This is a genomic window from Hoeflea sp. YIM 152468 (genome assembly GCF_029210485.1).
Lineage (GTDB): Bacteria > Pseudomonadota > Alphaproteobacteria > Rhizobiales > Rhizobiaceae > Hoeflea.
Genome location: NZ_JARGET010000019.1, coordinates 55233 through 112425, shown reverse-complemented (window position 1 = coordinate 112425; position 57193 = coordinate 55233). Strand labels below are relative to the sequence as shown.

Annotated in this window: 53 protein-coding genes (2 of these 53 only partly in view); 26 read left to right on the top strand and 27 right to left on the bottom strand. The window is 62.4% G+C overall.

The annotated features are described in order from the left end of the window. The 6 genes from PZ897_RS10070 to PZ897_RS10045 form a co-directional block, all read left to right on the top strand. A protein-coding gene (locus PZ897_RS10070; protein WP_275752142.1) for an urease subunit alpha crosses the window boundary here: on the top strand, nt 1-1561 show its 3' portion. The gene continues 149 nt to the left of window position 1, outside the view; 1561 of the gene's 1710 nt are visible here — the last part of the coding sequence; its start codon lies off the left edge, out of view; the stop codon is at nt 1559-1561. Between the two features lie 39 nt (nt 1562-1600). Beyond that, nucleotides 1601-2248 (top strand): urease accessory UreF family protein, encoded by a 648-nt coding sequence (locus PZ897_RS10065; RefSeq protein WP_275752141.1) that lies wholly within the window; start codon nt 1601-1603, stop codon nt 2246-2248. A gap of 7 nt (nt 2249-2255) precedes the next feature. Then, nucleotides 2256-3116, top strand: a complete 861-nt coding sequence (locus tag PZ897_RS10060) for an urease accessory protein UreD (protein WP_275752140.1) — start codon at nt 2256-2258, stop codon at nt 3114-3116. Nucleotides 3117-3138: 22 nt separating this feature from the next. Next, a complete protein-coding gene (gene ureG / locus PZ897_RS10055; protein ID WP_275752139.1) occupies nt 3139-3846 on the top strand; it encodes an urease accessory protein UreG in 708 nt (235 codons plus the stop codon). A gap of 203 nt (nt 3847-4049) precedes the next feature. Further along, complete coding sequence (gene recQ, locus PZ897_RS10050) at nt 4050-5909, top strand: DNA helicase RecQ (RefSeq protein WP_275752138.1); 1860 nt, start codon at nt 4050-4052, stop codon at nt 5907-5909. A gap of 162 nt (nt 5910-6071) precedes the next feature. Further along, entirely contained in the window at nt 6072-7235 is a 1164-nt protein-coding gene (locus PZ897_RS10045) for an MFS transporter (protein ID WP_275752137.1), read from the top strand. A 32-nt stretch (nt 7236-7267) separates the two neighbouring features. Here PZ897_RS10045 and PZ897_RS10040 read toward each other — a convergent pair whose 3' ends face one another. Continuing rightward, complete coding sequence (locus tag PZ897_RS10040; RefSeq protein WP_275752136.1) at nt 7268-7792, bottom strand: NUDIX domain-containing protein; 525 nt, start codon at nt 7790-7792, stop codon at nt 7268-7270. Between the two features lie 474 nt (nt 7793-8266). On the opposite strand from PZ897_RS10040, the gene PZ897_RS10035 reads away from it, so the two are divergent. Continuing rightward, a complete protein-coding gene (locus PZ897_RS10035) occupies nt 8267-9496 on the top strand; it encodes an efflux RND transporter periplasmic adaptor subunit (protein WP_275752135.1) in 1230 nt (409 codons plus the stop codon). Then, a complete protein-coding gene (locus PZ897_RS10030; protein WP_275752134.1) occupies nt 9493-12681 on the top strand; it encodes an efflux RND transporter permease subunit in 3189 nt (1062 codons plus the stop codon). The genes PZ897_RS10035 and PZ897_RS10030 overlap by 4 nt, the downstream gene beginning before the upstream one ends. 67 nt (nt 12682-12748) lie before the next feature. On the opposite strand, the gene PZ897_RS10025 is transcribed toward PZ897_RS10030, so the two are convergent. Together PZ897_RS10025 and znuA are read right to left on the bottom strand one after the other, a co-directional pair. Continuing rightward, nucleotides 12749-13672, bottom strand: a complete 924-nt coding sequence (locus PZ897_RS10025) for an NADP-dependent oxidoreductase (protein ID WP_275752133.1) — start codon at nt 13670-13672, stop codon at nt 12749-12751. Nucleotides 13673-13937: 265 nt separating this feature from the next. Next, nucleotides 13938-14966 carry a zinc ABC transporter substrate-binding protein ZnuA gene (gene znuA / locus PZ897_RS10020; protein ID WP_275752132.1) on the bottom strand — a complete coding sequence of 343 codons (1029 nt, stop codon included), beginning with the start codon at nt 14964-14966 and terminating at the stop codon, nt 13938-13940. 106 nt (nt 14967-15072) lie between these two features. On the opposite strand from znuA, the gene PZ897_RS10015 reads away from it, so the two are divergent. Genes PZ897_RS10015 through PZ897_RS10005 form a run of 3 tightly spaced genes read left to right on the top strand, consistent with a single transcriptional unit; the run spans nt 15073 to nt 17238 of the window. Continuing rightward, entirely contained in the window at nt 15073-15984 is a 912-nt protein-coding gene (locus PZ897_RS10015; protein ID WP_275752131.1) for a metal ABC transporter ATP-binding protein, read from the top strand. Further along, nucleotides 15977-16825: a metal ABC transporter permease gene (locus PZ897_RS10010; RefSeq protein ID WP_275752130.1), complete on the top strand. Its 849-nt coding sequence runs from the start codon at nt 15977-15979 to the stop codon at nt 16823-16825. Before PZ897_RS10015 ends, PZ897_RS10010 begins: the two co-directional genes overlap by 8 nt. Next, nucleotides 16822-17238, top strand: coding sequence for a Fur family transcriptional regulator (locus PZ897_RS10005; RefSeq protein WP_275752129.1), 417 nt, complete (start codon nt 16822-16824; stop codon nt 17236-17238). The genes PZ897_RS10010 and PZ897_RS10005 overlap by 4 nt, the downstream gene beginning before the upstream one ends. Nucleotides 17239-17337: 99 nt before the next feature. On the opposite strand, the gene PZ897_RS10000 is transcribed toward PZ897_RS10005, so the two are convergent. The 5 genes from PZ897_RS10000 to PZ897_RS09980 all read right to left on the bottom strand — a co-directional run bounded on the left by PZ897_RS10000 (nt 17338) and on the right by PZ897_RS09980 (nt 22798). Next, nucleotides 17338-18378 carry a PLP-dependent cysteine synthase family protein gene (locus tag PZ897_RS10000; RefSeq protein WP_275752128.1) on the bottom strand — a complete coding sequence of 347 codons (1041 nt, stop codon included), beginning with the start codon at nt 18376-18378 and terminating at the stop codon, nt 17338-17340. Nucleotides 18379-18819: 441 nt separating this feature from the next. Continuing rightward, nucleotides 18820-19230: a MucR family transcriptional regulator gene (locus tag PZ897_RS09995; protein ID WP_275752127.1), complete on the bottom strand. Its 411-nt coding sequence runs from the start codon at nt 19228-19230 to the stop codon at nt 18820-18822. A gap of 356 nt (nt 19231-19586) precedes the next feature. Continuing rightward, the gene (cysN, locus tag PZ897_RS09990) at nt 19587-21047 is read right to left on the bottom strand and encodes a sulfate adenylyltransferase subunit CysN (protein ID WP_275752126.1); all 1461 of its coding nucleotides are present in this window, start codon (nt 21045-21047) and stop codon (nt 19587-19589) included. Beyond that, the gene (gene cysD / locus PZ897_RS09985; RefSeq protein WP_275752125.1) at nt 21047-21979 is read right to left on the bottom strand and encodes a sulfate adenylyltransferase subunit CysD; all 933 of its coding nucleotides are present in this window, start codon (nt 21977-21979) and stop codon (nt 21047-21049) included. Before cysD ends, cysN begins: the two co-directional genes overlap by 1 nt. A gap of 21 nt (nt 21980-22000) precedes the next feature. Then, nucleotides 22001-22798, bottom strand: coding sequence for a phosphoadenylyl-sulfate reductase (locus PZ897_RS09980; protein ID WP_275752124.1), 798 nt, complete (start codon nt 22796-22798; stop codon nt 22001-22003). Nucleotides 22799-23022: 224 nt separating this feature from the next. Between PZ897_RS09980 and cysQ the strand changes: the two genes are divergently transcribed. Further along, entirely contained in the window at nt 23023-23844 is an 822-nt protein-coding gene (cysQ, locus tag PZ897_RS09975; RefSeq protein ID WP_275752123.1) for a 3'(2'),5'-bisphosphate nucleotidase CysQ, read from the top strand. 40 nt (nt 23845-23884) lie between these two features. On the opposite strand, the gene betA is transcribed toward cysQ, so the two are convergent. Then, entirely contained in the window at nt 23885-25561 is a 1677-nt protein-coding gene (gene betA, locus PZ897_RS09970; protein WP_275752122.1) for a choline dehydrogenase, read from the bottom strand. Between the two features lie 136 nt (nt 25562-25697). Between betA and PZ897_RS09965 the strand changes: the two genes are divergently transcribed. Together PZ897_RS09965 and PZ897_RS09960 are read left to right on the top strand one after the other, a co-directional pair. Then, entirely contained in the window at nt 25698-25943 is a 246-nt protein-coding gene (locus PZ897_RS09965; RefSeq protein ID WP_275752121.1) for a cytotoxic translational repressor of toxin-antitoxin stability system, read from the top strand. A gap of 6 nt (nt 25944-25949) precedes the next feature. Beyond that, nucleotides 25950-26300, top strand: coding sequence for a helix-turn-helix domain-containing protein (locus PZ897_RS09960; RefSeq protein WP_275752120.1), 351 nt, complete (start codon nt 25950-25952; stop codon nt 26298-26300). 20 nt (nt 26301-26320) lie between these two features. On the opposite strand, the gene betB is transcribed toward PZ897_RS09960, so the two are convergent. From betB to PZ897_RS09915, 9 genes are all read right to left on the bottom strand, one after another. Further along, the gene (gene betB / locus PZ897_RS09955) at nt 26321-27784 is read right to left on the bottom strand and encodes a betaine-aldehyde dehydrogenase (RefSeq protein ID WP_275752119.1); all 1464 of its coding nucleotides are present in this window, start codon (nt 27782-27784) and stop codon (nt 26321-26323) included. After that, nucleotides 27781-28428, bottom strand: a complete 648-nt coding sequence (locus PZ897_RS09950; RefSeq protein ID WP_275752118.1) for a glutathione S-transferase family protein — start codon at nt 28426-28428, stop codon at nt 27781-27783. The genes betB and PZ897_RS09950 overlap by 4 nt, the downstream gene beginning before the upstream one ends. 1 nt (nt 28429) lies before the next feature. After that, nucleotides 28430-29974 (bottom strand): choline-sulfatase, encoded by a 1545-nt coding sequence (gene betC / locus PZ897_RS09945; RefSeq protein ID WP_275752116.1) that lies wholly within the window; start codon nt 29972-29974, stop codon nt 28430-28432. After that, a complete protein-coding gene (gene betI, locus PZ897_RS09940; protein ID WP_275752113.1) occupies nt 29971-30564 on the bottom strand; it encodes a transcriptional regulator BetI in 594 nt (197 codons plus the stop codon). Before betI ends, betC begins: the two co-directional genes overlap by 4 nt. A gap of 360 nt (nt 30565-30924) precedes the next feature. Next, on the bottom strand, nt 30925-31617 hold the full coding sequence (locus PZ897_RS09935; RefSeq protein ID WP_275752112.1) for a L,D-transpeptidase: 693 nt from the start codon (nt 31615-31617) through the stop codon (nt 30925-30927). 68 nt (nt 31618-31685) lie between these two features. Further along, nucleotides 31686-32027 carry a hypothetical protein gene (locus PZ897_RS09930; RefSeq protein WP_275752110.1) on the bottom strand — a complete coding sequence of 114 codons (342 nt, stop codon included), beginning with the start codon at nt 32025-32027 and terminating at the stop codon, nt 31686-31688. Between the two features lie 277 nt (nt 32028-32304). Continuing rightward, nucleotides 32305-33144 carry a hypothetical protein gene (locus tag PZ897_RS09925; protein WP_275752109.1) on the bottom strand — a complete coding sequence of 280 codons (840 nt, stop codon included), beginning with the start codon at nt 33142-33144 and terminating at the stop codon, nt 32305-32307. A 5-nt stretch (nt 33145-33149) separates the two neighbouring features. After that, the gene (locus tag PZ897_RS09920) at nt 33150-33473 is read right to left on the bottom strand and encodes a DUF6471 domain-containing protein (RefSeq protein WP_275752235.1); all 324 of its coding nucleotides are present in this window, start codon (nt 33471-33473) and stop codon (nt 33150-33152) included. 81 nt (nt 33474-33554) lie between these two features. Beyond that, nucleotides 33555-33935 carry a hypothetical protein gene (locus PZ897_RS09915; RefSeq protein ID WP_275752107.1) on the bottom strand — a complete coding sequence of 127 codons (381 nt, stop codon included), beginning with the start codon at nt 33933-33935 and terminating at the stop codon, nt 33555-33557. Between PZ897_RS09915 and PZ897_RS09910 the strand changes: the two genes are divergently transcribed. Together PZ897_RS09910 and PZ897_RS09905 are read left to right on the top strand one after the other, a co-directional pair. Further along, the gene (locus PZ897_RS09910; RefSeq protein ID WP_275752105.1) at nt 33936-35102 is read left to right on the top strand and encodes an acetyl-CoA acetyltransferase; all 1167 of its coding nucleotides are present in this window, start codon (nt 33936-33938) and stop codon (nt 35100-35102) included. Beyond that, complete coding sequence (locus PZ897_RS09905) at nt 35099-35869, top strand: SDR family NAD(P)-dependent oxidoreductase (protein ID WP_275752103.1); 771 nt, start codon at nt 35099-35101, stop codon at nt 35867-35869. The genes PZ897_RS09910 and PZ897_RS09905 overlap by 4 nt, the downstream gene beginning before the upstream one ends. A 10-nt stretch (nt 35870-35879) precedes the next feature. Here the strand turns inward: PZ897_RS09905 and PZ897_RS09900 are convergent, their stop codons facing one another. Beyond that, nucleotides 35880-36722 (bottom strand): EamA family transporter, encoded by an 843-nt coding sequence (locus PZ897_RS09900; protein ID WP_275752102.1) that lies wholly within the window; start codon nt 36720-36722, stop codon nt 35880-35882. A gap of 113 nt (nt 36723-36835) precedes the next feature. Further along, nucleotides 36836-37408, bottom strand: a complete 573-nt coding sequence (locus PZ897_RS09895) for a transglycosylase SLT domain-containing protein (protein ID WP_275752234.1) — start codon at nt 37406-37408, stop codon at nt 36836-36838. A gap of 451 nt (nt 37409-37859) precedes the next feature. Between PZ897_RS09895 and PZ897_RS09890 the strand changes: the two genes are divergently transcribed. From PZ897_RS09890 to PZ897_RS09875, 4 genes are all read left to right on the top strand, one after another. After that, nucleotides 37860-38864 carry an asparaginase gene (locus PZ897_RS09890; protein WP_275752100.1) on the top strand — a complete coding sequence of 335 codons (1005 nt, stop codon included), beginning with the start codon at nt 37860-37862 and terminating at the stop codon, nt 38862-38864. Nucleotides 38865-38918: 54 nt separating this feature from the next. After that, entirely contained in the window at nt 38919-39404 is a 486-nt protein-coding gene (locus PZ897_RS09885) for an anthrone oxygenase family protein (protein ID WP_275752099.1), read from the top strand. A 120-nt stretch (nt 39405-39524) separates the two neighbouring features. Beyond that, nucleotides 39525-41621, top strand: coding sequence for a S9 family peptidase (locus PZ897_RS09880; RefSeq protein WP_275752098.1), 2097 nt, complete (start codon nt 39525-39527; stop codon nt 41619-41621). A 227-nt stretch (nt 41622-41848) separates the two neighbouring features. After that, entirely contained in the window at nt 41849-42970 is a 1122-nt protein-coding gene (locus tag PZ897_RS09875; protein ID WP_275752097.1) for a VWA domain-containing protein, read from the top strand. A gap of 15 nt (nt 42971-42985) precedes the next feature. Here PZ897_RS09875 and PZ897_RS09870 read toward each other — a convergent pair whose 3' ends face one another. From PZ897_RS09870 to PZ897_RS09860, 3 genes are all read right to left on the bottom strand, one after another. Then, nucleotides 42986-43909, bottom strand: coding sequence for a cytochrome c (locus PZ897_RS09870; RefSeq protein ID WP_275752096.1), 924 nt, complete (start codon nt 43907-43909; stop codon nt 42986-42988). A gap of 40 nt (nt 43910-43949) precedes the next feature. Then, complete coding sequence (locus PZ897_RS09865) at nt 43950-44396, bottom strand: cytochrome c (protein WP_275752094.1); 447 nt, start codon at nt 44394-44396, stop codon at nt 43950-43952. 200 nt (nt 44397-44596) lie between these two features. After that, a complete protein-coding gene (locus PZ897_RS09860; protein ID WP_275752092.1) occupies nt 44597-45199 on the bottom strand; it encodes a superoxide dismutase in 603 nt (200 codons plus the stop codon). 681 nt (nt 45200-45880) lie between these two features. Here PZ897_RS09860 and PZ897_RS09855 point away from each other — a divergent pair. Next, nucleotides 45881-47731, top strand: a complete 1851-nt coding sequence (locus PZ897_RS09855) for an AAA family ATPase (protein WP_275752091.1) — start codon at nt 45881-45883, stop codon at nt 47729-47731. Nucleotides 47732-48980: 1249 nt separating this feature from the next. On the opposite strand, the gene PZ897_RS09850 is transcribed toward PZ897_RS09855, so the two are convergent. Beyond that, nucleotides 48981-50381 carry a TIGR03808 family TAT-translocated repetitive protein gene (locus PZ897_RS09850; protein ID WP_275752090.1) on the bottom strand — a complete coding sequence of 467 codons (1401 nt, stop codon included), beginning with the start codon at nt 50379-50381 and terminating at the stop codon, nt 48981-48983. Nucleotides 50382-50573: 192 nt separating this feature from the next. Between PZ897_RS09850 and PZ897_RS09845 the strand changes: the two genes are divergently transcribed. Then, nucleotides 50574-50768: a hypothetical protein gene (locus PZ897_RS09845; protein ID WP_275752089.1), complete on the top strand. Its 195-nt coding sequence runs from the start codon at nt 50574-50576 to the stop codon at nt 50766-50768. A gap of 121 nt (nt 50769-50889) precedes the next feature. On the opposite strand, the gene PZ897_RS09840 is transcribed toward PZ897_RS09845, so the two are convergent. Together PZ897_RS09840 and PZ897_RS09835 are read right to left on the bottom strand one after the other, a co-directional pair. Continuing rightward, nucleotides 50890-51246: a DUF2780 domain-containing protein gene (locus PZ897_RS09840; protein ID WP_275752087.1), complete on the bottom strand. Its 357-nt coding sequence runs from the start codon at nt 51244-51246 to the stop codon at nt 50890-50892. A gap of 148 nt (nt 51247-51394) precedes the next feature. Further along, nucleotides 51395-52273 (bottom strand): dienelactone hydrolase family protein, encoded by an 879-nt coding sequence (locus PZ897_RS09835; RefSeq protein WP_275752086.1) that lies wholly within the window; start codon nt 52271-52273, stop codon nt 51395-51397. A 285-nt stretch (nt 52274-52558) separates the two neighbouring features. Between PZ897_RS09835 and PZ897_RS09830 the strand changes: the two genes are divergently transcribed. Together PZ897_RS09830 and PZ897_RS09825 are read left to right on the top strand one after the other, a co-directional pair. Beyond that, nucleotides 52559-52969 carry a carboxymuconolactone decarboxylase family protein gene (locus PZ897_RS09830; protein WP_275752233.1) on the top strand — a complete coding sequence of 137 codons (411 nt, stop codon included), beginning with the start codon at nt 52559-52561 and terminating at the stop codon, nt 52967-52969. After that, nucleotides 52966-53940: a magnesium transporter CorA family protein gene (locus tag PZ897_RS09825; RefSeq protein ID WP_275752085.1), complete on the top strand. Its 975-nt coding sequence runs from the start codon at nt 52966-52968 to the stop codon at nt 53938-53940. Before PZ897_RS09830 ends, PZ897_RS09825 begins: the two co-directional genes overlap by 4 nt. Before the next feature lie 17 nt (nt 53941-53957). On the opposite strand, the gene PZ897_RS09820 is transcribed toward PZ897_RS09825, so the two are convergent. After that, complete coding sequence (locus PZ897_RS09820) at nt 53958-54824, bottom strand: LysR substrate-binding domain-containing protein (protein WP_275752083.1); 867 nt, start codon at nt 54822-54824, stop codon at nt 53958-53960. A 124-nt stretch (nt 54825-54948) separates the two neighbouring features. Here PZ897_RS09820 and PZ897_RS09815 point away from each other — a divergent pair, with 124 nt between their 5' ends. Continuing rightward, the gene (locus PZ897_RS09815; protein ID WP_275752082.1) at nt 54949-56505 is read left to right on the top strand and encodes a trimethylamine methyltransferase family protein; all 1557 of its coding nucleotides are present in this window, start codon (nt 54949-54951) and stop codon (nt 56503-56505) included. Between the two features lie 19 nt (nt 56506-56524). Beyond that, nucleotides 56525-57193, top strand: partial view of an aminomethyltransferase family protein gene (locus tag PZ897_RS09810; RefSeq protein ID WP_275752080.1) — the 5' portion only. It continues 429 nt past the right edge of the window; only the first 669 of its 1098 coding nucleotides appear in the window; it begins with the start codon at nt 56525-56527; its stop codon lies beyond the right edge, outside the window.

Genomic DNA, 57193 nt, shown 5'->3' with positions numbered 1-57193 from the left:
GATCCGCGAATCCATGGGCCAGGGCTCGGCCACACGGGCACAGGGCACACCCGATCTGGTGATCACCGGCGCGGTGATCCTTGACCACTGGGGTGTCATCAAGGCCGATATCGGGGTTCGCGACGGTCGCATCGTCGGGATCGGCAAGGCCGGGAACCCCGATACGATGGACGGTGTGGACCCTGCGCTTGTGATCGGGCCATCCACCGAGGTCATGGCCGGCAACGGTCTCATTGTCACCGCGGGCACGATCGACACTCACGTGCATTATGTCGGTCCGCAGATGTTGCAGATGGCTCTGGCATCCGGAACCACGACCGTCGTCGGGGGCGGCACCGGCCCCACCGAGGGATCAAAGGCCACCCTGGCAACGCCGGGATCCTGGTGGATGGAGCGGATGCTCGAAGGGTTCGACCCTTATCCGGTCAACGTGCTGTTTCTGGGCCGTGGCAACACGATGTCGCACGAGGCAATGTGGGAACAGTTGCGCGGTGGTGTCGGCGGGTTCAAGGTGCATGAAGACTGGGGCGCAACGCCCGCTGTCATCGACGCCTGTCTGACGGTGGCCGAGCAATCGGGGGTTCAGGTTGCTATCCACTCCGATACGCTCAATGAGGCGGGCTTCGTTGAAGACCTGCTCAAAGCGGTCAACGGACGCACCTTTCACGCCTTCCACACCGAAGGTGCCGGGGGCGGGCATGCGCCCGACATCATCCGCATTGCCGGCGAACGAAACGTGCTGCCGGCGTCGACCAATCCCACCCGGCCGTTCACGCGCAACACGGTGGAGGAACATCTCGATATGGTGATGGTGGCCCACCACCTCAATCCGCGGGTGCCCAACGATCTGGCGTTTGCGGAAAGCCGCGTGCGGGCGGGAACGATTGCGGCGGAAGACGTGCTACAGGATATCGGCGCGATCTCGATCATGTCGTCGGACGCACAGGCGATGGGCCGCATCAGCGAGGTCGTGATCCGCACCTGGCAGACTGCGCACCAGATGAAGAAGCTGCGCGGGCCGATGGCTGGTGACTCGCGGTCCGACAATCACCGGGCCCGCCGCTATGTGGCCAAATACACGATCTGTCCCGCCGTGGCGCACGGCCTGGAAAAGCATGTCGGTTCGATCGAGGTGGGCAAGAAGGCCGATCTTGTGCTGTGGCAACCTGCCCTGTTCGGAATCCGCCCGGTGATCGTCTTTACCGGCGGCATGGCCGCAATGGCCGCGCTTGGCGATCCGAGCGCATCGATTCCGACACCCCAGCCGGTGTTTCAACGCGCCGGGTTCAACATGTTTTCGCCTGCGGCGGGTGCGACCAGCATGGCCTTCGTGTCGCAGGCAGCCATCGACGACGGGTTGCCCGGACGCGTCAACACAAACCGCCAATTTGTCGCCATCGAGAATTGCCGCGGACGCACCAAGCAGGACATGCCGGAAAATCAGGCCTTGCCCCGCATTGAAGTTGATCCTGACAGCTATGCCGTCAAAATTGATGGAGAACTCGTCGATCATGAACCCGCCGATGAACTGCCCATGGCCCAGCGCTACTTTCTGTTCTGAATGACAGGATCAGGGGCACTAGGGCAGGCGGCACTGCTGTTGCTTTCGGATGGCAGGTTCCCGGCGGGCGGCTACGCCCATTCGGGCGGCCTCGAACCGACTGTGGCGGCGGGCCGTGTCTCGAATGCAGCCGAGCTTGAACAGTTTCTTGTCGGACGCGCTGAAACCGCCGGGTTCGTCGCCGCGGTGTTTGCGGCGGCGGCGTGTTCGATGGCAAGCCGCGGCGAGACTGTGGCGCTGGCGGGCCTCGAGGCTGAACTCGACGCGCGCTTCCCCTCAAGCGAATTGCGTGCGGTATCGCGCACACTCGGCAGGCAGTTGCTTCGGGCGATGAGCACCATTCATCCGCATCCGTATTTTTCGGTTTTGGCGGCGGCGCCGCACCAGCCCATGGTGATGGGCATTGCCGCAGCAGCTTTTGGTCTGGACTCTCGCGCCGCCGCGCTGGCAATCCTGCACGAAAGCGTTGCGGGTCCGGCTGCGGCTGCGGCGAAGCTAATGCCTGTCGACCCGTTCGAGGTGCATGCCGCCCTGGCGCGGGCTTCGGCAAGGCTTGACCGGCTTTCTGAAGCTGCTGCCGCACAGGCCGAGGCCCCGGTCTGCGATTTCCCCTCGCTTGGATCACCGCTGATGGACATTGCCGCTGAACATCACAAGAGGCGCAGCACACGCCTCTTTGCCTCATGAGCGCGCCATGAGACCGGCGGGTGCGATGACGGCGCGCGCGGTCCTGGCCACCGAACTGACCGCAGACGGTCGCTCCAGCCGGCTGAGCGTGTTGCGCTCGCAAGGGTTTTTAGTGTTGCGGCCTGCCAATGCCAGTGGGCCCGAGCCGCTGGTAAGCGGCCGCCGCGACGTCGCCCGTGTCGCGCTGGCGGCTGGCACCGCAGGCCCGCTGGGTGGCGATGATTTTGCGCTGGATGTGCATGTGGGTCCCGCCAGCACTCTGGTTCTTTCCGAAATTTCGGCCATGCTGGTATTGCCGGGCTCGCGCGGCGGCCGGTCCAGACTGCGAATTACGGTTCGCGTCGATGAGAATGCGACATTCGTGTGGATACCCAAACCCGTCATCGCCGCCCGCGGCTGCGATCACGAGCAGGATGTGCAGATCAGTCTTCACCGCAACGCCCGTATGGTGATGCGCGAAGAAACACTTCTCGGGCGGCATCGCGAAGCGCCGGGTAACTTGCGCACAACGCTGCGCATCAGCTGTGAAGGTCGCCCCCTTTATCATCAGCAGCTCAGGGTGGGGCCGGATGCCGAGGGATCGGGAAGCGCCGCGGTTCTGGGCGAGAGCCGCGCTGTCGGATCGGTCATTGCGGTCGACCCGGCGTGGACGGCTGCGGCACCGGCTGCGGCGGCATTTCATCCCGATGCCGTTCTGACCCCCTTGCCGGGCCCTGGAGTGCTGATCAGTGCGGCGACCCGCGACAGCCTGCAACTCCGCCAGGTCCTTGATCTCGGGCTGGAGACGCTGGGTGCGCCGTGGCGGCCGCTGGCGGCGGGCCTAAACCGCGACTCGGCGGCTGGAGCGCAATTCAAAACGGCTGGATAAACCATCAAAACAGGAGGCTAGCATGCACGACACACCAGCAAAGTCCAAGGAACGAGCCCTGAGAATTGGCATCGCCGGTCCTGTGGGCACGGGCAAAAGCTCCGTCATCGCCGCGCTTTGCCGTGGCCTTAGCACTGAATTTTCGCTTGGGGTGATTACCAACGACATCTACACCGACGAGGATGCCCGGTTTCTGCGCTCCGAAGGTGTGCTGCCGGGCGAACGAATCCGCGCGGTTGAAACCGGCGCCTGTCCGCATACCGCGATCCGCGACGATGTGACCATGAACCTAATCGCAATCGAAGATCTGGAACGTGATTTCGCCCCGCTTGACATCGTGCTTGTCGAGAGCGGTGGAGACAATCTGACCGCGACGTTTTCACCTGCGCTCGTGGATGCGCAGATGTTCGTGCTCGACGTCGCCGGCGGCGGCGATGTGGCCCGCAAAGGCGGACCCGGCATCGCACGCGCCGATTTGCTGGTCGTCAACAAGATCGATCTCGCCGAGCATGTCGATGTCGATGTCGATCAGATGGTGGCGGATGCCGAAAACGCGCGCGATGGCGGTCCGGTTCTGGCGCTCTCGCGCAAACGTCCCGAGACCGTCGGCCACCTTTGCGATTGGGTGCGTCAGCTTCACAGGGCCTATATCGGCGGCACACACACTGCCATTGACCCCGGTCCAATGGCGCCGCATTCGCACCCGCATCCGCACACCACAGACCATTAGACGACCCGTCACAATCAGCACGGGTCGGCCAGGCCACCCCGGTTGGCTGATGGTCAGTGCAAACGGTGGCACCGTGTCGTTGCGGCTCACAGCCTGCGTGCGGCGGTGATCGGCGAAAATTCGATGTGCATCGATGCCGGCTGGCCCTCGCTGCGTATGCGCCATCCGTGCCATAGTGGCGCTCCCCCCACGAAAGCGATTCCATGCAGCAGTCACATAACCGCATCTCCGCTCCGGCTGACCACCGTTCTCTCAAGGATCCGCTTGAGGTGCTCGACCGTATCTTCGGCTATCCCGCGTTCCGCGGAAGGCAGGCCGAGGTGGTCAATCAGGTTGTGGCGGGCGGTGATGCGGTGGTGTTGTTTCCGACCGGCGCGGGAAAGTCCTTGTGCTTCCAGATCCCGGCGCTGTGCCGCGCGGGGGTCGGCATCGTTGTTTCGCCGTTGATCGCACTGATGCGCGACCAGGTGGAAGCGCTCAAGCAACTGGGCGTGCGCGCGGCTGCGCTCAATTCGTCGCTGACCCGCGAGGAGTTCATGGCGGTGCGCCAGGCCCTTGCCGGCGGCGAGCTCGATCTTCTCTATGTCACTCCGGAGCGGATCGTCACGCCGGGGTTCAAGGACATGATCGGCCATGCGACAATTGCGCTGATAGCCATCGACGAAGCCCATTGCGTCTCGCAATGGGGCCATGATTTCCGGCCAGAATACCGCGAACTCGGTCATCTCGCCGAGCGCTACCCGGGCGTGCCGCGCATGGCGCTGACGGCGACGGCCGACCCGCACACACGCGAAGACATCATCGACAAGCTGGCGTTGCGTTCGGCGGAAGTGTTCACCACCTCGTTTGACCGCCCCAACATTGCCTACCAGATCGTCGAACGCGATCAGCCGCGTCAGCAATTGCTGCGGTTTCTCGGCCGCCACAAGGGATCGAGCGGCATCGTCTATTGCCTGTCGCGCGCCAAGGTCGAGGACACCGCAGAGTGGCTCAACAAGCAGGGGGTGCGGGCGCGTGCCTATCATGCCGGCATGGACCGCAGCATCCGCGAAGACAATCAGGACGCCTTCCTCAAGGAAGAGGGGCTTTGCCTGGTTGCCACGGTTGCCTTCGGCATGGGCATCGACAAGCCCAATGTGCGCTATGTCGCCCACCTCGATCTGCCGGGTTCGATCGAGGCCTATTATCAGGAGACCGGCCGGGCAGGGCGGGATGGTCTGCCCTCGGACGCCTGGATGGCCTATGGCATGGCCGATGTCATCCAGCGCGGACGCATGATCGACGGCGGCGGTTCGGCCGACGATGTCAAGCGGGTGGAGCGCTCCAAGCTCAACGCGCTGCTGGCCGTGTGCGAAACGCCGGGGTGCCGGCGCCAGGCGGTTCTGGCGCATTTTGGCGAAGCCCATCCCGGCAACTGCGGCAATTGCGACACCTGCCTGACCCCGGTCGAGACCTGGGACGGCACCGATGCCGCAATCAAGGCGCTGGCGGCTGTCTACCGGACCGGCGAACGCTTCGGCACCGGTCACCTGATTGACGTTCTGCTCGGCAAGGAAAACGAAAAAACCACCCGCTTCGGTCACATCGATATGCCGGTCTTCGGTGCCGGCAGCGATATGCCGTCAAAGACCTGGCAATCGGTCTACCGTCAGTTGCTTGCCGCCGGGCTGGTCAGCGTCGATCACGATGCCTTTGGCGCGCTCAAGCTGGAGCCCGAAGCCCGCGCCGTGTTCAAGCGCGAGCGCGATGTCCGCTTCCGCAAGGACCGGCCGACAAGCGGAAAGTCATCACGCGGTGCATCGTCCAGTTCGGCGAACGCCAAATCTGCGCTCGAAGGCTCCGACATGGAGCTGTTCGAGGCCTTGCGGGCAACCCGGATGGCGATTGCCAGGGAGTTGTCGGTGCCGCCTTACGTCGTCTTTCCCGACACCACGCTGGTGGCCTTTGCCACCGAACGTCCCGACAGCCATGAGGCACTGCTGGGGATTTCCGGCGTCGGCCAGTCCAAGCTGGAGCGCTATGGTGATGCGTTCCTGAAGGCAATCCGCGACCATCAGTCATAACTGCCCCTGCTGCGCATCGCACAGCCCAAGCGGACGCGCAGCTGGTCAAGACGACTGGTAGAGCGGCGCAATTGGCATTGGCGCCGGGCCGGAGGATACACTAGAAGTGAACCGGGTTTTCGGGATGGGTCCTCCCGTTCTGTTTCTGTAATAAGGCTTTCAATGGCAAAACCGGAGTTTGCGGCGACCCGCTATTATGCCCTGGCTTTTCTGGCGCCTGCGGTCACCATCACCTATCTGCCGATCTGGCTCAATGAGCGCGGCATCAGTGACGCCGGGATCGGGATGATCAACACGCTGCCGATGGCGGGCATGCTGTTGTTCTCCGTTTTCGCCGGCCGCTTGGCCGACCGCGCGTCGGACTGGAAACAGGCGATCATGCTGGGGACCGGGCTGTGCGCCTTGTTTTCGCTGCTGCTCGGCTTTGCCGAAGGGTTCTGGATGATCCTGCTGGTCTGGACCATGGCCATTCTGCCCGCAGGCCTGGTCAGCCCGGTTGCCGACGCGGCGACGTTGCGCTTGTCGATGCGCCTGGGGTTCTCGTTCGGAACGACCCGCGCCTGGGGAACCATCGGCTTTCTGCTGACGTGCTTTGCCACCGGCTATCTGATCCTCTGGCTCGGCGCCTCATCGTTTGTCTGGCTGTTCGCCGTCGCCTGCGGGCTGCGCTTCTGGGCCGCCACCGGTCTGCCGAAACTGCGTGATGCCGACCGGCCACGGACCAATCCGGAAGGCAGGTTGCTCTCCCGCGAGGTGATGGCGGCGTTTCAGCCCTGGGTTCTGCTGCCGGTGATCGCCGGTGCCATCCTGTTTGCCAATCACATGGTCATGAACGCCTTTTCCTCGCTGGTCTGGAAACAGCAGGGCCTGTCCGAGCCGGTCATCGGGGTCCTGATCGCGCTGGGCGCGGCCGCCGAAGCCGCCACCATGTTCGCCTGGAAGCGGATCAACACCCGCTTTCCCGCCCGAGTTCTCATTCTGATTGCCGGCGTCGTGGCGATTGCCCGCTGGATCGGCATGACCCAGTCGCCGCCGCTTGCCATTATCGTAATGATGCAGCTTGGCCAGGCGGTGACCTTCACCTTTGCCTATCTCGGTTGCCTCTATTTCATCAACAAGCGCACCAGCGAAGACATCTCCGCCGAGGCGCAGAGCCTGTTCGGCGTCATGATGCAGGGATATTCCATTCTCGTCGTCGCCGGCTTCGGCGTGGCGTTCGGCATGATCGGCGTCAATGCCTTCTGGATCTGCGTGGCGCTCTCGGTGCTGGCAATCGGGATGGTGCAGCAGTCACTCAGGATGCGCGGTCCTGATCCGAGCGACTGAAACTCCAGCCGACAACTGGACACCGGCCAAGATTACAAATCCAAATCCGGAAAGCGCTCGGCATAGATCCGGAACCAGGGCGTGAACCGCTCGGGATGCTGGGCGATCTCCGCATGAAGCGCATCACGGCTGATCCATCGTGTGTCTTCGACTTCCGCTGGATCGGGGGTCATGTCGAGGGTGGCCCGGTCTGCCGTGCCGATATACATCGTCACTCTCTCATGCTCATGCAGGCCGCCGCCGACATCGGCGGCGTATTCGACGACGCGGCGTTGCGCCAGCGGCATGACGATACCCAGCTCCTCGCTCAAACGGCGCGCGGCGCAGATGTCGACGGGCTCCTGCCAATGCGGGTGGGTGCAGCAGGTATTGGCCCAAAGCCCGCCGCAATGGTATTTCGAAGCGGCGCGCTTTTGGATCAGCAGGTGATCTCCGTCGAAAATGAAGATCGACACCGCGAGATGAAACAAGCTGTCACGATGCGCCTTCAGCTTTTCGACCGGATACAAGGATCCGTCTTCGGCAATTGCCGGGATGATCACCGAAAGAGCGGTCATGGTCGTGTCCTGCTTGGTCTTGCCAGCCTTTCGGGCGGCATCTCTTGTTTGTCAGCAGCCCCAGATTAAGGCCGACATGCCGGTGTGCATAGCCGATCCTGTTGCCGAAATCAGCCTCTGCCATTGCGGCATTCGGACGCCGCCGCGACGGGGGCACCGGGCCCTGTGGTCTGGCCTTTCGATTGCCTGGCTGACAGAGCATGCGGAAGCCGCGCGGTGCGTTGCGTGCACGACCTTCGCCAGCCATTTCCGGCGTTTGCAGGGCCCGCGGGCGCAGGCGGTTAAGAAGCAGTCTTCCGAAAATTCTGAATCTGTCTAAATGGTAAGGTGTATTTGGCAAACATCGCGCTATGTTGCCGGAAAAGAAAGTGACCCCTGTCGCGAGAGCCCGCGACAATCCTGGTCCGGACCGAAGTCCTGACGGCAAAAGCGCAGATTGCCGCCGCCGTCTGGCTGTTGTTGAAAGACAAGAATTTGAAACTGTGGAAACAAACCCTGGTCTCGCTCATTTTGCTGGCAGCGGCGTTTATCGCCTGGTCCTGGCTGTATCCGGGCGCGCATGCGCTGCTGTCGGGCAACGGCCTTGAGCGGATTTCGCTGTTCGCGCCAGCCGGCGATGCGGCCGCACCAGGCAGGCAGGCCGGGACGCAACGTCCGGCAGGTCAGGGCCGTTCCGGTGCAGGCCGGGAAACGCTTGTCGTCGTCGCGCCGGTCGCCGAGGGCCTTGTCAATGACAAACTCACCGCCATCGGAACCGGTCAGGCGGTCCGCTCGGTTTCCGTCCGCACACTGGTTTCCGGCCAGATCACCGACATCCCGGTTCGGTCGGGCGGCAGGGTCGAGCGCGGGGATGTGCTGATCCGGCTTGATGCGGCCCAGGAAGAACTCGCTGTCGAACGCGCCAAGCTCAATGTCAACGACGCCAGGGCCAAGGCTGAGCGGCTGCAAAGCCTGGTGGCCAGCCGTGCTGCCTCCAATGTTGAAGCGGATCAGGCCCAGAACGCGCTGGATGCGGCCAAGGTGGCGCTCAGGGAAGCCGAGCTTGACCTCTCGCGCCGTACCGTCACCGCGCCCATCGGCGGATCGCTCGGCATTCTGGCGGTCAACACCGGCGACTATGTCACCAGTCAGACCGAGACCGCCAGCATAGATGACCGCAGCGAGATCCTGATCGAGTTCTTTGTGCCCGAGCGCTTCACCTCCGGCATGGAGATTGGCAAGCCCGTCACCGCCGTCGCCATTTCCCGTCCCGGCGAGAGTTTCACGGGCCGGATATCCGCCGTCGACAATCGGGTTGATGAGGCCAGCCGCACCTTGCGGGTACGGGCCCTGATTGCCAACGCCGACGACACTTTGCGGACCGGTATGTCGTTCGAAGTGACGGTCGGGTTCGAGGGCGAACACTGGCCCGCTGTCGATCCTCTGGCGATCCAGTGGGATTCGGCCGGCTCCTATGTCTGGCGCATCACGGATGGCAAGGCCGAGCGCGTTGACGTTGCCATCATCCAGCGCAATTCCGACAGTGTGCTGGTCAAGGCCAGTCTGGCGCCTGGCGACAGCGTTGTCACCGAAGGGGTGCAAAGCGTCAGGCCAGGCGCCGAGGTCCGTGTGCTTGGCGAGCCGGCCAAGCCGGCCGCGACTGGCGAGGAGCCGACCGCCCGGCGCGCTGAACCAGGCAAGAGCGAAGGCGGGAACGGCGCATGAGCCCGCGTGAACACCCCCTCATAGATCCGGCAACACCGGACGGCGCAGCCGAGACAGGCGGCGGGACCGCACTCATGGTCCGCCGCCCGGTGCTGGCAGTGGTGATCAGCCTGCTGATCGTGGTCGCGGGCCTGGCCGGGCTTTATGGCGCGGAGATCCGCGAATTGCCTGATGTTGACCGGCCGGTGATCACCGTGACCACAGGCTTTTCGGGCGCGGCCCCTGAAACCGTGGACCGCGAATTGACCGCCATCATCGAGGGTGCAGTGGCCCGCGTTGCCGGTGTCGCCTCGATATCGTCGACCTCGACGCTTGGACGCAGCAGGGTCACCGTCGAATTCAATGACAGCAGCGATCTCAATGTGGCGGCGTCCGATGTCCGCGATGCGCTCGGCCGGGTGACCAACAATATACCCGACGGGGCCGATGAACCGCGCATCGTCAAGGCCGACGCCAACTCCGATCCGGTGATGCGTCTGGCGGTCACCTCTGACCGCTACGATGTCCAGGATATGACGTTGCTGGTCGAGGACCTGGTGGTCGACAGGCTGGCCGCCGTGCCCGGCGTCGCTGACGTCGCGGTCTATGGCGACCGGGAGAAGGTGTTCCGCGTCGACGTCGATCAATCGCGCCTGGCGGCTTTCGGATTGACGCTTGCCGATCTGCGCACCGCGCTGCGCAATGTCGCTCTCGACGTGCCTGCCGGATCGCTGACTGCCAGAACATCCGATATCGTGGTGCGCGCCACCGCTGACGTCACCACCCCGGAGGGCTTCGAGAACCTCTACATCAATGACCGGGTCCGGTTCCGCGATGTCGCTAGCGTCACGCTTGGCGCCAATCCCGGCGAGTCCTCGCTCAGGGCCAATGGCCGCACCGGCATCGGCATCGGCATCATCCGCCAGGCCGCATCCAACACGCTGGAAATTTCCGACGGCGTTCATGCCGCCACCCGGACCATCAGCGCAATCCTGCCCGAGGGGGTCGATATCCGGGTCACCAGTGATGACGCCACCTTCATCAGCGGCGCCATCGAGGAAGTGCGCTCGACGCTCATTCTGGCCGTCACCATCGTCATCGCCATCATCTTCCTGTTTCTGCGCGACTGGCGGGCGACGCTCATTCCGGCGGTAACATTGCCGGTCTCGCTGATCGGCTCGTTCGCCGCGATCTGGCTCGCCGGCTTCTCGGTCAACATCCTCACATTGCTGGCGCTGGTGCTTGCCACCGGCATGGTTGTCGATGACGCCATCGTCGTGCTCGAAAACATCGTCCGCAATCGCAATGCAGGCATGGGCGTTCGCGCTGCCGCCGTCATCGGCACCCGCGAGGTGTTTTTTGCCGTCATCACCACAACGGCAACACTGGCCGCCGTTTTCATTCCGATTTCGTTCCTGCCTGGCCAGGCCGGCGGGCTGTTTACCGAGTTCGGCTTCGTGCTGGCCTTCACCGTGATGATTTCGAGTGTGGTGGCCTTGACGCTGTGCCCGATGCTGGCGTCGCGGCTGATCAAGCGGCGCGACATGTCGAAAGCCGGCGGCAAGCAAAGCGTCTTCGTCCGGATCGGCAGCTATCTGTCGAAAAAATATGCGTCGCTGCTGCATCGGGCGCTGGATGCGCCGCTGGTGGTGGTGGTCATTGCCTTGCTGGCCGCAGGCTCGTCGCTGGCGCTGCTTCCGACCATTCCGCAGGAGCTGACCCCGCCGGAGGACCGGGCGGTTGCCCTGATGCGGATTTCCGCGCCGCAGGGTGTCAGCCTCGATTACACCCGGGCCCGGATGATCGAGATCGAGCGGCTGGTGGCGCCGCTTCGAGACAGCGGCGAGGTGGACAACATTTTCGCCATCGCCGGAACCGGCGGCTCCGCCAACAACGGGTTCATGGTTCTCTCGCTTGCGCCCTGGAGCGAGCGCAGCCGTTCCCAGGCCGATATTGTCGCCGATCTCAACCGCGCTGTCTCCGTGGTTCCGGGTCTGCGCGCCTTTGCCATTCAGCCCAACAGCCTCGGCATTCGTGGCGCCGGCAATGGGCTGCAATTCGCTTTTGTCGGCAGCAGTTATGATCAGCTTGCCGATGTCGCCGGGCAGATGGTCGACAAGCTCGAGCAGGATCCGCGCTTCAGCCAGATCCGCCTGTCCTATGAAACCACCCAGCCGCAGATCTCGGTGCGGATCGACCGCGACCGCGCCTCCGATCTCGGTGTCAACATCGACGGGCTCGCCGAAGCGCTGCAGGCCTTGCTCGACGGGCGGGAAGTGGCCCAGGTGTTCATCGAAGACCGGTCCTATCCGGTCAAGCTGGTCTCGACCACCAACCCGATCAACGATCCGACCGATCTCGAATCGATCTATCTCAAGGCGCGCGATGGCCGCATCGTGCCGATGTCAACGATCGCGACCCTGACGGAAAAGGCCGTCGCCCCCGACCTGCGCCGCGAAAGCCAGATGCGGTCGGTGTCGATCACCGCAGGCTTGACGCCGGGCTTTGCCCTTGGCGAGGCCTGGTCCGAGACCATCGCAATGGCCGAGCCGCTGATGCCCGGTGGCGTGCGCATCATCCCGCTGGCCGAGGCCGCGACGCTGGATCAATCCTCGCGCGACATGCTGATCACCTTCGGTGTCGCCATCATCGTTGTGCTGCTGGTGCTGGCCGCCCAGTTCGAAAGCTTCGTCAGCGCCTTCATCATCATAGCCACCGTTCCGCTGGGGCTCGCCTGCGCCATCTTCGCCATGGCGATGACCGGCGGTTCACTCAATGTCTACAGCCAGATCGGCCTGGTGCTGCTGGTCGGCGTCATGGCCAAGAACGGCATTCTGATCGTCGAGTTCGCCAACCAGTTGCGCAACAAGGGCATGGACATCCGGGCAGCCATCGAGGAGGCCTCCAACATCCGCCTGCGCCCGGTGATGATGACGATGATCTCGACTGTGCTCGGCTCGGTGCCGCTGCTGCTGGCTTTCGGCGCCGGTGCCGAAGCCCGCGTCGCTCTCGGCTGGGTGATCGTCGGAGGCCTCGGGCTGGCGATGATCGCGACATTGTTCCTGACCCCGGTCGCCTATCTGTTGCTGGCGCGGTTCGCGACACCGTCGGCGGAAGAAGAGCGCAGGCTTGATACGGAATTGCGCGAGGCGAACGACATGGCCAGCGGTCGCGCCGGCCAGCAGGAGCTGTCGCCGGGCGAATAGGCGAGACAATGCCCGTGCGTCATCTCGTGACACACGGGCACCGGAGCGTTGTGAGCTGGCGGCCGGGCTACCTGATGGCGACGACGATCTTGCCGGCTGCGTGGCCGTCGGCCAGCCGGTCATAGGCTTGCGACACCTCGTCAAGCTCAAAGCTGCTGTCGATCACCGGCTTGACGATACCCTTGTCGATCAGGACGCCAAGTTGGCGCAATTGTTCGCCGCTGGGCGACATGAGGAACCACGCGAACCGGACGCCATGTTTTTCGGCAAGGTTATCGCCGTCCTGTCCCTTGATCGACACCAGGATCCCGCCCTTCTTCAGCACGGCAAACGAACGCTTCATCGTGTCGCCGCCGAGCATGTCGAGCACCACGTCGTAGTCCGAGACGACGTCCTCGAATGTCTGCGTCTTGTAATCAATCACCTCGTCGGCGCCGAGGGAGCGGACCAGATCGGCATTGCTGGCGCTGGTTGTGGTGGCGACATGGGCGCCGATGTGCTTGGCGAGCTGGATTGCCAGCGTGCCGACTCCGCCCGAACCGGCATGGATCAGGATTTTCTGCCCGGCCTTCAGACCGGCCTTGTCAATCAGCGCCTGCCATGCGGTCAGCCCGGCCAGCGGAATCGAGGCAGCCTCGGCATGGCTCAGTCCCGTTGGCTTCAGCGCCAGCTCATCCGCCTGCACCAGAGCAAATTCAGCCAGCGATCCGGCGTCGGTCTGGTTCGGGCGGGCATAGACCGCATCGCCGGGCTTCAAACCCGAAACATTGGTGCCGACCTTGGAGATCACCCCTGACAGGTCGTACCCCATCACATGCGGAAAGCTGAGCGGGATTATGTCCTTCATATGGCCTGCCCGGACGATGTTGTCGATCGGATTGAGGCTGGCTGCGTGCACCTGGACCAGCACGGAATCGGCATCCGGAACAGGTTTCGGAACCTCCGAAATCTCGATGTCCGCAGCATAGTTTTTGATGATGGCGGCTTTCATGCAGTCATTCCTCTCGTGATACGGTCCCGCCCGAGCACCGGAGTCGCGATGCCCGGGCGAGCCCGTCACTGTTTTTCGATTGGCCTGTGACGGCGTCGGGGACTTTGCCGTCCGGAGAGACGGGTGCGCCGAAATCGGAGCTGTCAGGGCCGATGGGAACCTTTTGTTGCGGAAACAATCCGGGGACTGCGGAACTGGTGACGTGGCCCAGGTTCGTCAAGGGGAATGACGGCATCGTGATCGGTGGCGGTGCCTAGTTGTCAACCTAAGCCAGGCAATCGCGCATCGAACCGGCCATGCCGCTGATCAGCTCGAAGTACAGGGTCGGGCCGTCATCCAGCGTGGCGCCGAGCGGATCGAGTGTTGCTGTTCTGGCGTTTGTGCCTTCACTGGCGACTTCCACCAGCCGGCTTTCGAATTGGGGTTCGGCGAAAACACAGGTCGCCCCCAGGCTTTTGATCGTGTCCTGAATCGCCGCAATCCGTTCGGCGCCGGGGCGCACGTCCGGATTGACCGTCACCGACCCCGCGGCCGCGATGCCGAATCGGCTTTCGAAATACTGATAGGCATCATGAAAGACGATGAAGCCCTTGCCGCGAACCGGCGCAAGGGTCGCAGCAGTCTCGCGGATCAGCCTGTCGAGTTGCGCCTCGAGACGGGCCGCGTTGGTGGCATAGGCGGCAGCGTTTGACGGATCTGTCTCGCTCAGCACATTGGCGATGGTTCGGGTGAAAACCTTGGCGTTCTCGGGATCGAGCCAGACATGGGCGTCAAACTCGCCATGGTGATCATGGTCGTCCGCCGTGTCATGGCCGGTGCCGGCGTGGTCGTCATGCGTGTCATGATCAGCATGGTCTTCATGCGTGTCATGATCCGCATGATCTTCTTCGCCCTGATGCGCGTCATGCGAATGGGCTTCAAAGGCGCCACCGGTCCGGAACGGCAGTTTGACCAAGCCGGCAGCATCGATCAGTTCGACGACACGGGCCTTGGCGCCGATGGTTTCGATAGGCTTCTCCAGGAAAGTTTCGAGCTCATGGCCGATCCAGAACACCAGATCGGCAGTCTCCAGCGCGCCCGCCTGGCTCGGCTTGAGCGCATAGGAATGCGGCGACGCGGCACCCCCGACGATCAGATCCGGTGTTCCCACGCCCTCCATCACCGCTGCGACCAGCGAGTGAACCGGCTTGATCGAGGCAACCACACGCGGCTCGGCAAGGCTCTGCGAGGCGAGAGCCGGGAGCAGGACAAGAGCGGCTGCCGTGCCGGTGAGGATCCGCTGAAACATCTGCATGACAAACTCCTTGGTCATGTTATAAGATTACATTGTTGTGTAATGCTATAACGTGTGCCATACCCTGTCGCAAGACAGAAAATTGATTATTGCTGGATTTCGTATCGTGACCGCTCGCACGCCACTCATATCGCTGACCCAGGCAGGCGTCGAACGCGCCGGCCGCTGGCTGGTGCGCGGCATTGACCTTACCGTATGCCAGGGCGAGATCGTCACCTTGATCGGCCCCAACGGATCGGGCAAGTCGACGACGGCGAAAATGGCGCTGGGCATCATCAAGCCGGATGCCGGTACCGCACATCGTGCGTCCGGCCTCAAGATCGGCTATGTGCCGCAAAAACTCAGCATCGACTGGACGCTGCCGCTGACCGTCGCCCGCTTCATGCGACTGACGTCCGCACCGTCGGCGGCCGAGGTCGCGCATGCGCTTGCCGCCACCGGCATCACGCATCTGGCCAACGCAATAGTCCGCAACCTTTCGGGCGGCGAGTTTCAACGCGCCCTGCTGGCCCGCGCCATCGCCCGCAAGCCCGATCTGCTGGTGCTTGACGAACCGGTGCAGGGCGTCGATTTCGCCGGCCAGATCGCGCTGTATGATCTGGTCAGGAAAATCCGCGACGATATCGGCTGCGGCGTCCTGCTGATCTCGCACGATCTGCATGTGGTGATGGCGGCAACCGACCGGGTGATCTGCCTCAACGGCCACATCTGCTGTCAGGGCACGCCGGTGGCCGTCGCATCGAGCGATGAATACCGGCAGCTGTTCGGTGGCCAGGCGGATGCGACGCTGGCGGTCTATGAGCATCACCACGACCACACCCATCTGCCCGATGGAACGGTGCTGCATGCCGACGGCTCGGTGACGGAGCACTGCCATCCCGACGATGGCCACCATCAAGTCCATCCCGACGATGGCCACCATCAAGTCCATCCCGGGCATGGCCGCGATCACCCGCCGCGCGCCTCAGCCACGTCAGATGCTGCGGCGCGAACCGGGGCAGGGGGTGACAATGCTTGACGATTTCTTCACCCGCGCCCTTGTCGCCGGTCTGGGCGTTGCCCTTGTCGCCGGCCCGCTTGGCTGTTTCATCATCTGGCGTCGGCTTGCCTATTTCGGCGACACGCTGTCCCACGCCGCGCTGCTCGGCGTGGCGCTGGCCTTTCTGCTCGAGGTCAATGTCACGCTGGCAGTGTTTGCCGTCTCGGCCATGATCTCGCTTGCCTTGCTGGCTTTGCAGAAGCGCGCGACCCTGTCGTCGGACGCGCTTCTGGGGCTGCTGTCACATTCCGCCCTGGCGCTCGGGCTGGTGGCACTGGCCTTCATGAGCTGGGTCCGCATTGACCTGATGGGCCTGCTGTTCGGCGATATTCTGGCCGTGTCGAAAATCGATATTGCCGTCATCTGGACCGGCGGCATCGCTGTGCTGCTGGTGCTGCGGCTGATCTGGCGGCCGCTGTTTGCCGCCACCGTCAATGCCGAACTGGCCGAGGCCGAGGGCTTGAACCCGGATCGCGCCAATCTGATCTTCATGATCCTGATGGCGACGGTGATTGCCATCTCGATGAAGATCGTCGGTGTGCTGCTGATCACCGCCATGCTGATCATTCCCGCCGCCACCGCGCGCAGATTTGCCTCGGGGCCGGAACAGATGGCGCTGTTTGCCGCGATTGCCGGCATGCTGGCGGTTGTCTTCGGGCTCGAAGGCTCGCTCACCTGGGACACGCCTTCCGGCCCGACCATCGTGGTCGCGGCGCTGGGGATGTTCCTGCTGGCGATGTCGCCGATTGGCGGGCTGATTGCGCGGCTGGTGCACAGCGGCCGGGATCGGTCTGAGGCAAAGGGAAGGACGTCATCATGAACCAGCAGAGCCACAGCCATGGTCGCGACGCGGCCGACCTGACCAAGAACCAGTCGCTGGTGTTTGGCGCGCTCTCCCGCGCCGAAGGGCCTTTGTCGGCCTACACCATTCTCGACCAGTTGCGCGACGATGGATTTCGCGCGCCGCTGCAGGTTTACCGGGCGCTCGACAAGCTCATGGAAACCGGCATGGTGCACAGGCTTGAAAGCCTCAACGCCTTCGTCGCCTGCCGTCACCCCGGCTGCGACAGCCACGAGACCATTGCCTTTGCCATCTGCGAGACCTGCGGCAAGGTCACCGAGATTTCCGACGAGGCGCTGGAAAACAGGTTGCGCGCGCTCGCCCGTGACGATGGGTTCACTGTCAAGCGCGCGGTAGTCGAACTGCGCGGGCTCTGCGCCGGCTGCGCCTGATGCGTGTCGCGGTCAAATGAAGTCATGTGACTGACAGTCCAAAGCCAGTAAGCCAAAGAGAGTCAGCGGCAGCGCTGTATCTGCCGTGACCGGTTTGGCTCAGAGCCAGGCCTCAAGTTCATCCGCATAGGGCGTGACATCTCCGATGTGATCGCGCACCCAGACCGGGTCGTAATAGGTGTCGAGATAGCGCTCGCCGCTGTCACACAGCAAGGTGACGATGGAGCCCTGCCGGTTTGCACGCATCATCTCTCGTGCGATTTGCAGCGTGCCCCACAGATTGGTGCCGGTGGAGGCTCCGGCGCGGCCGCCGGTCAGCTTTTCCAGCCACAACATCGACGCCACGCTGGCTGCGTCCGGGACCTGGATCATCCGGTCGATCACATCGGGCTGAAACGAGTGCTCCACCTTGGGCCTGCCGATTCCCTCGATTCGGCTGGACAAGCCTGACGTCAGGCTGGCGTCGCGGCTGTGATAGCTGTCGTAGAACACCGAGTTTTCAGGGTCGACCACGGTCAGTTCGGTGTCATAGCCCTTGTAGCGGATGAACCGGCCCAAGGTCGCCGAGGTGCCGCCGGTCCCCGCGCTCATCACCAGCATCGCCGGGATCGGGCACGGTTCCTGCTCCATTTGCCGGAATATGCTTTCGGCAATGTTGTTGTTGCCGCGCCAGTCGGTGGCGCGCTCGGCAAACGTGAACTGGTCCATGAAATATCCGCCAACGCGGTCCGCCAGCTCAACCGAGGCATCGTGCATCTCGCAGGCCGACTCGACGAAGTGGGGTTCGCCGCCGTAGAACTTGATAAGCTTGATCTTGCTGAGCGCGGTACGCCGGGGGATGACCGCAGTGAAGGGAACACCGATCATGCGCGCGAAATAGGCCTCGGAGACTGCGGTGCTGCCTGACGACGCCTCGATCACCCGCGTGTCTTGCCGGATCTTGCCGTTGCACAAGGCATAGAGAAACAACGAGCGCGCCAGCCGGTGTTTGAGGCTTCCGGTCGGGTGCGTGCTCTCGTCCTTGAGATAGATATCCACGCCCTCAAGCCTGGGAACCGCTAGCTTGAAAAGATGCGTGTCAGCCGACCGGTGTGCGTCAGCATTGATTCTCGCGATTGCATCGGCAACCCAGCGATCCATGAAAACTCCCGAACATCCCGAGGTGTCTGCAAGATGTGTAGACCGCTACACCGGCAAAAGCCAACCGGGATGGCGATTTGCCCGGGCCAGGGCCCGACAAGTGGCTGAATATCCGCTCTTGGAGAGGTGCGGGAATGGTGCCTCGACGAGATTCATATCCTGCGCGCGTCAAACCTGCGCGCATGGAGCGACGGTACTGAGGCCTGAATGCTGCATCTCGCTCGCAGTCCGGCGGTCAGCGATATTCTGACCACCGCCTCTTCACCCACCTGGCTCGGGTCATGAGAAAGGTGACACCATCGGGCAACGCGGCTCCCGCACCGTGCGCCCGAAGCGGCCGGTCGGGAGCCGGGAGTTCTGTTCCTGGCGGACGGCGACTTTCGCCCACGCTTCAGGTTTGCTTCCCGAAGCGTGGGCCATACAGCGGCAATCGATCCAGGCTTACTTGCCGGGTTTGGGCTTCTGGCCCAGACCGGATTCCTTGGCAAGACGCGAGCGCGCCTCGGAATAGGCCGGTGCCACCATCGGGTAGTCGGCAGCCAGTTCCCATTTTTCACGATATTGCTCAGGCGTCAGTCCGTGACGGGTCATCAGGTGGCGCTTGAGCGACTTGAATTTCTGGCCGTCCTCGAGGCACACCAGATGGTCGTTCTGGATTGAACGGCGCACGGAGACGGCGGGTTTCTGCTTCTCGAGAACCTCTTCAACCGGCAGGGTTGCGCCGCCAAGGGCTGTATGCACCTGGGAGATGACATTTGGCAGATCATTTGCGGCAACGGAATTGTTGCTCACAAAGGCAGCGACAATTTCCGCAGTCAACTCCATGAGAAGGTCAGTGCTTGTGTCTTTCATTGCTACGGTCATCGTTTAGTCCTACCTTTTTTCAATCAAACAGGCTTTCTGCCTGGCGGAACAAACCAGTTACAACGCCAGATTTTAGCCACATGGCAGACAAGTAAGAGCAGGACATATAAATTTCAAGCTTAAACTATTATTAAATCGCATCAGGCGCAGTTTTAATCGCTGGATTGTACCAGGCTGGATTGATAGCGACCCGTTATATGACATCAGATCGGCCTATTCGGGCAAGCATCGTAATGCAACAGGCGGCAGGCTTGATGCCTGGAGAGGCGGACGTCGCGACGCTGCTGGCGAAACCAGACGGCAAGCAGCGCAACTAACGAATTTCAACCGCACCGACACTTGGCTCACCCGCCGGTGATGCGGATTTCCCCCGCATGGGCCCGGGCGAATTCGGTTTTCAGGAACGCTTCAAGCAGCCGTGCGGGCAGGGTGATCGTCGCCCGGTCGGCATCGGGAAGCGTGTCGAAGCGGCCCGGTTTCGAGCGCTTGCCATCGATCATGCCGCCAGCCACGGTGTTGAGCGTTTCGGGATCGATCAGGATGAAGCTGCCGGTGTCGCGGTTGGTCTCATAGGGATCGAAGATCGCCAACTCCTCGAAATCGAGTTCGACCACGCCGATGCAGTTGACCGGCACAACATGGCTGTCGTCCCAGTTGCCGGTGGCCAGATCCAGCGTCGAGGTCGGGCGCACCAGCACCCGCTGGCGGCGTGTGCCGGCTTTCAGCCAGTAGCGTTTTGCCGGCACGATGCCGTCTGCGGAGAGGGCCACCAACCGTGCGGTGAAGGCACGGCCGGTCAGCGGCCGCTGGTCTATGGCTGCGATCATGTCGCCGCGCGCCACATCCACCGGGCGGTCGAGCACCAGCGTGATGGCGTCGCCGTGGACTGCGGCATTGCGGACCAGATCATAGGTGACGATGGCTTTGACATTGGCTTCGACCCCGGATGGCAAAACCACGACGCTGTCGCCGGGTTTGATCGAGCCGCCGGCCACCGTGCCCTGATAGCCGCGGAAACCCTCGCCGGGACGTGAGACACGCTGCACCGGCAGCCGGAACCCGGTGGTCTGGCCGGTGCGCTGGGTGGCGTTTTCCAGAACCTCGACCAGCGTCGGGCCGCTGTACCAGGGCATTTCGTCATCGCCACGCAGCACGATGTTTTCACCCTTCAGCGCCGAGACCGGAATGGCGGTGATCTGGCATACGCCAAGCGACAGCGCGATCTCGCGGAATGTCCGGGCGATGGCGTTGAAGCCTGCCTCGTCATACTGCGCGAGGTCGATCTTGTTGACCGCCAGAACAAATTGCCGGATGCCCATCAATGCGGCGATGGTGGCGTGCCGGCGGGTCTGTTCGAGAATGCCGCTCCGGGCGTCAACCAGCAGCACGGCGAGATCGGCGGTCGAGGCACCCGTCGCCATGTTGCGGGTGTACTGCACATGGCCGGGCGTGTCGGCGACAATGAACGAGCGCCGGGCGGTGGCGAAATAGCGATAGGCGACATCGATGGTGATGCCCTGTTCGCGCTCGGCCTGCAGCCCGTCCAGAAGCATCGCGAAATCGGGCAGGCCGAGGTCGTTCTGCTTGCCGGTGGACTGACGCCTCAATGTTGCCGCCTGATCCTCCTTCACCGCCTTGGTGTCCCATAGCAATCGGCCGATCAGGGTCGATTTGCCGTCATCGACCGAACCGCAGGTGATAAAGCGCAATGGCCGCGCCTGACGCGCCACGGTTTCCTCATGCGGCAGGGTGTCGTTCCCGGCTTCAACAGGTTCGCTGTTGAGCGACAGTGATTGATAACTCATCAGAAATAGCCTTCGCGTTTTTTCTTTTCCATCGAGCCGGACTGGTCACGGTCAATCGCACGGCCCTGTCGCTCGGACACGGTGGCGATTTCAAGCTCGGCAATGATGTCATCAAGGGTGGCCGCGTCCGACCGCACGGCGCCCGTCAGCGGAAAGCAGCCCAGTGTGCGGAACCGGATCATCTCCTCGCGCACCTGTTCCCCCGGCAGCAGTTCCAGCCGTTTGTCTTCGGCCAGGATCATCATGTCGTCGCGCTCCACGATCCTGCGGCGCTGGGCGAAATAGAGCGGCACCAGCTCAATGCTTTCGGCCTGGATGTAGCGCCAGATATCAACCTCGGTCCAGTTCGACAGCGGGAAGGCGCGCACGCTTTCGCCCGCATGGATCATGCCATTGTAGATCGACCAGAGTTCCGGCCGCTGGTTGCGCGGGTCCCAGGCATGGTCGGGCGTGCGGAACGAATAGATCCGCTCCTTGGCGCGGCTGGCCTCCTCGTCGCGGCGCGCGCCGCCAAAGGCCGCGTCGTAGCGGCCGATGTCGAGTGCCTGTTTGAGCGCCCGCGTCTTCATGATGTCGGTGTAGCGGGACGATCCGTGGCTGAACGGGCTGACCTGATCACGCACGCCGTCGGGATTGGTGTGCGCAATCAGCTCAAGCCCGTGTTTGGCCACCACCGCGTCCCGAAACGCGATCATCTCGGGGAACTTCCAGCCGGTGTCGATATGGACCAGCGGAAACGGCAGCTTGCCCGGATGAAACGCCTTCAGCGCCAGATGCAACAGCACCGAGGAATCCTTGCCCACCGAATACAGCATCACCGGCCGCTCGAACTCGGCTGCCACCTCGCGGAAGATGTGAATAGCCTCATTTTCCAGCGCCTTGAGATGCGGATCAAGCGGCGGCTTGCCGCGCCCGTGTTCAATCACGTTCATGCAGATGTCCTTTGAATGATCTTACGAGGCCGAAGTCGTGACCCGAGGCTGCCCCCGGGCGCGGGAGCCCGAGACCGACGCCGACAGATGCAACCCGCATTCGCGCCGTTCGTCCTGCTCCCACCACCAGCGTCCGGCGCGCTCGGGCTCGCCGGGCCTGATGGCGCGGGTGCAGGGCTCGCAGCCGATCGACGGAAAGCCTTTGGCGTGCAGCGGATTGACCGGCACAGCATCGGCCTTGGCGCGGGCCTGAAGCGTCTGCAGCGTCTGGTCGGCCAGCGGATTGACTTTCAGCAGGCTGCGGTCGGCGTCCCATTCCGCCAGCGGCGCGTTGGCGCGGTTGCCCGACTGGCCGCGGCGCAGGCCGGTCATCCAGATCTCGGCATTTGCCAGTGCCCGGCCCAGCGGCTGCAGCTTGCGCGCGTGACAGCAGGCATGCCGCGCCTCGACGCTGTCGTAGAACCCGTTCACACCATAAAGCGCTATAAAACCGTCGACCTCGTCCTTCCACGGCTTGAACACGTCGATGGCCAGGCCGTAGCGGCGTTCGGTTTCACCGATCAGTGTCTCGGTTTCGCCAAACAGCCGGCCGGTATCCAGTGTGACGATGCGCACATCGGCGTGTGTTGCGGCAATCAGCGAAGTGAGAACCTGATCTTCCAGCCCCAGCGATGTGGTAAACACCACCTGGCCCAGTGCCGCGATCTTCAGCATGCGCTCGGGCAGCGGCAGCGGTGCAAGCTGTGCGGCCAGGATTTCGGCAAACTCTGGCCCGTCGGACCGGGAAGCGGCGGCGGTGGAAGAAGGCTGCAGGGGCATGGTGAGGCTCCGGTTGTTGCAGCCATCATCGCGTCCCGCTGCCGTCAAAACGAGGCATCACAGTCTTAAAGTTCGTCCGGATCAGGTCGGTTGTTCCGCGTGGGCCGGGCAGCGCCGCAAAATCTGCCCAATCCGGCCGCAGGATCCGGCCTGCCGTGCATTGACCGGGACCACCAAACATGGCACCCACACAGGTCGAGTAACAAGTTTCACGGAGCCCGCTGATGGGCGCGTTTGATGTTGATGATCCTTCCTCCGGTTCTGCTCGGGCCCTTGTCCGGGCGCTTGAAAAAATAGCAGTCGCCGCCGGCAAGGAGATTATGGCAGTGCGCGCTGCGGGCGCCACGGTGACGGTCAAGTCCGACCACACGCCGGTGACCCAGGCCGACCAGCGCGCTGAATCACTGATCCTCGACCATCTGACCGGCTCCTACCCGGATATTCCTGTCATTGCCGAAGAGCTGGCCGAATCCGGCAAGTGCCCCAGCCATGCCAAAGACATGTTTTTTCTGGTGGATGCACTGGATGGCACCGGTGACTTCATCGCCGGGCGCAATGAATTCACCGTCAATATCGCGCTGATCCGGGGCCATGCACCGGCGGCGGGCGTGGTCTATGCGCCGGCACTGGGCAAGATCTGGAGCGGCGTCACCGGTCATGCCGAGGTTGCCGGCGTCTCCGGTGAGGACGAGATCTGCGATCGGCGGCGTCTTCACACAAGGCAGCGTCCGGAGGTTCCGCTGGCGCTGCTCAGTGTCAGCCACAGGGAGCCCGAAACCGAGGCCTGGCTGGAGCGCTTGCCCCTGCATCGGACTGCCAAGGTCGGATCCTCGCTTAAATTCTGCCTGCTGGCCGAAGGCAGCGCCGATATCTATCCGCGCCTGGTCTGCCTCAAGCAATGGGATATTGCCGCCGGAGATGCCGTGTTGCGCGCCGCAGGCGGCATGACGCTGACACTCGACGGCCAGCCGCTGCGCTACGGTGTGGAAGGCGCCAATTTCGGCTGTGAGCGCTTCGTCGGCTGGGGACAGGCGCCCGACGGGTAGGCCCGGCTCCGCAAAGCCGGTCCCCCGCTCAGCCTTCGCTTCAGCCTTGTTTCAACCGGTCGGTCTCGCGCCAGTCCGGATTCATCCACGGCTCAAGATTGCTGGGCGCCAGCGGCGTGCGGCCGAGAATGTGATCGGCGGCCTTCTCGCCGGTCATGATCGACGGGCCATTGAGGTTGCCATTGGTCACGCGCGGGAAGATCGACGAGTCGGCAACCCGCAGGCCATCGACCCCGATGACCCGCGTTTGCGGATCAACCACCGCCATCGGATCATCAGCGCGGCCCATCCGGCAGGTGCCGCAAGGGTGGAACGCGCTTTCGGCATGGTCGCGGATGAAGCTGTCAATGTCTTCGTCGCTCTCAACCGTGCTGCCCGGCTGGATCTCCTTGCCGCGGTAGGGATCGAACGCGGCCTGGGCGAACACCTCGCGGGTGATCCGTACCGCCCGCCGGAAATCGCGCCAGTCCTCGTCGTGGCTCATATAGTTGAAACGGATCACCGGGGCCGCCTTGGCATCAGCCGAGCGCAAGGTTACCGCACCGCGTGAGGCCGAGCGCATCGGGCCGACATGGGCCTGGAACCCGTGCATGGGAGCCGCCGCCCTGCCATCGTAGCGGATCGCGCCGGGCAGGAAATGGAACTGGATGTCGGGGTAGGCCACACCGGCCGCCGAGCGGATGAAGCCACAGGCCTCGAACTGGTTCGAAGTCCCGAGTCCGCGTCTGAGGAACAGCCATTGCGCGCCGATCAGGGCTTTCGAGACCAGGTTCAGCTTGGAGTACAGCGTGATCGGCTGGATGCACTCCTGCTGGATATAGACCTCGAGATGATCCTGCAGATTGGCGCCGACGCCGGGGCGATCTTCCACCACATCGATGCCGTGCTGCCTGAGATGGTCGCCGGGTCCGATGCCCGACAGCATCAACAGTTTGGGCGAGTTGAAGGCCGAGGCAGCGATGATCACTTCACGCTGGGCCTGAATGACTTGAATCTGTCCGCGAACCTCGATTTCCACTCCGGTGGCGCGGTGATTCTCGATGACAACCCGTCGCGCCAGGCCCCTGACAAGACTCACGTTCTTGCGCTTCAGGGCAGGCTTGAGATAGGCCTCCGCCGCCGACCAGCGCTGGCCCTTGTGAATGGTCTGCTCCATCAGACCAAACCCTTCCTGGCGCGAGCCGTTGTAATCCTGCGTCACGCCGTAACCGGCCTGGCTGCCCGCTTCGATGAAGGCGTCAAACAGCGGGTTGACCGCTTGTCCGCGCTGCACATGCAAGGGCCCGTCGGTGCCGCGCCAGCCTTCCTCGCCGCCAAGAGTGCCATTCTGGTGCGAGGTTTCCATGCGCTTGTAATAGGGCAGCACATCGGCAAACGACCAGCCTGATGCACCTTGCTCGGCCCAGTGATTGAAGTCCTCGGCATGGCCGCGCACAAACACCATGCCGTTGATCGAGGACGATCCGCCGATCACCTTGCCGCGCGGTGCAACCAGCGTGCGGTTGCCCAGGCCGGGCTCCGGCTCGGTCCTGTAGCCCCAGTCATAGGTGCCCATGTTCATCGGGTAGGACAGGGCTGCCGGCATCTGGATGAACGGACCGAAATCCGAGCCGCCATGTTCGATGATGATCACCGAATGCTTGCCATCCTCGCTCAGCCGCGCGGCCATGGCCGAACCGGCCGAACCGGCGCCGATGATGACGAAATCTGCGTGCATGTTGGTCTCCAATGCCAAAACCCTTTCAAATCTGTCCGCGTAAACGGGACGCCGACTGCCCGAAGGGCGAGATCGGTAGAGAATGGTCTTTTGCTGGCGTGTTGATAATTGTATAGCTATTGGCTATATTGTGGCTATGAAGGCGATCGTTTATAGCCGCGATGCAAAGAAGAGCCTCGACCGCATTCAGCCAAAGCGCAGGGCGGCGATCCTCTCCAGGATCGAGGCTTATGCCCGCGGCGAGAGCGTGGACATAAAGAAGATGCAAGGCAGCAATTATCATCGCATCCGAATCGGTCAGGATCGCGTCATTATCGACGATCAGGGTGTCGTCGTCATGGTGATCAGTGCCGGTCCGCGCGGCGATATTTACAAGGGATGAAATGGTATGGGCGAGATCCAGAAGCTGACCATCGAAGGCAAGACCTACGTTCTTCTGAGTGAAGACGACTATGAAGACATGATCGACACACTTGAGGCCAACGCCATCATGGCGCGCATCAAGGAAGGCGAGGAAACCTGGCCGCATGAACTGGTCGTCGCGCTCGCCCAAACCGACAGCCGCATTCGCACCTACCGCAAATATCGCGGCCTGACGATGATGCAGCTTGCCGAAGCTGCCGGCATTTCCCAGCCCTATCTGTCCGATATCGAAAACGGCAAGAAGGCCGGCTCGATCGATGTGCTCAAGCGCATCGCCGCCGCCCTTCGTGTCGATCTCGATGATCTGGTGGTTTGAGTGCGCCATCCTCTGAAAACTCAGTACGGGCTGTCGACGGGCCCGGCGGCGACATAGACGCTCTTGACCCGGGTGTAATGGTCCACCGCAGCACGCGAATTCTCGCGGCCGATGCCCGATTGCTTGACGCCGCCGAAGGGGGCCTCGACCGGGGTCAGATTGTAGGTGTTGATCCAGGTGGTTCCGGCCTCGAGCTGGGAAACGACGCGGTGCGCGCGGCTCAGGTCGGCGGTGAACACGCCGGCCGCCAGACCGAACTGGCTCGCATTGGCACGCTCGAGCGCTTCAGCCTCGTCGTCAAAGACAAGCACACTCATCACCGGACCAAAAATCTCTTCCCGGGCAATGGTCATGCTGTCGGTGACATCGGCAAACACCGTCGGCTGGATCCAGGCGCCGTTCTCGAAGCCCTGAAGTTCGGGCACCCCGCCGCCGGTCAGCACCCGCGCGCCCTCGCGCTTTCCGCTTTCGATATAGCCCAGCACCTTGTCGCGCTGCGCCACCGAGACCATCGGGCCCAGATGGGTGTCGGGATCGAGCGGGTCACCGAGGCGGATCGCTTCTGTGCGGCTTTTCAGCCGGTCGAGAAAACGCTCATGGACCCCGCGTTGGACGAACACCCTGGTGCCGTTCGAGCAGATCTGCCCGGTGGAATAGAAATTCCCCAGCATGGCGCCGCCGATGGCGCTTTCCAGATCGGCATCGTCAAACACCAGGATCGGCGATTTGCCGCCCAGTTCCATGGTCACCGATTTGATCGTCGGCGCCGCTGCCGCCAGCACCTTGGCGCCGGTTGGCACCGAGCCGGTCAGCGATATCTTGGCAATGTCGGGGTGGCTGGCGAGCGCCGCACCGGTGTCGCCATAGCCTTGAACCACATTGAAGACGCCTGCCGGAAGCCCTGCATCGGTGAAGGCTTCGGCCAGCAGCAAGGCCGTCAGCGGCGTCATTTCGGACGGCTTGAAGATGAAGCTGTTGCCGCAGGCAAGAGCGGGTGCCGATTTCCAGGCGGCGATCTGGATCGGGTAGTTCCAGGCGCCAATACCGGCGCAGACCCCGAGTGCCTCGCGCCGGGTATAGACGAAATCGCCGCCCAGATCGATATGTTCGCCGGTGATTGCGCCTGCCAGCCCGCCGAAATATTCCAGCGCATCAGCCGCCGATGCCGCGTCTGCCACCAGCGTCTCCTGGATTGCCTTGCCGGTGTCGAGCGTCTCGATCCGCGACAGGTCCTGGTTGCGTTCGCGCAAGAGCTGCGCCGTACGCAGCAGGATGCGGCCGCGTTCGACGCCCTTCATCGCCGCCCAGGCCGGTTGCGCCGCCTTCGCCGCCTCGACCGCCCGTTCGACAATCGCCGGTGTTGCCGCGTACAGCCGCGCATTCAACTCGCCGGTGGCCGGATAGATGCTCTCGATCACCGCACCCGCATCATCTTCGATATAGACGCCGGCAATGTGGTGGGAGGCTTTGGGCTGTGCATTCATGGGCGGGTCCTCAGGCTTTCATAGGAGACCATCACGTGGTCGCGATAGTGTGGGCGCGCGCTCAGGCGGGCGTAATAGGCATCGAGTGACGGCGTGACGGCACGGTCGAAATCCAGCGTGCAGTAGCGGTAAAGCAGATGGCCGGCGATCATGTCGGCGAAGGACAGCTCAGCGCCGCCGAGATAGGGTCCGTCGCCAAGTCTTTTGTCGAGTCTGAGCGCCAGCGGCTTGAGTGCGTCCGTGGCCGCCTGCACCTGGCCCGGCTGCATCGGAGTCGATCCCGCCAACGCCATCAGCGGTCGGAATATCTGGCCGGTGAAGACAGGGACGAAGCTGGTCTTGATCCATTCCGCCCACATATCGAGCTGCACCCGGACAGCCGGATCGCGTGGCCAGAACGCCGCGTCGCCATAGCGCGCTGCAAGATAGCGCACGATGGCCGCACTCTCCCACATCGGCGCGCCATCGCCGTCGCGCACGGTTGGCACCAGTCCGTTCGGGTTCATCGCCAGATAGTCGGCGGTCTTGTTGCCGCCATGGGCATGACCGACGTCATGGCGCTCAAAGTCGAGCCCGAGTTCGGCAATGGTCCACATCACGGCCTGCACATTCGACGAAGTGGCTCGTCCCCAGACAGTCAGCATCCTAGTCTCCTCGTGGATAGCGTTTGGAATCCTCAAGCACATTGAGGTCCATGTGGTTGCGCATGTAGCGCTCCGACGCCTTCTGCAGCGGCTGGAAATCCCAGGGGTAGTAGCTGCCGTTTCTCAGCGCCTCATAGACCACCCAGCGCCGCGCCTGGCTTTCGCGCACCTCGGCGTCGTAGCCTGCCATGTCCCATCTGGCCCGCACCTGCGCCATGAAGCCGGCAACCCGCTCTGCATGGGCGGGATCACTGGCCAGATTGGTCAGTTCATCGGGATCGGCGTCGAGATCGAACAATTGCGGCGCATCCAGCTCGCAATGGATGAATTTGTACCGCCCGTCGCGGATCGCCACCAGCGGGGCTTCCGATCCCTCGGCGGCGTATTCCATCAGCACCGGGGCTGTTCGGGTTTCGCCCTTCAACACCGGTGTCAGGCTTTCGCCATCGGTCCAGGGCGCCACCTCGTCCATCGAGACCCCGGCCAGCGCTGCCAGCGTCGGGGTGATGTCGAGATTGGAGGTTGGCTCCGAGATTGTCCGGCTTTCGCCGCCCGGAACCGCGATCATCAGCGGCACCCGCGCCGAGCCGTCAAAAAAGCTCATCTTGAACCACATGCCGCGCTCGCCCAGCATGTCGCCATGGTCGGAACAGAACACCACGATGGTGTTGTCTGCCATGCGGGTGGCTTCCAGCGTCGCCAGAATGCCGCCGATCTTGTCATCGAGATAGGAGATGTTGGCGAAATAGGCCTGCCGCGCGCGGCGGACATTGTCTTGGGTGATGTCGAAGCGCTCGGAATCATTGGCCTGGTGCAGCCGCTGCGAATGCCGGTCCATCGCCGCATAGGCGATCGGTGGCACCCGCGGTGTCAGGTCCGGACAGCCCTCGTAGAGATCCCAGTATTGCTTGCGCGCCACGTAGGGGTCGTGCGGATGGGTGAACGACACCGTCAGCGCCCAGGGCCGCGCATCGGGGTCATCGCTGCTGCGCGAAAGCTGATGCAGCTTCTGGGTGGCGAAGAACGCCACCTCGTCGTCATACTCCATCTGGTTCGAGGTTTCGGCGACACCGGCGCCGGTGACCGAACCGAGATTGTGATACCACCAGTCGATCCGCTCCCCGGGCTTGCGGTAATCCGGCGTCCAGCCAAAATCGGCCGGGTAGATGTCGGTGGTCAGCCGGTCTTCGAAGCCGTGCATCTGGTCGGGTCCGACGAAATGCATCTTGCCCGACAGGCAGGTGTAATAGCCGGCGCGTCTCAAATGGTGTGCATAGGTCGGAATGTCGGAGGCGAATTCGGCGGCGTTGTCATAGACCCGTGTCCGCCGCGGCAGTTGTCCCGACATCAGCGAGGCCCGGCCCGGCGCGCACAAAGGCGAGGCGGTGTAATTGTTCGAAAACCGCACCGAGCGCGCAGCCAGCTTTTTCAGGTTGGGCGCCTGCAGAAAATCGGCCGGACCGTCGGGAAACAGCGTGCCGTTGAGCTGGTCGACCATGACAATGAGAATGTTGGGGCGGGCTGCCCCGGCGGGACCGCCGGTCATACCGTCCTCCCCTGAATTTCCAGCAATTGGGTTTCGATGTGATCCTCGACCAGCGTCACAGCGTCGTAGCGCGCCAGCCCGGTGCCCAGCGCCTTGCGGATGTAGAGCCCGTCAATCATCGCCGCCGCGCCCTCGGCGATGCGTTCGGCGTCGCTTTCGCCCGCCAGCGGACCCAATCCGCTCATCAGGTTGGAATGCAGCCGCCGGGCGTAGATCGACAACAGCCGCCGGATTTCCGGCGCCCGCTGCGCATCGACGTAAAATGCCAGCCAGGCTGCCACCACCTCGGCGGAAAACTGTTTTTCGGAGAAGCTGACCGCGATGACGGCGGAGATCCGGGCGCGGCTGGTTCTGGCTGTTGCGAGCGCGTGCTCTGCATCATGTCTGAGCTCGCGCAGCAAGGCGCGCACCGACTCGGTGATCAACTGGTTCTTGGAGCCGAAATAATGATGCGCCAGTGCCGGCGAGACGCCTGCGCGTCCGGCAATGTCGGACATCGTCACATCCATCGTGCCGCGCGCACCGATGGCTTCGATGGCTGCGTCAGTCAAAGCCTTGCGGCGAATAGGTTCCATGCCGATTTTTGGCATTCCTGATCTCCAGGTCTCGGATCATCCCGCGAGCGGGCAGGATCTGGAGTGTAGGCTTGATTGATTGATCAATCAATAAAAACCGCGGCAATGCGGCGCGCACCGGCGGCCGCGCCGTCTCTGGCGTCAGATGAGGGGGATTTCTGCCCCCCGCGAGCCTTCGGGAAAATCTGGTGCGTGGCCTCATGGATGTCGCGTTCAAATGGAGCCATCTGGCCGATAACGCACAGGCACTGTGTCAAAGAGAGACAACCGGGCTTCGCGCATTCATTTGGATGCGCGGTGCTGATGTCCGCTTCTGTCCGCGCGCCAGCCGCCATGGCGGCGGGGGCTTCGCCGCCATGGTGCAGGTCCGGAAACTCAGACCATTGCCGCGGGCATCACCGATGATTTGACAATCACCTTCGACCCGTCGCGAACCCGGTCATGAAGATCGATGATATCCTGATTGAGCAGCCGGATGCAGCCTGAGGAGACTGCTTTGCCGATGGAATGGGCTTCCGGATTGCCGTGGATACGGTAAATCGTGTCTTCGCCATTCTGGAACAGGTAGAGGGCGCGGGCGCCGAGCGGGTTGAGTGGCCCCGGGTCCATCCCGCCATTGGCGACCGAATAGGGGGTGAGTTCGGGATTGCGCGCCACCATGTCGTCGGGCGCCTTCCAGCGCGGCCATTTGCGCTTGTACTGAACCACCGCGTCGCCCGACCAGGAAAAGCCCTGCCGGCCGACCCCAATGCCGTAGCGCATGGCGGTGTCGCGTCCCTCGACCAGATGCAGGTAGAACGCGTTCGGATCGACGATCAGTGTTCCGGGGGCTTCGTTCGGGAACGGATTGACCACCTGCTGGCGCCAGAAGCGTTCGGGCACGATGCCGTCGGGAATGGCGGCGATGGGAAAGGGTTCGTCGAGCACGGCGCCATAGGCCGCCGGCATCGGCTTGGGTGCTGGCTTGAGGGCGGGCTGGGACTTGATGTCATTGCTGCTGCCAAACGTGGTGCAGCCGGAAAGCACAGCCAGCGGGGCTGCGCCCAGAAAAAGGCGTCGGGTAATCATGAAACTTGGTCCTTTGAGGCTGAAGGGAGCGGACCTGCCAGACAAGTTGGCCGGTCCGGTTCGTCACATCAGCGGAGCCGGGGCGGTCTGAAGATCCGGCTTGAACGCAACGCGTCGGCAATGTCGCTCTCCAGGGTGCCGAGCCTGTCGGCGGTTCCAATCAGGATCAAGCGCGGGAGCGGGGCCGCATCGCCGGTGTCGAGACTGCAGTTGGACCAGGTGATGGCGCCGCGCTGGCAGCGTTTGGTCGGATTGCTGCTGGTTTTCAGATTGGTCACCGTGCCGAGCCGGCTGAGCTCAGCCGATTGCGGAAACACAGCCGCCTGCGATGAGATTCCGCGCGCGAACGGTCCCGTCAACCCGAGGGTGACGGCCAGAAAACACAGAAAAAACACGCGGCGAATGGACATGCGAGGTTACTTACCGAGAACTGTGGCCAAATCCAGACGCGATCCCGATTCCGTGATCAAGTTTTCGTTAGCCGCGGGCGCATGGAAGAATGCCCGCCGCAGCGGTCGGTTTTTCGGCGCTCCGGCCATTGCCGCAGACCGGATCACTGCTGGCAGAAACTGGGTAGTGCCTCAGTTTGACGGTCTTATGTATCAAAAGCACCAAGCTCCCGACGACGAAAGGAGGGCGTGATGTAGGGGCGGCGGCGTGAGAGCGCGCGCAGCGTGGGCCGTGGTCCTATGTCATCTCATTACTTTCGATTGGAGCGACGGCGAAATTGTCGGGGTTAATCGCGCCTACTCGAATTGCTTCGATCCCCGCCTTCCCAATGTAGCGGATTTCTATTGTGACATCCGAAACTCTGACGTTCATGCCATCAAAGACACAGTCATATCTTATCGCGCTTCGCAGACGGACTGGACGCTCCCGTGTCGCCAAAACGTCCTCGGGCGTCAGGGTCAGCGGCTCGGTTTGAAAAACCACGCCGGGCGGATTGACTGCACCATCTCCGATAAATGGGAAAAGTGGGCCATCAGACCCAAACTTTGTGGGATCTTCCGGCGATCCTGCCACCGCGACAACCTTCTTTGCTGGCGTTACGCCGTAATTCTTCCAGTGGATCCTGAACAGATACGCCTCGACTTTGCCTGTCTTACCGAAGCAGTCCATGCTCCAATGCGCGTAACCCACCCATGCGCGGAGCTCCGCCTCTGCGTTGGCGCGGGCGATTTTCACCGCATCAACAGCAGCTCTTGCGGACATCCTATTCAGGTGCAGAGAATACAGCAGAGCAACCGCACCAAAAACGGCCAGCCCAATCTGAACCTTGGTGATCCAAACAATCTCTTTCGTAGATTCGGCCATGCTCTTTTGCGCGGCAAGATCTTGTTTTTCACGCTTAGCGGATTCTTGCTCTTGCTGTTTGGAACTTTCGGACTGTTCTGGTTCTTCGAGGATCCGAATAGGGATAGAAAACGACGGGGGGCTTTGATTGCGGGTATCGTCTTGCCGTTGGCCTTCGGCTTGGTTTTGTTCGGACTGTTCGGGTGATTGAGCGACAACGTGCCCGGACAGCATTAACCCTAATCCAATCGCAATTCCCGCGATCCGATAGCTCCTAAACATTGCAACAAGAACGCAGCACTGAATCCCCCCCGGCTGATCTTGTTGTTTAGATTACGCTCGGTCTCGTAAATGTCGAGTCCTGACAGCTTTTCCGCGAGTTGTGCGTAGGTCACACCCTTTCGCTTTAATTCAGCCTCTCTGGATATGTTCATCAACATATCGCATTTTGCCCAACAGGGCAGATCGTCTTTCTCTAGGGGGTGATAGTTTTTTGAGAGCCTAACCACAAACGGTAAGTCGTGTTTGGGGATAGTTGTGCTGATGGGAACGACAGAAACGATATCACTTCGATAAGGAAGCTTCGGGAGATTATCATTACAGGACGCACTTTCACCATCTCTGGCTCTTTGAAGCCTCGAAAGTCACAAATAAGAATTTGTCCAGCGCGCGGGTAAAAACCAATGGGCAATCATACGGCCTTTTTCTTGTACGATCCGCCCGGCTCCGGCTTGGGGTGCGCGAGCATCAACTGGACTTACAACCCAATCCATATCACGCAAAGTTTCCGAAATACCAGCATACATGGCAGGCGCCATGCGAAGGCTCTTGTGCAGTTGGCAGAAATCGTAATGCACGAAATACAGCGACAGCATGTGCAGGTGGTTGTCGACCTTCTGTGAAAAGGCATTGGTCAGGCGCGTAAAGCGGCGGTTGCCCATGCGGATGTTCAGCTTGCCCTTTACAAACGCGTTGCCGCGCCCAAAACTGTGCGGCAACGCTTCCAGAATTTCGGAGAACTGCACATGACTGCCTGTATCATCGGCTGGGCCCACACACCCTTTGGCAAACACAGCGACGAAACCATCGAGAGCCTGGTTACCAAGGTGGCCCGCGAGGCGATCGGGCATGCCGGGCTGGAAACCGGCGACATCGACGAAATCTATCTCGGCCACTTCAATGCCGGCTTTTCGGCGCAGGATTTCACCGCCAGCCTGGTGTTGCAGGCCGATGATGGCTTCCGCTTCAAGCCGACCACGCGGGTGGAAAACGCCTGTGCCACCGGCTCGGCTGCCGTGCATCAGGGCATCAAGGCCATTCGCGCCGGGAGCGCCCGCCGGGTGCTGGTGGTCGGCGTCGAGCAGATGACCACGACGCCCGGGCCCGAGATCGGCGCCAATTTGCTGAAAGCCTCCTATCTGCCCGAGGACGGCGACACGCCTGCGGGCTTTGCCGGCGTCTTCGGCAAGATTGCCGACGGCTATTTCCAGAAATATGGCGACCAGTCCGACGGCCTTGCCGCCATTGCCGCCAAGAACCACAGGAATGGCGTCGACAACCCTTTGGCGCAGATGCGCAAGGATCTCGGGTTTGAATTCTGCCGTGCCGAGAGCGAGAAGAACCCGTTTGTCGCCGGCCCGCTCAAGCGCACCGATTGTTCGCTGGTCTCCGATGGGGCGGCAGCCATCGTGCTCGCCGATGTGTCGACCGCCATGCAGGCGCCGCGCGCCGTGCTGTTCCGCGCCGCCGAGCATGTGCAGGACTTTTTGCCGATGTCCAAGCGCGACATTCTCGCCTTCGAAGGCTGCGCGCTGGGCTGGAAGCGGGCTTTCGCCAACTCCGGGACCTCGCTCGATGATCTCTCCTTTGTCGAAACCCACGACTGTTTCACCATCGCCGAACTGATCGAGTATGAAGCCATGGGTCTGGCCAGGCCGGGGCAGGGCGGTGACCTGGCCATGAGCGGCGAAACAGGCAGGAATGGCCGCCTGCCGGTCAATCCCTCCGGCGGGCTGAAAGCCAAGGGCCACCCGATCGGCGCCACCGGCGTTTCCATGCATGCGCTCTCGGCCATGCAACTCACCGGCGAGGCCGGCGGCATCCAGGTCAAGGACGCCACCCTGGGCGGCATCTTCAACATGGGCGGCGCTGCGGTCGCCAATTACGTCTCCATCCTCGAGCGCATCCGGTGACGTCGAGCCTCGCCCGCCACGGCGTCGCCGGCCACATCGTGGTCACCGGCGGCGCGTCGGGCATAGGCGAGGCCACCGTGCTGGCGCTGATCGATGAAGGCGCTGCCGTCACCATTCTTGATGCCAGTGACGAGGCCGTGGCCCGCGCCGAGAAACGGCTTGCAGGCGAGGATGTGCTGGCCCTGGTTTGCGATGTCACCGACGACGACGAGGTGGCCGAGTGCCTCTCCCAGGCTGTGGGTGCCTTTGGCCCGATCACCGGCCTGGTCAATTGCGCCGGCATCGCCCGCGATATCCCGGCGGAGAAAACCAGCGCCGAGATCTTCCGGCAGATCCTCGACGTCAATCTCACCGGCAGCTTCATCACCTGCCGCGCGACGCTCGACCAGATGGGTGACAGCCTTGCCATCGTCAATCTCGCCTCCGCGTCGGGAATCCGGGCCAATGCCGGCCGTGTCGCCTATGGCGCGTCGAAGGCCGGCGTCATTCTGATGAGCCAGGTGCTGGCCAATGAATGGGGCGCCAGCGGCGTTCGCGTCAATGTCGTCGCGCCGGGCCCGGTCGACAGCCCGCTGATCTCGGATCTGCATACGGTGGACGACCGCAAGCGCTGGACCGGCAGGATCCCGCTTCGCCGCTATGGCCGCCCCGAAGAGATCGCCGATGCCATCCTGTTCCTGCTGTCACCCCAGTCGAGTTACATCAACGGCCAGGTGCTGACCGTCGACGGCGGGTTTTCGGCATCAGGTATTATTGCCGGGCCGTGAGGCGGCCAATCTACTCCCGGCGTCCGAGCGACACCCCGACCGCGGTCGCGCCGATCACCAGAACCATGCCGGCCCATTGCCAGGCGTTGAACCACTCGCCCAGGGCGAAGGCTCCGATTGCCGTCGCCACCACCGGGCTGGCCAGCGCCAGATAGACCGCGCTCGGCCCGAGCCGGCCGATGCCGCGGGTCCAGACGTAATAGGCCAGGGCGGTGCCCACGAGCATCAGCCAGCTGTAGCCGAGCAGTTGCGTCAACCCCGGCGCGGGCGGCAATCCTTCAAACGCCAGCGCGACCGGAAACAGCATCGCGCCCCCCAGGATCAATTGCCATGTGGTGGTCTCCAGCGGCGTGCCCATCCGGCCCCAGCGGTCGATCAGCACCGTGGCCATGGCCATCGACAGCGCACCGCCGATTGCTGCCGCCACGCCGATCGGGTCTGGCCGTGCTTCAGGCGACAGCACCATCAGTCCAACACCGATGACGCCGGCGATACCTGCGAGAATTTGCACCGGATGCGCCGCGCGGCCGATCAGCCAGGCCGAGATCAGGGTCACCACCAGCGGCTGGATCGCCATCAGCGTTGCCGCCAGTCCGCCGGGCAGGCGCGCCGCAGCGATAAACAGCAAAGCAAAGAAGAAGCCGATATTGCTGAAACCGATCGCCGCATGGCGGAGCAGCGCCGCAACCGGCGGGATGCGCGGATTGAGCGCCAGCAGAATCAGCCCCGCCGGCAGCGCCCGCATCGCCCCGGTGAGCAAAGGATGGCTGACCGGCAGGGTTTCGGTGAACACGGCATAGGTGGTGCCCCAGAGCATCGGCCCCAGAAGGGTAATCAGAATTGTGCGCAGCATGGGGAATAAATCAATGAATCCGGTGAGTTTGGCGTGAGCTTATCAATCTCTGGCTCCGGCGCAATCGGCAAACACCTGCCGCGTGCGCTTTGTCTGTGCTCAGGTGCTCAGCCTCAACCGATCAGTCCCGGACGCAGGCCTTCCTCAAGCAGTGCGGAAACCTTTGCCGCGGCTTCGGCCTTGGTGACCTGGCCATTGCTGTTCACATCGAGTCCGCGGTTGAGCTTGTAGGCTTTCGACCCCTTCCGAAACAGCACGAACCCGGAGGGCTTGTCGACCGCGCGGGGATAGAGCACCGCCATATAGGCGCTTGGAAGGTCGCCGATCCGGCCCGCATGGGGGGCGAGATATTTTTCGACATAATCGAGTTGATCGAGCGCGGTCATGCCGGCCAGGGCCGCGGTTGTCGTTCCCAGCGCTCTGGCGGTCGCGGGCATGAACTGGATCAGCCCGGTGGCGCCCGAGCCGGCCAGGTTGGTCACCGCCGGGTCAAAGCTGCGCCCGGTTTCAAACGCCATGATCGCCATCAGATGATCAGGATCCATCCTCAGCCGATGCGCAACAGCGATGGTCTTGCGTTTGAACCCGGGCGAAACTCTGGCGCCCCAGGCGATCCGCCGGCCTTGCGCCGGGGGCGGAGAGGGCGGTTGTGCATCCGCAGTGCGGGACCGCTCAGGCGCCGGCATTGAAGCGGCCCCGCTCCAGGCTGTCAGCCAGGATATCAGGGTGGTGAAAAGGGAAATCTGGGCCATCATCTCTCTCGTTGAATGGGGTGGGGTGCGTCTCATCATCCCCCCAAGTCTGGACCGGCACAGCCGGGCGGGGATGTTAGCGCAATGCAAAACCTGTCTTCCCCCCGTGCTGTCAGTGCCGGCCGTATCGACGGCAATGCCGGCCAAAGGCGTGAGCGTGGGTGCGGATTGGGCAGGGTTTTCAAGCCGCTGGCGGGAAAACCTGAATCAGTTTGCCAAAACGAATTTGTGGCAGACCTGAGGCTTTGGCACGTGTAAGCTTGTGGAGCGGGGTGCGGCGTTTATCCCCGCCTCTTGCCCAAAACGGGCGCGTCTGCAATCACTCACCCGATCACGCGGGCGCCAGAACCGTTTGCCATTTCATGCCACTGTCAGGAGCAACGCCATGCAAAACCCCGTTCTTGTCGAAGTCACCCGCGGCCAGATGGTCGAGAGCCGGCATCGCGGCATGGCCGTTGTGGTGGATGGCGACGGTGCTGTGGTGATGCGTCTTGGTGAGGTCGAAACGGCTGTGTTTCCCCGCTCGGCGGTCAAATCCATGCAGGCGCTTTCGCTGGTCGAATCCGGTGCCGCCGACCGTTACGGCTTTGGCGACAAGGAACTGGCGCTGGCCTGTTCGTCGCATTCGGGCGAACCCGAGCACATGCGTCTGGCCGGCGAGATCGTCGCCCGCGCCGGCCTGTCCGAGCCTGATCTGGAGTGTGGCTGCCATTGGAGTTCGGAACAGAAAGTCCTGATCGGGCAGGCCCGCGCGGGTGACAAGCCCAACCAGTTCGGCAACAATTGTTCCGGCAAACATGCGGGTTTTCTCTGCCTGTCGTGTCATGCCGGGGTCGATCATCACGGCTATGTCGGGTACGATCATTTTGTTCAGTCTTCCGTTCGCGAGGTGATGTCCGATCTCACCGGCGTCAGCCTGGGCCACGACACCTGCGGCACCGACGGTTGCTCGATCCCCACCTACGCCGCACCGCTCGACCGGATTGCCCATGGTTTCGCCCGCATGGCCTCCGGGGCGGGTCTCGGCCGCGAACGCGCCAAGGCGGCCAGGCGGCTGATGGCGGCCTGCATGGCGGAGCCGTTTTACGTGGCGGGCACCCGCCGCGCCTGCACCGAGCTGATGCAGATTGCGCCGGGCCGGATCTTTGCCAAGACCGGCGCCGAGGGCGTCTTTTGCGCCACCATCCCGGAAAAGGGCTACGGCATCGCGCTCAAATGCGAGGACGGCTCCACCCGCGGCGCGGAGGTCATGATCGGCGCGGTGCTGGCCAGGCTGTTTGCCGATGATCAGGAACTGTCGGTCAGGCTTGGCGACTGGTCGCGTAAAATCATGAGGAACTGGAACGGCATCGAAGTTGGTCGCCTCCGTCCGGCCGGCGGCCTGGCATAAGCAACCCCGGGGCGTTCCGCGACGGATCGGCCGGGTAGAACGAAAGCAAAGCGCATGTCTTTATGGTTCATCTCGCTGTGTGCAGCATCTGTCATTGCCTATGCCGTCATTGGCGGGGTGTTTCTGGCATTCTCCGATTTTCTCATGCGCTCGTTCAATCGGGTCACCGGCCAGGGCGGGATTGAATCCATGCAAATCCTCAATGTCGAGATCATGCGCTCGGTCTTCATGGTGCTGTTCATCGGGCTGGTGCCGGTGTCGCTTGTCATCATTGTCTATGCCGCGCTCTTTGGCGAAGGCACCCCCCGGCTCCTCTTGATGCTGGCCGGCGCGCTTTACCTTGTCGGTGTCTTCGCGGTCACCGCAGCGGGCAATGTGCCGCTCAACAACCATCTGGCAGCCCTGGCTGCCTCGTCCTCGGAGGCGCAGGACTTCTGGACAAAGCGCTACATGACCCGGTGGGTCAGCCTGAACACGCTGCGAACCATTGCCTGCCTGCTTGCCTCCGGGATGACCCTGGCTGCACTTGTCATGCGGTAAGCATCTGACGCGGCAGATCCATCCTGCGCCGGTTTTCGCGCGGGCTTGCCTTGATCCCACCTATCACGGCCTCTATGTCGGGGAGCCGCCCTGTCCGCCTTTCTTTTCCTGGAGCCGTCCTTGTCCGTATTTGCAAACCTGCCCGCAGCCCCGAGCGCCGAGAAACGCCCTGTCACAGACACCCGCCACGGCATCACCCGGGGCGATGACTATGCCTGGATGCGCGACGCCAACTGGCAGGCGATGTTCAAGGACGCGTCGCTTCTCGATCCGGCAATCCGGAGCCATCTTGAGGCCGAAAACGCCTACCAGCAGGCCGCCATGGCCGACACCGCAGAATTGCAGAAGCAGCTGTTTGCCGAGATGCGCGGCCGCATCAAGGAGGATGACAGCTCGGTGCCGTCGCCCGACGGACCCTGGCTTTACGGTGTGCGCTATGTCACCGGCGGCGAGCAGCCGAAATATTTCCGGATTCCGCGTGATGGCGGCGAAGAGCAGATGATGCTCGACGGCGATCTGGAAGCAGAAGGCAAGCCCTATTTCCGTCTTGCCGGCGCCGGCCATGCGCCCGATTACGCGTCGATGATCTGGGGGTATGACGACAAGGGGTCGGAGTTCTTCACGCTCAAGGTGCGCGATCTGACAACCGGCAAGGACAGCGCCGACAGTATCGACAACACCGGCGGCGGTGCGGCCTGGTCGGCCGACTGTTCCGGTTTCTTCTACACCGCCGTGGATGACAACCATCGCCCCAACCGGATTTTCTACCACCGGCTCGGCACGCCGCAAGACGAGGATGTGCTGATCCGCGAGGAGACCGATTCCGGCTTTTTCATGGATGTTTCCGACACCCGTCTCAACGACGTCATCATCATCGGCATCAATGATCACGAAACCTCGGAATGCTGGGTGATACCGGCGGATGATCCTGCCGCCAAACCACGATTGGTCGCCGCCCGCCAGACGGGCGTCGAGTATTCGCTGAGCGAAGGCGGAGATGTGTTTTTTATCCTCACCAATTCGGATGGCGCCAGGGACTTCAAGATCATGCAGGCGCCGGTCGCCACGCCGGAACCGGAACACTGGAGCGAGGTTGTCGCCCACAAGCCGGGCCGGCTGATCCTCTCGGTCAGCGCCTACCGCAATCATCTGGTCTGGATGGAACGGGAAAACGGGCTGCCACGCATCGTGATAAAGGACCGCACCAGCGGCGCGCAGCACGCCATTGCCTTCGATGAGGAAGCCTATTCGCTCGGCTCTCAGGGGTCGATGGAATACGACACCGAGGTGGTGCGGTTCAGCTATTCCTCGATGACCACACCATCCGAGCTGTATGACTACAACATGACCACGCGCGAGCGCACGCTCTTGAAGCGCGACGAGGTCCCCTCGGGTCATACGCCCGGCGACTACATTACCCGCCGTGTCATGGCGCCGGCAGACGACGGCGAACAGGTGCCGGTGACGCTGCTCTACCGCCGCGACACGCCGCTCGACGGCACCGCGCCGTGCCTGCTTTATGGCTACGGCTCCTACGGGATCTCGATCCCTGCCAGCTTCAACACCAATTGTCTGTCGCTGGTCGATCGCGGCTTTGTTTATGCCATTGCCCACATTCGTGGCGGCAAGGAAAAGGGCTTTGGCTGGTACGAGGCGGGCAAGCGCGGCAACAAGCTCAACACCTTCACCGATTTCATTGCCGCCGCCCGCTATCTGGAGGCTGAAAACTTCACCTCGCATGAGCGCATCGTTGCGCAAGGCGGTTCCGCCGGGGGCATGCTGATGGGAGCGGTTGCCAATATGGCGCCCGATGCCTTTGGCGCCATCATCGCCGCCGTTCCGTTTGTCGATGTGCTCAACACCATGCTCGACGACACCTTGCCGCTGACCCCGCCGGAATGGCCCGAATGGGGCAATCCGGTGCTGTCGCAGGCCGATTATCACACCATCGCCGGCTATTCGCCCTATGACAATGTCAGCGCTCAGGCCTATCCGCCGATTCTGGCCGTTGCCGGCCTGACCGATCCGCGCGTGACCTATTGGGAGCCGGCCAAATGGGTGGCGCGCTTGCGCGAGATGTCGACCGGCAAGGCGCCGGTGCTGTTCAAGATCAACATGGCCGCCGGACATGCGGGCGCTTCCGGGCGGTTCCAGCGGCTGGAGGAGATCGCCTATGAATACGCGTTCGCGCTCAAGGTGGTTGGCAAGGCCGGCTGACGGCCGGCCCTGAGCGGCAGGATTGGTCGGGGGCGGGGTACGGGTTCTTGCTGCAAATCCCGCAGCGGCCCGTTTATAAAAATTTTACCAAATGTCTTAAGTCGATACTCACACGTCGAATATACTGTGATGCTCCAATAGCCCCGATGATGTGGAGCCGATGGATGTTCAATTCGCCGAAAATGAAATTCGCGAAATTGGTACGCGGCAGGGATGGCAATTTTGCCATGTTGTCAGCGATTTTGCTGCCTGTGGCGATCATGGCCGGAAGTCTTGCTGTCGACACAACCAACGCGTTGTCGATGAAGGCTCATTTGCAGAACGCAGCCGACGGGGCAGCGCTGGCGACGGCGGCTCAGCTCGCCGAGGGCAAGATTACCGAGGCGCAGGCCAAGGATTACGCCAGCAAGTTCTTTCTGGGACTGACCAGCGAAGATTCCAGGACGTTCAGCGAGTTCACTGCAACGCCGACGATTACGATCACCTCGCAAGGCAGCGGAAACAAGACTGTCTGGCAAGTCCAGGTTGCTGCCACCGGTTCTCAGCAGGCGACGCAGATGGCGCGGCTGATGGGGCGGGAAAGCATCGAAGTCGCCATCAGCGGCACGTCGGAATCGGCTCTGGATGCATCCAATCCGTTGTCGATGATGCTGGTGCTGGACCGTTCGGGATCGATGAGCTGGGGCTCGATCAAGGAACTCATTCCGGTCTACTGCGGATGGGGCAAGTGGAGATATGCGTGCGGCACCAAGGAAATTCTCACAGGTACGCCAAAGATGGACATTCTCAAGGATGCCGTCAGCAATCTTGTGGATCACATTTCCGATTCCGACCCGACCAACGAATATGCGCGGATTGGCGCTGTGGCTTACAACTACAAGACCGCCGGCAGCGACAAGTTTGACCTGACCTGGAAGAAACACAAGGTCAAGTCATTCGCCAACGCCCTGGTCGCGGAAAATGGCACCTATTCTGTCGACGCGATGGAATGGGCTGTTGATAAGGTCACCGGTCCGGGGGAAGTCAACGAACATTTTTCCAAAAACGAGTCGAAGGATCCGTTGAAGTTCATCGTCTTCATGACCGATGGCGAGAACGACACCGGAAGCACGTGGAAGGATGACTACGCCGACAAGACCACCAAGGAACATTGTGAAACCGCCAAGAACAACGATGTGACCATCTTCGCGGTGGCATTCCAGGCGCCGGAGAGAGGCCAGGCCTTGCTCAAGGCCTGCGCATCGAGCGACAAGAAATATTACGACGCCCAGAGCGCCGACGAGTTGCTCAAGGCCTTTACCGACATTGGCAAGGAAGCCGCCGCGCAGGTCACCCGCCTGACCAACTGATCAGGCCGGGGTGGGTCACTTCCAGCCGTCGCCCCTTGCCGGCAAGGCCTTGAGATAGGCGGCGATCGCTTCCCGGTCGCCGCTTGTCAGTTCGGCCATGTTCTTCTGCACGCTGACCATCGAGCCGCCGACACTGTCGAAATCCGGGGTGAAGCCGCTTTCGAGATAATAGGCGATATCAGCGGCGCTCCAGCCGGCAATCGCCTTGCCGCCGGGCGTCAGATTGGGGATCACCCCTTCGCCCTCAGGATTTTGCGCGCCCGACAGCCAGGCGTCAGTGACAAACCCGCCGATCGGATTGCGCGGCGTGTGGCATTCGCCGCAATGGCCCGGTCCTTCGACCAGATATTGTCCGCGCCCGAGCTGCGCCTCATCGCCGGCAGGCGCCACCCGGGGCTCGTCGGTGAAAAACAGCCATTTCCAGCCGCCCAGCGCACGCCTTATGTTGAACGGAAACCCCACCTCGTGCGGCAGCGATGCGACATCGCTGGCTGGCAGCGTCTTGAGAAAGGCGAACAGATCGGCAATGTCGCGGTCGGTCATCCTGACATAGGAGCCATAGGGAAACGCCGGATAATAATGACGGCCATCGGGCGACACCCCGGCCAGCATCGCGTTGGCAAACTGCTCGATCGACCAGCCGCCGATGCCGGCTTGCGGATCGGGCGAGATATTGGGCGCGACAAAGGTGCCGAAATCGCTTTTCAGCCGCACCCCGCCCGCAAGCACCAGCCGGGCCTCGTCCTTGGCGCCGGGGGCGGCATGGCAGGAGGCGCAGCCGCCGGCCCAGAACAGCGTTTCCCCCGCCGCTGCATCGCCCTCAAGCGCGGCAATGGCCGCAAGCCGCCCGGCTGCGACAGGCGTCGGCGCGGTCAGCCCGTAGGCGGCAGCCGCACCGGCGATTGCCGCCAGGCCAACACCAAGCGCCAGCCGTTTCATGGCTGCCGCCCGGTGGGCCGGGGCTCAGACGCAGACTGCATCAGCTCTTCTTCAGGCGATAGGTCTCATGGCAGGCGCCGCAATTCTTGGTCAGCGGTCCGAACACGGCCTTCAGGGCGTCAAGATCGGCAGGCGCTGCGGCCACGGCGGCATCGGCGTCGGCTTTCAGGCCGGCAAGCTTGGCGGTGAAGCCGTCCATGTCGGTCCAGATCGCCGGTGCGGCCTCGGTTTCGAACCCGGTCTCGGAACCTTGCGGGAAATAGGCGCCGATCGAGCCGGCCACCTCGCTGATGGTGCTCAGCGCCGCCAGCGTGGCGGCGGCGTCGAAATCGGCCTCGCCCTTGACCATTTTTGCCATCGCGCCGGTGGCGCCGCCCACCTTCTTCATCATCTCCTGGCGAACCACCTGCGGCTCGTCGGCGGCGATGGCGGGGGCAAAGCCGGCGGCGCCGATTATGGCGGCGGCAACAAAAGTCCGAAATCTCATGGAGTCTCTCCCAAGGGTGTTGAATGGATACGGTTTCAGCCAGCGGCATGATGTCACGCCATGGGCCAATCCAAAGTCAATAAATCGTGAACACTGCGTCACCCGCGCGAGCGGTTCCCGGACACAAAAAAACCCGAAGTCGGTGACTCCGGGTTGTCTTGCGTCAAGCCGGGCAGGGCCCGCCAATGCCGGTCGCGTGGTCAGGCAGCCGCTTCGTACATCTCGGCGACATGATCCCAGTTGATCAGATTGTCGACGAAGGCTTCGAGGTATTTCGGCCGCGCGTTGCGATAATCGATATAGTAGCTGTGCTCCCAGACATCGCAGCCCAGAATCGGCTGTGCGCCGTGCATCAGCGGGTTCTCGCCGTTTGGCGTCTTCATGATTTCAAGCTTGCCGTTCTTGACCGCGAGCCAGGCCCAGCCGGAGCCGAACTGGGTGGTGCCGGCATTGATGAAATCGGCGCGGAACTTGTCGTAGCCGCCGAGATCGGCATCGACTGCCTTGGCCAGCGCGCCCGGAAGGGATGTTCCGCCGCCGCCCTTCTTCATCCACTGCCAGAAATGCAGATGGTTGTAGTGCTGGCCGACATTGTTGATCAGCGCGGCGTTCTTCTCGTCATAGGCGGCCTTGCAGATCTCTTCGAGCGACTTGCCGGCCAGCGGCGAGCCTTCCAGCGCCTTGTTGCCGTTGGTGACATAGGCCTGGTGGTGCTTGTCGTGGTGAAACTCGAGGGTTTCGCGCGACATGTAAGGGGCCAGGGCGTCGTAATCATAGGGAAGGTTTGGCAGTTCGAGGGCCATGGGGTCTCTCCTCTTGGAAATTGGGGGGGCGGCGAAATGGATCCGCTGCATCGCCAGACCATAGGCTGGCGACACCATACAGGCAACGGGCCCGGACCAAAAAGGTTCCCGATCTGGGGGTGCGGCAATTTGGAGCGCGTCGGAGAAACCGTCAGGCGTCAGGCGTCAGGCGTCAGGCGTCAGGCGTTAGGCGGCAGGCGGCAGGCGACAGGCGTCAGGCGACGGGCGTCAGGCGACAGGCGTGAGGCGACAGGCGTGAGGCGTGAGGCGAGGGGCACCGCAAGCGCAGCAATCGATTTTGGCGCTCTCCATCACCCCGTCATCCCGGCCCCCGAGCCGGGATCCAGCCACCGCGTGTCGACGCGGTGAGAGACCACGTGGTGAACGCCAGCAAACGGACTTCCGGCGCGCGGACAATTCCCCGCTGGATGCCGGATTGGGTCCGGCAGGACGGCTATCAAGATTGAATTAGGGCCTATTCGGCCCGCTAGGCATCTTTCGGGCCGGAGCCGACCTTTGCGCAGGTCAAAGTGAGCCGTCATACAGGGAGGTTCTGCGGCCAAACCAATATCACCGGGCGGGGATGGTCAGCCACATGCGTCACAAACAGACCTCAACCATAGCTTGAGCACAAGGTCAGCCCTGGATATGTTGCTCCGGCAATTGGTGAAAGATTAAGACATGCGGATCGAATACCTTCAAATATCAAATGTCCTCAGTTTTCCCTATCGCGCCGATTTGCGCCAAGCCGATAAAATAGAATTTGACGATGGTCTAAATATTATTATCGGCGAGAATGGCTCCGGAAAATCGACAGCCCTTGAGGTTGTCAACTTCCTATTCCGAAGGGTCATATATCGCCAGTTCAGCTTCAATCGTGAGCTGTTTGGACGCCGCTCAACTCTTGCCGCAAGTCAAAGGCGGCAAGTTCTGCAGCCAGCCAATCAAACCGACATCAACGGTTTTCGGCTGGACGCCAGTTGGGATAGCGAAGATCAAGAGCAGCGCATTCGTATTGCAGTACGACTCGACGAAATCGACAGGCAGAACATAGCCAATATCAGGACTAACTTTTCGCAGCTTACACTAACGCTAGGATCGTACTCTACTTATCAATTTAGTGCCGATGGTGAATACCGCTACACATACGTTATTGATGTGATATTGAACCATGCCGCGAATAGTTTCACGGTTCATCTACAGGGCGGCGAAAGTGACTTCGGTTTCACATATCTAACCGACTATCACCTATTCAAACAAGCCATTTCACTTCGAAATACGCTCAATAGCGGTGTGCCGATCCCACCGCTCTATGAGAGCTTCACGCTTATCAGTAGTTATCGCAACTACCACGCGTTTAAGCCCTCCATTTCCCTCAGTATGGCTCCGGCGTCGCAGCAAATTCAGGAAATACAGAATCAGGATTTCAATCGCAGTCTCAATGCCACTGATAGCAATGAACCGCCGGTGTTCGCGCTCGTGCGGCTGCAGGTTGCTGAGCACCATTTCCACCTCATTTCAGAAGCAAAAGACCTTGCGCAGTGTGAGCAAGAAGCAAACAATCTTCCCTTTGTAAGGTCGGTCAATGAGCGTCTGCGCGTGGTAAACCTGCGCTGTCAGATTAATCTTCTGGACCAGAGGACGTGGCAGTACATCTTTAATTTCTACGACACCCGTCGCGACAAGCCAATCGGCGACATCAACAGCCTAAGCGCGGGTCAGAAAGCAATTATCCACCTAGTGCTTGAGGCGTATGGGAGGGGTGAACTGAAGGGTGGCGTAGTCATCATAGATGAACCTGAAATCCATTTGCATTATCAGTTTCAACACGAGTATCTGCAGGTACTTCGAGAGCTGAACCGCACGCAGAGCTGCCAATACATTCTCGTTACCCACTCGGAATCGCTCATCAACTCGAGCACTATAAGTTCTGTACGCCGTTTTGCTCTTGATTCGAACGGTCAGACATCAATCTTCTCGCCAACACTTTCCGAAGATCAAAAAAGCCTTATACGCATTCTCGACAACACCCGGTCCACATATGCTTTTTTCTCTAAAAAAGTGGTTCTGGTGGAGGGCGATACCGACCGCTATTTTTTCAGGGCGCTGCTCCAAGAGCGGCACCGCTTGCTCGAACAAGAAATTGCGGTTCTCCATGTAGGAGGAAAGAGGGAACTGCCGAAGTGGCAAAGTCTGTTTTCAAGCTTCGGCCTTCGCGTTTATGCAATCTCAGACTTCGATTACATCTTGAATTTGCATTATCCCGCCGACAGCGGTGTTCGCCTCCGGACAGCTGAACAAATCGCCGCATTCAAACAGTCACACATAGATTGGGAAGATCATATCAGTACCTCGGCAGCAGGTGGCATGTTCGTTCTTCGCGAAGGCGACCTCGAAACATACCTTAATATTAAGAAAGATCTTAGTCATGTGATCGAATTTTGCCAAAATGGCCTTCAGCTCTTGCTGGCAGACGATACTTCCAGCAAGAGCCGCGAATTACGATCGATCATTGACGCCATCGCTGACTAAAGGTTCATGAATGAGGCTGAGGCGCTACCAAGAAGCAAGGGGAAACTTGCGCTCCGACGTCTGCTTCGCGCTCTACCGAGCCCGAAATCTTAAATGCCGCTTACAGGCCCAATTCAGTCGTTCGTTCCCGACTCAATGAATGCCCGCTCCCGCCCAATCCGGACTTGCCGCCCTGACGATCACGTCAGAGCCAGCGACCGGCAGCCGATGTTTTTCACGCACGCCCACCCCGTCATACCGGACCTGATCCGGTATCCAGCCACCGCGTGTCGACGCGGTGAGAGACCATGTGTTGAACGCCAGCCAAGGGTCTTCCGGCGCGCGGACGATTCCCGCCGGATGCCGGATCAGGTCCGGCAGGACGGCAGATCGGATGCCCGGTGGATGGCGTAAGCCATTGATATAAAATTCAAAACAGATGTTTGGCAGGTGGGTGCCGCGTGCGCCCGATCTCCCCCCCTTGCGGGGGAGATGTCATCGTCGATGACAGAGGGGGGTAAATGGACTTGCTCGGTGGCCGAGGATGACGACGGAGATGACAATTTGCTTTCGGATGATCAGCCGGCAGCCCGGATGCACGCGCTGCTCACACCCCGTCCGCCCCGTGCAAAATCCCGCGCCCACGTCCCTGCAATCGCAACAGCTTAACCGAAAAATCCCGTGATCTTGTCCCCGCATTGCCCGTCCGTGCCACACTTGGTGCGCTTCCGCTGCCGGATGGATCGCGAACGTTTCGAGCCAGGCGGGAGGAAGGCCTTTCGGGAACTGCCCTAACGTGCGGCAGGCCCGGGAGGAGGCGGAGGCCATCGGGGGCTCCGCTGGCGGGCGGCCTGCCGCGAGGCGGGCCGTGCAAAGCCAGCCACCGGGCCGGATTTCGGGGCCTGCCAGCCAAATGGCGGGTGAGGAACCGGGAATTCGGACCGGGCCTGTGGCGGACATGACGGGTCGATGACCTTCAGCGTCCGTGCCGGATCCCCGAAAACCACTCTTGCGGCCTGTCCAGGCTGCAACAGGAGCAATCCGGGCGGAGGTAACAGTCCGCAGAGTGCGAGGCGCCGCCTGTCGGATGCGGACATCATCCGGCAAATTTCGGGCCCGCGCGCGGAACGCGCCACCCCAGACTACCAGATTTCAGAGGCGCAGCCCGCGCGCGGCCCTCCGGACCCGGTTTTCTCTGCTCGACACTCCGGCGGTTCTGCCGCGCGGAGCGATTGCCTGCGCCCGCTCTCGGGCGCGGCGCCACAAGCCCTCAGGCCACCGCGTTGCGGTCAATGGTCAAATGCCTGAACCGGTCTGCGCCAGCCCGGGCCAGGTCGCCGGTCACCACCTCGTTCCAGCGGCAGCCGATGATCGCGCCATCGGGGGTGGCATCGAACATGTTGTTCGAAATCAGCGCCGCACCGGCGCCCTCGACCACCGAGACGGCGACCCCGGCGCCGCAATCGCGAACCGTGTTGGCGGAAAAATTGACCGCCCTGAGAAACGGCCCCCAGCCCATCAGCACCCCCCATTTCGGCGCGCCCTCGATGACGTTGCCGCTGACCGCCGCATCCGCCTCGATTGCCATGCCGATGCCGAAACCGGCATATTCGGCCGGGTAGGGGCCTTGCGTGCTCAGATTGCGGATGATGTTGCCCTGGACCACCGCCAGCCGCCCGCCCTCGTTGAAATTGGCCACCGAGATCCCCACCGTGCCGCCATCGATCAGGTTCGACGCAATCACCGCGCCCTCAAACGAGAATTCGGCATAGATCGCGGTCTCGCCCGCGCGGATCGCCTGGTTGGAGACGATCTGGATATTGCTGGCGGAATTGGCGCGGATGGCCGAGAAGGCGCAATCGGAGACATGGTTGCCCCTCACCATCACATGGCCGGCGCGGAAGATGTTGATGCCGTTGCCGTTCTGGCCGGTGCCGCCGACCCGCGCCGCTATCCGCATCACCCGGTTGCCGTCAATCAGCGTCCCGTCCTCGCCCGCCGACCAGCGATGCACCAGAATGCCGCCATTGGCGCAGTCGCGCACCACATTGCCGGTGATCGCCAGCCCGCGGCTTTCCACCGCATAGATGCCCGCCAGCCGGGCTCCGGAAATCTCGCAATGATGGATCCGCCCGCCGCAGGCTTCGAGCAACACGCCATGGCCATCGGCGCCGGCGAGGCTGACATTCTCGATCACCGCCTCCGCCACCCCGCGCAGATGCACAAGCCCCGACACATGTTCGCCCAGCCGCTGGTTGGCGCCGTCGAGCACCAGCCCCGACAGTTCGATCCGGCGCGCGCCTTCGGCCACAAATCCGTGGCCGCGGCCGCCATAGATCAGCCGTGTGGCGCCGGGCACGCCGGCAATCCTTGCGCCCTCGGGCAGGGTGATGTTGGAGACGACAAAGGTTCCGGGCGGCAGCCGCAGGATCCGCCCGCCCGCCGCCGCCGCGTCAATGGCGCGCTGAAACCGGCGGCTCTGGTCGTCGGCCGCATCGGGCAGCAAGCCGGCCAGATCGGCGTCGTGGCCGCCGCGCAGGTCAATCCGGGTGAACAGGTCGCCGGCGGCGGCCGAAGCCGGTTCCATCGGTGCGAACAAGCCTGCCGCGCTGGCGCCAGCAAGGCTGGCAAGCAGGGCGCGGCGGCTGACAAGGGGAGGGGTCGTGCTCATGCGTTAAACCGAGCACAAATCATGCCAGAAGCCTGTGTGCCGTTCTGGCACAGGCCGAACGAAAGCGTGGCGGCGCAGATGAGGCACGGCATTTGAGCCAGATCAAGGGGGCGACAGCCTGGCGCGCCTAGACTGCGATTGACCCGATACCGGGCCATACCGGCCTCGACAGCGTAACCACAGGAGACATCCATGCTCAAGCTTGCAGCCATGGTCTACATTATCGCCGGCAGCATGCTGGCGGGCAGTTGTGTCATCGCCGCCCTGGTGCTGGGTCGCGTCGACGCGCTGTCGATCTCGCTGGCTGCGGCTCTGGGCGCGCTGCTGGCCCTGCCGGTGGCCTGGCTGATCGCCGCCAAGCTCAACAAGGCGATGCGCCCGGCCTGACCCGGCCCGGTGGCGGCAAGGCGGCAAGGCAGCAAGGCGATTGAGCCGGCCTCTGGGCAGCAAAAAACCCGGCAACCAGGCTGCCGGGTTTCCCAATGCCTGCCTTAAGCCGCCAGGCGGCTCAGACGAACTGCGACAGGCCAGGGATCGACGCGACGATCTCGTCGATCGAATCGCCGGCACCGTTTTCGCGCGCATAGCCGATGGTTTCCTTGGCAACCTGGGAGATTTCGCCCATGCCCAGCCCCATGCCCATCAGCTTCGAGCCCAGGCCCATGACGCCGCCCATCGACAGCATTCCGGCGGCCGGCGCCTTGGCCATCAGGTCGTCGGACCCAGGCACGGATGCCATCATTTCGGCAACCTTGTCGGCCGGGCCTTCCGACTGCAGAAAGGCCAGAATGGAGCCGATTGCCTTTTCGGCCGTATCGGCATCGATGCCGACATTGGCGACGATGCGGGAGACGAGATCGTTCATGGGGGAATACTCCGGAGTGGTATGACGTTAACGTAAGCGTAAACGGCGATTATGGGCTTTGCAAGCGCTCACCAGCCGTTTTTCGGGGTGCCGCCGCAAAAAATGCGGGCGCGGGTCCGCCGAAAAAGGCTAGCCGGATCCAAGTGTGTCAGAACATCGTGCCCCTCAGGAAAGCGATGGTGCGCTCCCAGGCCAGATCTGCCGCCGCCTTGTTGTAGCGCGCCGCCGAGGTGTCATTGTGGAAGGCGTGGTTGACCCGCGGATAGACATGGATGGCAAACACCTTGTCATGCGACAGCAGGGCATTGCGATAGTCCTTGATGCCGGAGTTTATCCGTTCATCCAGTCCGGCATAATGCAACAGCATCGCCGCCTTGATCGACGCAACATCCTTGGTGTCGGGCTGGCGGCCATAAAACACAATGCCGGTGCGAAGCTCCGGATCGGCAACCGCCAGCTCATTGACCAGGCCGCCGCCCCAGCAGAACCCGATCGCGCCGACCTTGTCGGTGACCCTGTGGTAGCCGGCGAGCCAGGCCCGCGCCGCTGCCGCATTTGCCGTGGTTTGGCTGGCATCGAGTTCGTTGAACATCGTGCGCGCGGTATCCTCATTGTCGGGTGTGCCGCCGAGCGGCGAGAGAAAATCCACCGCCAGCGCGGCAAAGCCCTCCAGCGCCATCCGCCGTGCGATGTCGCGGATGTGATCGTTAAGGCCGCGGTTTTCGTGAATCACCAGCATGCCGGGCACCGGTGCGGTGGCATCGGCGGGCATGGCGAGATACCCCTGCAGCCTCCCGGTGGCCCCGGCAAATGTCACCTCGTGGGTCTCGATCCGCCGGTCATCGGCAGCCACGATCGCCGCCCGGGCGCTGTTGGCCGCCAGCAGCGGTGCGATCGCGGCCGCTGCTGCGCCCGAACCCGCAAGTTTGGTCAGCCGGTTCATGAAGCCGCGCCGGTCAAGCGTCAGGTGCGTGTAGTCGTCATAAGCCTGGATCATGGCTTGGGTAACGGTCGGTTTGTCTGCCATGCTCAATCTCCTGATCGCAAACACAAGCTGTACATCTGTTTGTAGTTGAGTAGCCGGGAAAGTTCAAAGGATCATGAACAACTCATGGCCTGTTCGGACCGGCGGTGAAGGCCCGCCGCGTCCGACCCCCTTGAGCATCAGCGCTGCCCGGTTGGCGCAAGCCCAGGCCTGTGGCCGCGGGCCGACAGCCGATTGATTTCCAGTGCCTGTTGTGGGCAGCTTGGTGATCGGAGCAATCCTGCTTTGCAAGCAACACCCGTAGGGAGATTTGCCGTGGCCACCCAGATGCCTGCACCCGATCCGGAAGCTGATCCGCGCGTCAAGGCGGTGTTTGATGACATCCGCTTGACCCGCAAAACCGATTTCATCAACAACATGTGGCGCTGGCTGGCCTTTGATCCGGCGCTGCTCGAACGGACCTGGCGGGAAGTCAAGGAAGTGGTCGGCAAGCCCTCCTTGATCGATCCGCTGACCAAGGAGATGATCTATATTGCCGTCTCGGTCGCCAACAATTGCAGCTATTGCGTCCATTCCCACACCGCCGCCGCCCGTGCCAGGGGCATGACCGGGGAGCAATATGGCGAGTTGCTGGCGATCATCGGCCTGGCCGGCAAGACCAATCAACTCGCCACGGCGCTTCAGATCCCTGTCGATGAGGTGTTTGACGCCGCGCAATCGGGCCAGCCCGGCCGATGATCCGGCTTTACGACCGTGCCGGCCGCGCCCTCGAGGTTCCGCCCGGCGCCGCCGCGCCGCTGCCGGACGCCGCCTGCTGGATCGATCTGGTCCACCCGGAGACGCAGGAGGAAGCCCGGGTCGAAAATCTCATCGGCATCGAGGTGCCGAGCCGCGACGAGCTGCGCGACATCGAGCCGTCGAGCCGGCTCTACATCGAGAACGGCGCGGCCTATCTCACCGCCAGCGTGGTCTGGAAATCCGAGACCGATTTCGCCGAAATCGCCGACATCGGCTTTGTGCTGACCGGCGAAAGACTGGTCACCATCCGCTACGCCGAGCCCAGGGCGTTTGTTGTCTTCGCCTCAAACGCGGCGCGCGAATTCTCCGGGCTTGACGGCCGCGACGTGCTGACACGGCTGATCGAGGCGATGATTGATCGCTGCGCCGAGGTGCTGGAGAGCCGGTCGCGCCGTATTGATGCCGTTTCGACGGAGGTGTTTTCACGCGGCACGGTGGAAAGCCCCGAGGCCGTGACCCGCGATCTCGAAGCCACACTTGGCGTCATCGCCAGCCACCAGCGCACCATCGCCAAGGTGCGTGAAAGCCTGATGTCGCTGGCCCGGGTGTGTGGCTTTCTGCAGACCTTGCCGGAGATTGCCGGCGACAAGGCGCTCAAACAGCGCTGCCGCTCAATGGCCGTCGACATCCAGTCGCTGTCAGAACATGCCGATTTCATCTCGGAAAACATCGTCTTCCTGCTAGACGCCTCGCTGGGACTGATCTCGGTGCAGCAAAACCAGGTGATGAAGGTGGTCTCAGTGGTCGCCGTCGTCTTCCTGCCGCCGACATTTATCGGCACCGTCTACGGCATGAACTTTCAGGACATGCCTGAATTGGCCTTGCCCTGGGCCTATCCGATCGCGCTTGCGGTGATGGCCGCTTCGGCTGTCGGCCCTTATCTCTGGTTCAAGATGAAGGGGTGGTTGTAGCGAGCCGGGACGCCACGCTAACTGCAGTTTCTCAGCCACGCGGCGAAGATGTCGATATCCGGATTGGATTCGCCGCGCACGCCGTAGGCGAGGAAATAGCCGTAGTCGGAAAGTTCGATCGGGCTCAGCCGGCACAACGCGCCCGTGGCGAGTTCAGCCGTCACCAGCGCATCGTTCAGCGCCACGCCCTGTCCATCGATCACTGCCTGAACCCGCACATTCGGATCGGGAATGATGAGCCTGTCGGTGCGCTTCCTGAAAGAGAGGCCGGCCACAGTAAACCAGCCAGGCCATGCCTGACTGTCGTCGCGGTCGTGCAGCAGCGTAAAACTTTCAAATGCCGCTTCGAAACCCTGATCTTCAACCGCCTCGAGCGCCGAACGGTTGCCGCTCGGCCAGGCCGGGCAGGCGAACAACGGCTCGATCACCACATCCTTCCAGGCTCCATCGCCCCAGCGGATGGCCAGGTCGACGCCTTCACCGCGCAAATCGGCAAGATCGATCATCGGCTGGATGCGCAGCCGGATGTCGGGGTGGAGTTGCATGAACTGCATCAGCCGCGGCGACAGCCAGCGCGAGGCAAAATAGGTGGTCACACCGATGGTCAGCGCCCTTGTCTGCCGGCGGCGCAGATCGTCGATTTGCTGCTCGACGGTCTCGAACGCCGACTGGCTGACGGCCAGCAGTTCGTGACCCCGCTGGGTCAGGACAATGCCGCGCGGCAGCCGCCGGAAGACCGCAAATCCGAGTTCGCTCTCCAATTGCCGCATCTGGTGGCTGATCGCGCCCTTGGTCAGGTGCAGCTCATCGGCCGCCGAGGCGAAACTGCCGTGCCGGGCGACGAGGTTGAATGTCCGCAAAGTGTCATAATTTCGAAACCGCATGAGAATGCGTATAATAATATTAGACCCCGAGTGCAAAAGATTTCGATTTTCAACGCATGATTCCGCATGGATGCTGCCAATCAGTCCGATGAACCTGGATCGGCGGTTAAAAGGGGTAGCTATCTTGGACGCACAAATCATCGAGATGGACAGCCATCCGGCCCCTGCCAAACGACGCGGCCGGGCGCAGCGCGCCACCGACCGCGCCAACATCATCCCGCTAAGGTTTGATACCAGAGCTGTTCCCGCCTATCACCTGCTGGGCGAGGCGGCGCTTGTCGCGCTGGAAGACCAGGCTGACTGGATTCTCGAGCATATCGGCATCGAATGTCGCGGCGATGATGTCGCGCTGGATCTGTTTGCGCAGGCCGGCGCCAGGGTTCAGGGCCAGCGGGTGCGGTTCGAGCGCGGTCTGGCGCGCCAGCTTTGCGCCACAGCGCCCGAACACTTTGCGCTGCATGCCCGTGATCCGCACAACACGGTCACGCTGGGTGGCGATCACATTGTCCTGATGCCGGGCTATGGCTCCCCCTTTGTCAGCGATCTCGATCATGGACGCCGCTACGCGACGCTTGCGGATTTCGAGAATTTTGTGAAGCTCGCCTACATGTCGCCGCACCTGCACCATTCCGGCGGCACGGTCTGCGAACCCACCGACGTTCCGGTCAACAAGCGCCATCTCGATATGGTTCATGCTCATCTCAGGCTGTCGAGCAAACCCTTCATGGGCGGGGTCACATCGCCGCAACGCGCCCGCGATTGCATCGACATGGCCCGCATCGTGTTTGGCTCAGACTTCGTTGCCAACAATGCGGTGATGCAGGGCAACATCAACGTCAATTCGCCGCTGGTGTTCGATGACACCATGTCGGGCGCCTTGCGGGTCTATGCCGAAGCCAACCAGTGCGTCTGTGTCTCGCCGGCGATTTTCGGTGGCGCCATGGGTCCGGTCACGCCCGCCGCGATGGCGGCCCAGACGCTGGCCGAAGCCATGGCCGGCATTGCCTTGACGCAACTGGTGCGTCAAGGCTGCCCTGTCGTGTTCGGCTCGTTCCACTCAACCATGAACCTGCGCACCGGGGCGCTCACCTTTGGCATGCCCGAAGCCAATCTGGTGACCATGGCGCTGTCGCAACTGGGCCGCCGTCTCGGCGTTCCGGTCCGCTCCGGCGGCGGCCAGATTACCGCCTCAAATGCGCCCGATGGTCAGGCGATGCAGGACAGTGCCAACGCCATGTGGGCGACGATGCTGTCGGGCTGCCACCAGGTCTGGCACGCCGCCGGCTGGCTCGAGGGCGGGCTGACCATGTCCTACGAGAAATTCATTCTGGATCTCGACAATTGCGGCGCATTCCTGCGGCTGTTCCAGAGCATGGTCGTCAATGAGGAAACCCTGTCGCGCGATTCCTATCTGGAAGCCGGGCCGGGGCAGAATTTTCTCTCCACCGCCCACACCATGCGCCATTTCGCGGCGGCAAATTACGAATCGCTTCTGCCCGATGCCGGCCCCTATGAGACCTGGAAGGACAATGGCAGCCAGACCGCCGCGCAGCGCGCCAATGGCCGCTGGAAGGACATGCTGGCTGGCTATGTGCAGCCACCGATGGAGCAGGCGACGCAGCAAGCGCTGGCCGAATTCGTGGCGCACCGCAAGGCCTCGATGCCTGACGAATGGTACTGAACATTTTGGAGAGATAATCATGGCCGCTGAACTCAGCCGAACATCCGCGCTTGCATCACGCCACACAGCACTCGGCTCCGGTCTGGAAGACTGGAATGGCATGGGAACCGCCTGGAGCTACACCACCAATCCCGAGGACGAGCACGATGCGGTGCGCGAATCCGCGGGAATGTTCGACATGTCGCCGTTGAAGAAGATCCATCTGCGTGGCGACGACGCCCTCGCTGTCCTGGATCATCTGACCACCCGCAACATCGGCAGGATCTGCGAGGGGCAGGCGGCCTATCTCTCGGTGCTGACCGATCAAGGCACGATGGCCGACGACGCCATCGTCTACAATCTCGGCGGTGACGGCTGGTTGATCGTTCACGGGACCGGTGACACCATGGCGCTGCTGCAGGCCTCCGCTGCCGGCAGATCGGTTGAGATTGGCTTCACCGATGATCTGCACGATGTGTCGGTTCAGGGGCCGGAATCGCTCGCAATTCTCAACGCCCATTGCAATGTTGACCTGGCGCCGCTCGCCTATTTCCATCATGTCGCCGCGACCCTGTTCGGCCATCCCTGCCGCATTTCGCGCACCGGCTATTCCGGTGAGCGCGGCTACGAGATCTTTGCCGATGCCGCGGTGGTCGGCGACATCTGGGACCGGCTGGCGGCAGCCGGTGTGATGCCATGCTCGTTTGCG

Bases quoted from the DNA above. Each gene is read 5' to 3' on its own strand.
- PZ897_RS10060 (WP_275752140.1), top strand. From the start codon at position 2,256: ATGAGACCGGCGGGTGCGATGACGGCGCGCGCGGTCCTGGCCACCGAA.
- ureG (WP_275752139.1), top strand. From the start codon at position 3,139: ATGCACGACACACCAGCAAAGTCCAAGGAACGAGCCCTGAGAATTGGC.
- recQ (WP_275752138.1), top strand. From the start codon at position 4,050: ATGCAGCAGTCACATAACCGCATCTCCGCTCCGGCTGACCACCGTTCT.
- PZ897_RS10045 (WP_275752137.1), top strand. From the start codon at position 6,072: ATGGCAAAACCGGAGTTTGCGGCGACCCGCTATTATGCCCTGGCTTTT.
- PZ897_RS10040 (WP_275752136.1), bottom strand. From the start codon at position 7,792: ATGACCGCTCTTTCGGTGATCATCCCGGCAATTGCCGAAGACGGATCC.
- PZ897_RS10030 (WP_275752134.1), top strand. From the start codon at position 9,493: ATGAGCCCGCGTGAACACCCCCTCATAGATCCGGCAACACCGGACGGC.
- PZ897_RS10025 (WP_275752133.1), bottom strand. From the start codon at position 13,672: ATGAAAGCCGCCATCATCAAAAACTATGCTGCGGACATCGAGATTTCG.
- znuA (WP_275752132.1), bottom strand. From the start codon at position 14,966: ATGCAGATGTTTCAGCGGATCCTCACCGGCACGGCAGCCGCTCTTGTC.
- PZ897_RS10010 (WP_275752130.1), top strand. From the start codon at position 15,977: ATGCTTGACGATTTCTTCACCCGCGCCCTTGTCGCCGGTCTGGGCGTT.
- PZ897_RS10005 (WP_275752129.1), top strand. From the start codon at position 16,822: ATGAACCAGCAGAGCCACAGCCATGGTCGCGACGCGGCCGACCTGACC.
- PZ897_RS10000 (WP_275752128.1), bottom strand. From the start codon at position 18,378: ATGGATCGCTGGGTTGCCGATGCAATCGCGAGAATCAATGCTGACGCA.
- PZ897_RS09995 (WP_275752127.1), bottom strand. From the start codon at position 19,230: ATGAAAGACACAAGCACTGACCTTCTCATGGAGTTGACTGCGGAAATT.
- cysN (WP_275752126.1), bottom strand. From the start codon at position 21,047: ATGAGTTATCAATCACTGTCGCTCAACAGCGAACCTGTTGAAGCCGGG.
- cysD (WP_275752125.1), bottom strand. From the start codon at position 21,979: ATGAACGTGATTGAACACGGGCGCGGCAAGCCGCCGCTTGATCCGCAT.
- PZ897_RS09980 (WP_275752124.1), bottom strand. From the start codon at position 22,798: ATGCCCCTGCAGCCTTCTTCCACCGCCGCCGCTTCCCGGTCCGACGGG.
- cysQ (WP_275752123.1), top strand. From the start codon at position 23,023: ATGGGCGCGTTTGATGTTGATGATCCTTCCTCCGGTTCTGCTCGGGCC.
- betA (WP_275752122.1), bottom strand. From the start codon at position 25,561: ATGCACGCAGATTTCGTCATCATCGGCGCCGGTTCGGCCGGTTCGGCC.
- PZ897_RS09965 (WP_275752121.1), top strand. From the start codon at position 25,698: ATGAAGGCGATCGTTTATAGCCGCGATGCAAAGAAGAGCCTCGACCGC.
- PZ897_RS09960 (WP_275752120.1), top strand. From the start codon at position 25,950: ATGGGCGAGATCCAGAAGCTGACCATCGAAGGCAAGACCTACGTTCTT.
- betB (WP_275752119.1), bottom strand. From the start codon at position 27,784: ATGAATGCACAGCCCAAAGCCTCCCACCACATTGCCGGCGTCTATATC.
- PZ897_RS09950 (WP_275752118.1), bottom strand. From the start codon at position 28,428: ATGCTGACTGTCTGGGGACGAGCCACTTCGTCGAATGTGCAGGCCGTG.
- betC (WP_275752116.1), bottom strand. From the start codon at position 29,974: ATGACCGGCGGTCCCGCCGGGGCAGCCCGCCCCAACATTCTCATTGTC.
- betI (WP_275752113.1), bottom strand. From the start codon at position 30,564: ATGCCAAAAATCGGCATGGAACCTATTCGCCGCAAGGCTTTGACTGAC.
- PZ897_RS09935 (WP_275752112.1), bottom strand. From the start codon at position 31,617: ATGATTACCCGACGCCTTTTTCTGGGCGCAGCCCCGCTGGCTGTGCTT.
- PZ897_RS09930 (WP_275752110.1), bottom strand. From the start codon at position 32,027: ATGTCCATTCGCCGCGTGTTTTTTCTGTGTTTTCTGGCCGTCACCCTC.
- PZ897_RS09925 (WP_275752109.1), bottom strand. From the start codon at position 33,144: ATGCTGTCCGGGCACGTTGTCGCTCAATCACCCGAACAGTCCGAACAA.
- PZ897_RS09910 (WP_275752105.1), top strand. From the start codon at position 33,936: ATGACTGCCTGTATCATCGGCTGGGCCCACACACCCTTTGGCAAACAC.
- PZ897_RS09900 (WP_275752102.1), bottom strand. From the start codon at position 36,722: ATGCTGCGCACAATTCTGATTACCCTTCTGGGGCCGATGCTCTGGGGC.
- PZ897_RS09895 (WP_275752234.1), bottom strand. From the start codon at position 37,408: ATGCCGGCGCCTGAGCGGTCCCGCACTGCGGATGCACAACCGCCCTCT.
- PZ897_RS09890 (WP_275752100.1), top strand. From the start codon at position 37,860: ATGCAAAACCCCGTTCTTGTCGAAGTCACCCGCGGCCAGATGGTCGAG.
- PZ897_RS09885 (WP_275752099.1), top strand. From the start codon at position 38,919: ATGTCTTTATGGTTCATCTCGCTGTGTGCAGCATCTGTCATTGCCTAT.
- PZ897_RS09875 (WP_275752097.1), top strand. From the start codon at position 41,849: ATGTTGTCAGCGATTTTGCTGCCTGTGGCGATCATGGCCGGAAGTCTT.
- PZ897_RS09870 (WP_275752096.1), bottom strand. From the start codon at position 43,909: ATGAAACGGCTGGCGCTTGGTGTTGGCCTGGCGGCAATCGCCGGTGCG.
- PZ897_RS09865 (WP_275752094.1), bottom strand. From the start codon at position 44,396: ATGAGATTTCGGACTTTTGTTGCCGCCGCCATAATCGGCGCCGCCGGC.
- PZ897_RS09860 (WP_275752092.1), bottom strand. From the start codon at position 45,199: ATGGCCCTCGAACTGCCAAACCTTCCCTATGATTACGACGCCCTGGCC.
- PZ897_RS09855 (WP_275752091.1), top strand. From the start codon at position 45,881: ATGCGGATCGAATACCTTCAAATATCAAATGTCCTCAGTTTTCCCTAT.
- PZ897_RS09850 (WP_275752090.1), bottom strand. From the start codon at position 50,381: ATGAGCACGACCCCTCCCCTTGTCAGCCGCCGCGCCCTGCTTGCCAGC.
- PZ897_RS09845 (WP_275752089.1), top strand. From the start codon at position 50,574: ATGCTCAAGCTTGCAGCCATGGTCTACATTATCGCCGGCAGCATGCTG.
- PZ897_RS09840 (WP_275752087.1), bottom strand. From the start codon at position 51,246: ATGAACGATCTCGTCTCCCGCATCGTCGCCAATGTCGGCATCGATGCC.
- PZ897_RS09835 (WP_275752086.1), bottom strand. From the start codon at position 52,273: ATGGCAGACAAACCGACCGTTACCCAAGCCATGATCCAGGCTTATGAC.
- PZ897_RS09830 (WP_275752233.1), top strand. From the start codon at position 52,559: ATGCCTGCACCCGATCCGGAAGCTGATCCGCGCGTCAAGGCGGTGTTT.
- PZ897_RS09825 (WP_275752085.1), top strand. From the start codon at position 52,966: ATGATCCGGCTTTACGACCGTGCCGGCCGCGCCCTCGAGGTTCCGCCC.
- PZ897_RS09820 (WP_275752083.1), bottom strand. From the start codon at position 54,824: ATGCGGTTTCGAAATTATGACACTTTGCGGACATTCAACCTCGTCGCC.